This is a genomic window from Pseudoalteromonas sp. Ld19, from assembly GCF_045064135.1.
Lineage (GTDB): Bacteria > Pseudomonadota > Gammaproteobacteria > Enterobacterales > Alteromonadaceae > Pseudoalteromonas > Pseudoalteromonas aliena.
This window is the reverse complement of record NZ_JBISHA010000011.1, coordinates 230,687-288,357: the sequence shown is the minus strand read 5'-3', so window position 1 is coordinate 288,357 and position 57,671 is coordinate 230,687. Positions and strand designations below refer to the sequence as shown.

Genomic DNA, 57,671 nt, shown 5'->3' with positions numbered 1-57,671 from the left:
CGAGCTTGCCTATCGGTAAGCTTTCTAAATCACCTGTCGCATGAAATAAATCAAACCAAGGGCCAATCCCTAGCTCGGCTTGACCACTATTGACATGCTCTAATGAAATAAAGCGTTTACCACTTGTTAAGCTAAATTCTGTGCTTGTGAATAATCTAAAAGTATTGCTTATGATCTCATTGTAACTTTGCATATGACAAAGCTGTTCGTAACAAATTCTAAACTGGGGTTCGTTCCCTAATGCTAATTCTTTAGCGAGTTGCGCTAATTCATCATTTGCATGAAGAAGCTGTTGTGCTTCACGGTGAAAAACACGCCCTTTTTCAGTAAGCTGTAATCTGTATTTGCTTCTATCTAGTAATTCAAAGCCAATTTTTGCTTCTAAATTTTTAATCGCTAAAGTAAGCGCTGGCTGTGTTTTATGTAGTTTTAATGCCGCACCACTTAAACTTGCGCTTTGCACTATGGCATCTAAAATTATTAATTGATTCAGCTTCATATACCACTTTGCAACATCATAAATAAAACTTATTAAGTTTCTAAGATTTAATGATTTTTATTTTATATGTTTGCAGCGTATGCTGCACTCAATTATTTTGCCATCATTGCAACGGAGAAAACATGAAACTCTTTCGTCTATGTTTTTTAACAACTATATTACTTAGCTTAATAGCTTGCTCTGAACCAGAAAAGCAAGTTAAAGAAGACCCTATTCGTCCTGTTAAATTGTTCAACATAGGCCATGATTCACAAATAAATATTCGCAGTTTTCCCGCTGAAGTAGTTGCTAATCAGGGCTCATATCTTGCGTTTAGGGTAAATGGTGAGCTTGTTAAATTTCCGGTACTTGCCGGCGAGCATGTTGAAAAAGGGGATTTATTAGCAAAACTTGACCCAGAAGATTTTCAACTGCAGTACGACGAACGTAAAGCACGGTTTGAGCTGGCAAAATCACAACTTGGTCGAATTGAGCAACTATTTGAGAAAAAAATAACGAGCCAATCAGAATTAGATCAAGCCACTGCTAATATGCAAATTGCTGAATCAGCATTTAAAATTGCACAAACAAATCTTGAATATAGTGAGCTTAGAGCGCCATTTAGCGGCACAGTTGCTAAAGTGTTTGTGAAAAACTTTGAGAACATTCAAGCAAAACAAAATATATTGCGCTTAGAAACACGTGACTTAATGGATGTAGAAATTCAGGTTCCTGAGAAAATAGTCGCACGTTTCAAAAAAGGAACTAACTATCAGCCTACCGTTAAATTTGATGGCTACGACGATAAAGAGTACACACTGACAATTAAAGAATGGGATACTCAGGCAAATCCTGCAACGCTTACCTATAAAGTTGTCTTTTCACTGCCAGTGCCTAAAGATTTTAACTTACTCGCGGGGATGACTGGTCGCGTTTTAATAGATTTAAGTAAAGTAACGCGCTCGCAGGTGGCTTACACTATTTTACCTATCGAATCAGTTTTTTCTGAACCGCAAGAATCCACAAAAGACAATGCCTATGTATGGCTTTTTGACTCAGCAACTGGTGAAGTACACAAACAAGCGGTTAAAATTGGCCAACTTCACCGCGATGGTATTGAAGTACTCAGCGGTATTGAGGAAGGTCAAATTGTTGTTTCAGCGGGTGTGCATTCGTTAAAAGAAGGTATGAAAGTACGCGCATGGAACAAAGAGCGAGGCTTATAAATATGAGCTTTGCACAACTCTCCATAGAGAAAAAAGTCATCAGCTGGATGTTTACCTTACTGCTATTAATTGGCGGTAGTGTCTCGTATTTTGATTTAGGGCAATTAGAAGACCCAGAATTCACACTTAAAAAGGCTATGGTGATTACCATGTACCCGGGTGCTTCGCCGCAACAGGTTGAAGAAGAAGTCACCTTTCCTATCGAAAATGCAATTCAACAGTTACCCTATGTTGACTACGTTACGTCTATCTCTTCAAATGGTAAGTCGCAAATTTCGGTAGAAATGAAAAGTACGTACCGTAAAGAGCAACTTCGCCAAATTTGGGACGAAATGCGACGTAAAATTAACGATCTTTCGCCTTCTCTGCCAAGTGGTGTTTACCCTAGTACTATTTTGGACGATTTTGCCGATGTTTACGGTGTTATGTACTCGGTAACGGGTGATGGTTATTCGTATGATGAACTTAAAGATTACGTAGATTACTTAAAACGCGAACTCGTCCTTGTTAAAGGGGTGAGTAAAGTAACAATAGCTGGCGAGCAACAAGCCCAAGTGCTCGTAGAAATATCTACCCGAAAGCTAGCTCAACTAGGGATTGCGCCTAGTCATATTTTTCAATTACTGCAGTCGCAAAATACGGTATCAAATGCAGGAAAAATTCGCGTCGGCGATGAATCCATCCGCTTGCACCCCACTGGTGAATTTAAGGATGTAAAAGAACTCGAAACCCTTCTTATTTCAAAACCAGGTGCAAGCGAACTTATCTATTTAGGTGATGTGGCCAAGGTTTATAGGGAATACGCTGAAGTACCAAACAATGTTATTCGCTTTAACGACAACCAAGCACTTTTAATTGGCGTATCGTTTACATCTGGCGTAAATGTAGTAGATATTGGCAAAAATATAGATAAACATTTAGCATCGCTTGAGTACCAACGTCCTCATGGAATTGACATAAGCTCAGTATATAACCAGCCAAAAGAAGTGGAAAAATCGGTTGATGGGTTTATTGTTAGCCTGTTAGAAGCAATTGCGATTGTTATTGTTGTATTACTATTATTTATGGGCTTAAAAAGCGGTATTTTGATTGGTGGTATTTTACTGCTTACTGTATTGGGTACCTTCATCTTTATGAAATTGTTTGCTATCGACTTGCAACGCATATCGCTGGGCGCACTCATTATTGCCCTTGGGATGTTGGTTGATAACGCGATAGTGGTAACCGAAGGCATTTTAATAAACCTTAAGCGCGGGCAAACTAAACTAAAGGCTGCCGTTAATATAGTCGAACAAACAAAGTGGCCATTACTGGGAGCAACCGTTATTGCAGTTACGGCTTTTGCCCCCATAGGTTTAAGCTCTGATGCCAGTGGTGAATTTGCTGGTAGCTTATTTTGGGTGTTATTTATTTCTCTCTTATTGAGCTGGATAACAGCCATTACGCTTACACCATTTTTTGCCAACTTAATGTTTAAAGAAACTGAGTTTAAAAATGAGGAAGGCCAAGAAGAAGACGATCCGTACAAAGGATTTATTTTTAATGGCTATAAAGCTATTTTAGATGGTGCAATGCACTTTAGAAAAACCACACTTATTTTAATGGTTATTTTATTGTGTTCTGCTGTGGTTGGTTTTGGATCTGTTAAACAATCGTTTTTCCCTGCTTCTAACACCCCAATGTTTTACGTTGATTACTGGCAAGATCAAGGTTCTGACATTCGCTCAACCTTAGAAGGTATTAAGCAACTTGAAGCATATTTACAAAGTAATGAATTAGTAGAAGAAATTACAAGTACTACAGGTCAAGGCGCGCCGCGCTTTATGCTTACCTACGCACCTGAAAAGTCATACCCCGCATACGGGCAATTGATTATTCGCGTAAAAGATAGAGAAGCCGTTGCAACAGTAATGCAAAAAGTACGAGATTATTCAGTAAATCATGCGCTCTCTGCTCAGCTAAAAATTAAACCTATGGAAATAGGCCCATCTACTGATGCTAAAATAGAGGCGCGTTTCTCTGGTCCTGATCCCGTTGTTTTAAGACAGCTCGCTGCAAAAGCGCAAGAGCTGATTGGTAACGATGATGGTGCCTATAATATTCGTGATGACTGGCGTGCACGTACCAAAATGATTCGCCCACAATTTAATGAACAAAAAGCACGTCGCTTAGGGATCAGCAAATCAGATCTTGATAATGTATTACTTACCAGTCTTTCGGGTAAGCAAGTAGGTGTATACCGTGATGGTACGCAGCTGTTGCCTATTATTGCACGCTCCCCAGCTAACGAGCGTTTAAACGTAGAAAGCGTGCATGATTTACAAATATATAGCCCTGTTCTGGGTGTATTCGTGCCTGTAACTCAAGTTGTTGATGAGTTTATTGTGCAGTGGGAAGATAGCCTAATAATGCGCCGTGATCGTAAACGAACCATTACCGTAATGGCAGATAATAATGTATTAGGCGACGAAACACCCGCTAAGCTATTTGCTCGTATTCGCGGCCCTATAGAAAACATGGTATTACCACGCGGTTATGAGTTGGAATGGGGCGGCGAGTTTGAATCATCGAGTAAAGCTCAAAAAGCAATTTTTGGCTCATTACCACTTGGTTACTTAGCGATGTTTGCAGTGACTGTTTTGCTGTTTAATTCAGTTAAGCAACCTTTGGTTATATGGGCAACGGTGCCATTAGCTATTATTGGTGTCAGCGCGGGCTTACTCATTATGAATACAGCGTTTAGCTTTATGGGGTTACTTGGCTTATTAAGTTTAAGTGGTATGTTAATTAAAAACGGCATTGTGTTGGTCGATCAAATAAACTTGGAGCTACGAGAAGGTAAATCACCCTATGAGGCTGTATTTGACTCAGGCGTGAGCCGTGTAAGGCCGGTAGCAATGGCTGCAATCACGACAATTTTGGGGATGATACCTCTGCTGTTTGATGTGTTTTTCCAATCAATGGCAGTGACCATTATGTTTGGTTTAGGCTTTGCCACCATTCTTACCTTAATTGTGGTTCCAGTACTTTATACCGTTATCTTTGGAATAGATTACGAACCACGAAAGTAGTTGAGTTTATAACTAAGCGAGCATAAAAAATGCCACTGATTAAAACTCAGTGGCATTTTTAATACTATAAAAATAAGAAAGGCTATTTATAAAAATCGTATTAAACTAAGCACAACACTTTTTATACTTTTTCACTACCGCATAAACATGGTGCGTTACGTTCTAGGGCCTGTTTATCTTTCGAGGTTAAATTTGCAGCAGACTGTTTGGTATTTAGACAAGGCAGAGCCTATGGTGTGTGGTTATTCCCCATAAATAGGCGATAACACAGCATAAATGCCAAACATGCGCTGCCCGAAGGGTTCTACCTAGGGGCAATTAACTCTTTGTTGCTCGGTTTTTACTTATTCTTACAGGGATGTAAGCCATTAGAGTAACGCAGGAGCAGTTACCGAGCCCACTAGGTTACAAACCTCGCGCCGCGATTAAATCGCCCCTAGATTGAACAAGTTTTAATCCTGAAAGGTCAACAGACCCTAATACTTTATCAAATACTTGTGGTGTTGACTTGCTAAGCGCAAAGTCAAGTTCCCGAATATCTTCTGGTACTTCTGCTTTAATTTCAATTAAAGCAAGCAGCGAATGCTCTTCTAATATGGCTTCTATTTCTGATTGTCGTTCAACTGAGTTTACAATTAACGTGAGCGGGTATAACTCTGTGCCTGGCTTTGCTGTACGTTTAGGCGCAAACCCATTACTGTTGTTTTTGCCCATTATGTCGGGCTTACCCATAATATAACTAAGCCTAAGCCTGTATAAACAATAGCTTTAGTAAAAAGGCTTAACTAACCTGAACTCTGGATAATAAATCTATCACTGCTATTGATTCCTGAAGTTTAATTCACCAAATTACTATTAAAACTTGTTTGTGATATATAATCTGACGTCAATTTTTTCAATGTTAGTAAAGTACATACGAGACAAGTTCCCTTGCTTCTCCATTCTTATTTTAACAGTATCACACCCTTGCGGTATGGCTTGGCGTTCGCTGCGAATTTGAGGCTTAACTATGTAGCTAGCGCGTTCGTATCGTACGCCATACGAAAGGTCACTCGCTAACGCTATATCATTGCAATATACAATAACCTTCATTGCAAAGTTTGAAGAATACCACGCCGAATTTATACCCCCAGTAAGCTCAATGTCTATTTCATTTAACCCGAATGTTCCATATATCGGGAATTCCACTTCATAAGCTACTTCTGCGTATTTATCGACCCCATTATCTTGTCTATAAAATTGTGTTATTACTTGCATATCGGATTTATTAATATGCATAGCTTCACCAATAAAATAGGTCGGTAGAGCCAAAGTATTATTTGCAATCAAGCAAGCGCACAACATTAAAAAATATTTCATGGGTTGTTCCTTACGATACCATTTTGATAAAATATTAATCTGTTTTACGAACTAAAAAACCCACTCGCCTTGTTAAAGTTCACTTAAACATGGCAACCACATAATGTGATTTATACTTTATTGTTGAGTTATTTCTCTGTCGTGGTAACTGATTATTTAGCGTGTATATTAGAACCGGTTAATCTTTAAGGACTAAAATTTGACCTTGAAAGATATAAAGCCATACTGAAAAGGCACTAAATAAGTGCCTTGCAGTGATTAAAATAACTTTTCTATTATTTGAACATTAAATTCAAGATTTGTGACACGGGTATAAAATTGACGACTTAAATGTCCTTCTTTATCTATTCGAACAGTCAGTGCTTGGCAATTTCCACCCGTATTTAGCGTATTAGCAAAACTTGGCTTAGCTAAGTAAGAAATATTTTGGTATCTATCACCATAATCAAGATCTTCACCAATAAATATTGGTTGATCTATATATGGTGAATCACAGGTAGCAGACAAACTCACCGCCATGTTGCCTGCAAACCACCTTGTTTCCACTTTTCCACCAATGCGGTACGTTAAGTCCTGAGCATAATCACCGTCTACATTAACTTTTGCTTGGTAAGCTATAACCGCTTCGCTACCAGCATAGGGTACTTTTATTGGCAAGAAATCACTAAATTGCAGTTCATATATCGCTCCCCCAACATCAACAGGTTGTGCAATAGCAGCAGAGCAAAAAAATAAGCTAGATATTAAAAGTAGTGCCTTCATTTTATAAGCTCATGGTTTTCGTTACTCAAACCAGAAGTACTGTTCAACAAGTTAATTCGGCCTTGGATAATAGCGGCATTATCACCATGCATAGTTTGAATAGTAAGCTTAACTTCATTGCAACTTAACGAGATAGTTTTTACTAACGATTTATTAAATGACAAGCGGCTGCTTAATGAGCTAATTTCTTCATTTGTGAATTCGCTATTATTTTTTCTTTCTTGATATAACAGCTCATCATCACAATAAAGCGCTACATCGACTTCGTGCAAAAATTCATTGTGTAGAATATCTTTATACGAACCCGTACACATATTCTCTTGCCACTGAGTGCAAACCGGTTGCATTTGTGACATTAACTCACCATTACCCTGCACATCTAATTTAAGGTCTACCACTGCAGCACTTTCAAACTGTTTTGGGTACAATACTAGCTCATATCGATTATTTTGTTGTTCCATATCGACATTAGAAAATACTTGGCCAATTTCTGAGGCAAAACTCATTGAATTTGCGGTGAGTAAGCCTACACCTATGATAATTTTAAACATTTTTATATCTCTCCTTGAGTTATATCAAGAGCTTGGACTGAAATAGACAATGAAATACTTTGAATTCGCGTATAAAACTGACGACTCAAAGACCCTTCCTTAAATAATTCAACCTTTAGCTGCTCACATCCGTCAAGGTTATGTCTCAATTCAGTAATAGCAGGCTTTGCAGGAATAGATTGACCTGCTTTTCGCTGACCATATACTTTGCTCATACCTATTGGGATACCATTACAACTGAGCTTAGTTGTCATAGCAAAATTAGAAGCAAACCATCTAGCAGATATTTCACCATTTGCATTAAAAATAAGTGAAGACTTAGTGCCCGTAATATCTATTAATGCTTCATAGCCAGTTACAACATCCCTATTTGCCCAAGATACAACAACAGGTCTAAAATCCGTCTCATTTAAAATAACCATTTTTTGGTCAACATTGAGCGAATTCGTTTGCTCTTCGGCATAACTACTGCCAGCACCTGTAATTAAGGCGATAGCTATCAGTAAATTTTTCATTCTACATCCTTATTGTTTATTAAATGTGCTTCACTTAGCTGTAAAATGAAGCACTGAACCCACTAATTTATAACTCTTCAGAAATAGAAAGGCTCAAATCTAGGGTGCGAGGCTGAGTTGCCGTAGCAGTGAAATCAAACTTCATTGACAATGTATTGCAACTTCCGTTTGTTACTACTGATTGCGAGATATAAAATTTATCCCCCGAGTCAGAGGCGCTAAACGTTCCACAAGATACTGTTAAATTCATATGTCTGTCTGTTCGACCTGCAATATCAAAAAATATTGGCTGGCCAAAATCATTATAAACAGGCAGTGATATTTCAAACCCCGTATATTTGCGTACTACGAGTGGCTCCAACCCTGGACAAGTGTAAACAACCGTCGTAAAAATGGGCGTGAAATTCTCTTTATTCAATATATAGCGTTCCCCACCTATATAAATAGGATCAGGTGTTTGCATTTGGCTAATATATTGCAACGGGTCTAAAATTGGATCTTTAATATATGCGCAATCCACTGGAGGCCTTGGTGGTTTTGGGGGACCAATAATTACCGTTTTCATTTCCCCATCAACTTTTGCAAACACTGCACTACTTAAAGTAAGAGATATGACGACTCCAATCAGGAAGCTCTGTATTTTCATTTTTAAGTCTCCATTGAGTCTGAAATTAAAGTTGTTCCGATATTGTTACTGTTAAATCTATAGTGGCAGGTGCCGAATTACTTGGAAACGTAAATTTCAATTTCATATTTTTACAGCTCTGCGCTGTATTTTGTTGTTTAGAAATAACAAATTTATTCCCTGAATCACTAGCATTAAAAGTACCGCACGAAGCGGCTAAGTTCATTGATTTATTTGAGCGGCCATTTATATCAAAGAAAAGCTCTTGACCATAATCTCCATCTACAGGAAAAGTAACTTCATAACCAACCAAAGTGTTGATAATTATAGGTTTATCTACAAGGCAAGGTCTATAGATCACTCTTGTGGAATAAACTGGATTGAAATCTGACTTATTTAAAGTATATCTGGCACCCCCAACATATATTGGAACACTCAAGTTCATAGGTTTGGCAGCTGCAAGCATTTGCTCCTCTGAAACAAACTCTTCTAAGCGCGGGTATTCTTCGCAGAATCTATCTCTAAAGTCACAACATCGTACAAGAGGAGATTCATCAAAGGCCATTACTTCTGATGAAAGCATACTCAATGCACAAAAAATTAGCATTACTATTTGTTTTTTCATATTTTTATTCCTTTAAATTAAGTTTAAATAAATGATTAAATTAACGTTAAAAGCATCTATTGTTGCTTCATTGTCCAAGGCTGAAGAGCCCATTTTATTTACTTTCAGTTTTAACTTTTTACATTGCCCATCTGTTTGTAGTCGCTTATAAATAGAAAAACGCGCTGGTGTTAGTTTACCTCTGCGATTTAATATCAAATCTGCATCATAACCAACGTCAATACCCGAACAGGAAACATCCATTTCAACTTTTAATGGCTGCCCACCAATTGAGCCAGCGGCACCACCACTAATATCAAAAATCAATTCAGGGTAACCCCCTAGATATTCATCATATTCATCGAGTAAAACATCTATTTCGGCTTCATAACCCGTCACGCTTCCATTAACGAAGATTGGCTCGAAATCACCATCTGTATAGCTATATTGGGTGCCGCCTACATAAATTGGTTCTACCGCACTGGCTCCAAAAGTAAGTAACATCAATAGCATTAAAGATTTAACTAACTTCATTTTTTAATTTCCTTTTTATTGGTTGCAAATGGTTATAATATTCATAGCCCCTAGAACTGGTGCATAATAGATGGTCACTCTCGAGCCTGGTGCGGTGATTTCTAAGCCCTCATCGACCATTAGTTCAAACGTTGCTGTTGAAGGGAGTGCAATTATTTTATTCGTATCAACAGTATGGCTAAATGTTTGATCAAATGTAGGAACGAATTTTGTTGCCTCAGGAAAAGTATCAACCATATTAAAGCGCAAATTAACATTCTTAGATCCACTGTACTCAGCACAAGTCCATAGGTAAGTATCAACGTCCTGCTTGACCGGTACAAATGAATCCCCCATATCAATAATAAAATCTTGTTGAGAAATGGCCGCAGTGACATATTTAGACTCAGCTAAGCGTTCATCCTCTGTTGTTACCGTAATTAAGCTGCCTTCATCAATATTTACTTCAACATCGAAAACACCCTGCTTATCAGTACTATATTTTTTTCCATTAATATTGAATGCCGCATTTTCGACACCATTTAAAGTGGTATCTACAATACGTCCTTTCACTGTTCCGATAAGAGTGTTTGACTGTTGAGTCACTTCAACGGTTACTTTTTTACTCGCGGTATTATTCGCTGCATCTTTAATCATCAACTCTGCGATATAAATACCGCCTATATCAGGAGTAAACTCAACTATTTGTGCACTACTATCAACTATACTAATTGATGAATTAACAGGTTTTTGTAATGACCACGAATATGTAAGCGCCGTACCCTCTGGATCATAACTTTGAGTGGCATCGATAGTCACAGTGTCACCTAACGCAATGGTGCGGTTATTCTCGCCTTTTAGTACAATGACTGGTGCAAGATCATCTTTAACGCTAATTGCTATGGTTTTAGGATCTGAGAACTGAACGCCATCATTAGTGCGCAATGAGACAACGTACTTCCCTGTGCTTGAAGAAGTAAAATGAGCTTTACCACCCGCTTCGGTATAAATTTCATCATTACTAGGTTGTTCAATGATTTTCCATTCGTAGCTTAACGTTGCACCTTCAGGGTCGTAGCTTTTTGATCCATCTAAGAGTATTTTATTGCCTAAATATGCTTCATCAGATGTTAATATTTTTGCAATAGGCTTTTTGTTAACCCTAGCATCGAGTACTTGAGTATTGGATGCTGTTTGTAACTGACCATCAGAAACGGTAACAGCAATGATATACTCCCCAATAACATCCGGTGTAAGCGTTGCATTTGCTGTTGTTGGTGATTCAATTTCACGATTACTATTGGCAGGTTTTCCTAGTAACTTCCAAACAAAGCTAAGATCGGCTCCCTCTGGATCAAAGCATGAGTCACATACCAATGAAATTGGAGTCTCTAGAGTAATCGAAGTATCAGAGCCTAACTTAGCGATAGGGGCTTGATTACTTGTTCCAACTTCAACTTGATAAGTAGCATCGCTGTAATCACCTTGAGAGTCGGTCAACCGTAGGGCTATTTTATAACTTCCATTTACAGATGCTGAAAAGCTAGTGCTAGCGCCCGTTTGCGAACTCAGTGTTGCGTCACTATTTGCTGGTGAAGAAAGCACGGACCAGCTATATGAAAGTTGTTCATAGCGATCAGGGTCATAACTTTTACTTGTGTCAATTTGGAGTATTTCATTAGGGCGAATAAGCGTTTTTTCGCTTGTTAAAATAGCAACGGGTGATGAGTTTTTAGCTAAATCATCACTTGTAATCACAACCGTATCTTTTGCGACCTGATTTGAACTATTTTCAATAGTAAGTTCGGCTGTATATTTACCTATAGCATCCGCTACAAAGTTTGTTTTCACGCGTTGGTTACTAAATATAGTTGCAGTACTGCCAGCTGGTTTTTCAGTGATATTCCAACTATAAGCTGTAATCAAGCCATCTAGGGTGCGGCTATCAGCCCCATTGAGATTAATTACTTGACCCTTTTTTACAGTAAAATTAGTACCGGCACGAGCCGTTAAGTCCGCACTACCAACTAGCTTTAAAGGTAACTCAGCTAAAGGGCTAAATAATTTGCCATCGCTTACTTTTAAGCGAAGTATATACTCTCCTTCATCTTGTAGAGTAATAATGATTTCTTCACTATCGTTTTTATCCAGAGGTATAGATACTTGATCATTCTTGCGGATTAATTCCCAATTATATTCCAAAGCATCACCATCAGAATCATAACTTTTTGATGCGTTAAATGTCGTAGCAGAGCCTAAATTTAAATTTGATGTTTTTGGCATAATTTGCGCAACAGGGGTTGCATTAGTTTTTGCTGTACCAACACTTTTCGGTTGTTCATCACTACCTGAGCCTCCACCACATGCTGACATTAAAATACATGTTGATGCTGCTATGCTATTTTTCCATTTCATACTCTATTCCTTGATTATTTTATTATTAGACTAATTATATGCCGCATTTCTTATCGCTTCATTCAGAAGCATTGCTTGCTCACCAAGCTCTTTGGCTTGCTCTAAGAGTAAGTCTCGTTGGTAGGTCAATTCAGTATCAGAGCTCGGGCTCGTACTTTTGTTAGCTGCAACACGTTTATTACGTTCAGAAACATGGGCTTCGTAAACTTCAACATTATCACGTTGCGTTTTTACAGCGCTGCGGTAAGTCGTAACATCATCTTCTAGCTGAGGAAACTCTGAAATTATAAAACTATAATATTCATCTTCTTGGCTAAGCGGGGTTTCGAGACTTTCTTGGACAATCTCTTGTATATCAACTGATCCTGACACTTTTTCAGTACTCAATTTATTCTTTATTTTTAATTCATCTGTGTGAGGCGGATCAGCTAAAGTGGAGGTTTCCTTGTGCGAATCATCATTAATTGATTGAGCTATGTCCTCGTTTTGCGACACATGATTGCTCTGATTGTAATTAACTATCCCCAAATAACTTGCTAAAGATATAATAATCACGATTACAGTAATCAAACTTGTTTTCATAACTAAATCCTATATATAAAATAAATTATCTTGAGAAAATGGGGAGTCACCTCCCCATTTTATACTTATAAACTAATTACACTGTGTTTCATCTATACACACTTTAGCTCTAATCAATGCACTTCCTTCTTGCACATTCCATGTATTTTTCTCAAATCGTTTCCAAATTTTTCCGTATTGAGTTGAAACATGAGAAGTAGTGCCTTGTGCTTTAGAACCACCAATTTTATCGAGTGTTCGTAAAACAATGTTACCGAATTGGCAATAAACGTTCATCGGGCATATTTTCGTTAAACCACTGCCTAACGTAGCGCCAACATCACTCTCACCGGCATCAGTCACAGCAGGCTCAACAACATCAATATCGTAAGACTCTGCGTAAACTGATAAAAACATTTGCCACATATCGTTGTACATTTGTACTTCAATATTTTGTGCAATTTCTGCAGCAACAGTTGGATCATTTGATTGAGGTTTTAGATCGAGCTTACAATCCATACCTAAGTTTTCACGGGCAGACTCACGAATGTTATCCCAGCTATTTGTTTTAGTTCTAAACCAACTCCAACCTTTAGATTTACCACTATTTCTCCAGTAACTGTTCATACGATCAACGTCAATTGAACACTCGCCTTTAATAGGGCCTGGGTACGCGTAATAGTTATAAGCAAGTCCCAAGTTTGCAGTTAAAACAACTCGGTTTGGTTGAGGTTCGTATAGTTTTCGAATTACTTTCCAAGACACGGTTACGTTGTTATCAGTGCCTGAATAATGCTCCTCGACTTCCTGAGTATATTCACCACAACGTGCATCTTTAGTAACAAAAAAGTCGATTCCGCCTGCCGCAAATGAATTTTTATCCATTGCGTCAAAGTGGATTGTATCGCCACGGTTTTCCCGCTCAAATGGCATTGACCAATCACTCACTATATTATTGTTTAACAAAGTATCAGCAGGAAAACTCCACACGTTTTTAGAAAAAACACTTTGACCTTCAACATCAACGTTTGGATTATTACGGGTGACGCCAGAATTTAAACGCACATTAAATACATCCAGTTGTTTCACGCTATAATTACCGTGTCCTGCATTATAAAGCGCATTAGCAAGTAGGTTTCGCTCTTGGTCCCACAGGTTATAACCGGCACTTGCTAAACCAGTGATTTTAACCCCTTCAGTTTTAACTAACTTATCTTCTAGCTCAAAAGCACTTTTAGAAATAATTGTTTGTGCAGCCAATATTTGAGCATGGAAAGCAACATTGTCACTAACTACATCTATTTTCTCTTTATAAGCGTCATACAGGCCTTTCGCTACATAATAGTCCGAGCGGATTGCATTTCGCTGTCCTTCAATTGAAGTGATCTTTACAGCTAAAGCATCCTTAAGCGGCTGGTATTTATTCATAACACCAACAATACAAGAGTACATTCTGTTAGAGTCACCGCCACTTGTTACAATACAATTGGTTGTTTCGTCCGATTGCGCGCGATCTAATTTATCACGCTCTTCGAGTAGTAATGCATACTCGGTTTCAACACCAGTCCATTGTGTTTTTAGTCTGTAGTAGTTATCAATCACACCATCATTTTCTAATGCCGCGTCATTAATTATTTTACGCGCTTTTTTGATTTCGTTTAAACCATCAATATTTGCTCGTGGAATACCGTATGTAAGTTGATACCAGTTACTTACAAAATCATTATTTAGGTAAGCTTGTTCTTGTAATACTGGAGTTGCAAGTTGCCTATATGCTTGAGACTTAATATTAATATAATCAGCACATTGTGGGCCTGCAGCACCGAGCTCTGCGTAAGTACCGCGAATTTGCTTTACTGACGCGGGCCCAACATGCAATGTATTTGCGTTTTCATGATCGACAATAACATCACCAACTCCTGCCGGGGTTTGAACACCGATTGCATCGAGAGGATTTCCCTTTCGTGAATCAGGCAAAGCATGTGCAGCAGTACTTTGCAGCAATGCAGTAACAACAGTCGCTGTTATTAATTTTCCATACATTTTTAAAGTTCCTTTACTGGGGTTATAGATCCTTCCAGCCAGATGGCTGCATTAAATATTTTCTAAAGCTGGCTGCTCAATTTATTTAGTCCATTTGATAGAATAAATTGATCTCGACCTAAAGGTTTACCATTGAGCCAGCTAACTTGCTCATTTAAAAAATTGTATAATTGAGATATTCGACCTTCGTTAAACACTAAACTATTAGAAATAAAGTTTCTAAGGTTTGAAATTTCAGCACTACATAACGTTGAGCTACTGCCTGCACTGCAGGTATTGGTTAAGTGTGATTTTGATTCAATAAGATCAGCAATAGTTACCTGAACTGTATCAAGTAAAAACTCATCTTCTATATCAAATTGTAAAAACTCTAATGTGGATAATGTGTTATCAATTGTGCTTATTAAGTTGATATGATTAGTAGAAGGTGTTGCTATATTAATTAGCAACTTTAATTGATTATTATAAGAAACCAAATGGGTTGTTAATTGGTTAAAGTACCGTGGCTCTGGGTAAGTAAGTAATTGTTGAACTGTTAATTTACAGCCAGGTTTTATAGCTTGAAACCCTGTGACCCCCTCTAAACTTGCAAAATTTAAAATACTATTTGTAAATCCATGCGTTAGCTCTACATTACTATTTTCATACGAACGTGAGCCCGATACTCTATTGGAAGAGCTTGCATCAACGCCCGCAGTTAGATTATAACGAACCGACAAAGGTCGAATAGATTCGCAGGTAAAGCTATAGTCTAAAACCGTTTTAAATAAACCACTTCGAACAATCGAACTATTGCTGTAGTTAGTATTTTGATCCGAATCAAGACTGACCTCAGAAAATTGACACGGAGGTAAAAATCGCTCACCCGTCCCCGTCATTCTTGAAGTACACTGAGTACTCGCATCAAAAACGTCGACAGGAAAATCGCTGGCATACGCCGAAGTAGTTAATGAGGCGATTGCAAGTAAGATTATTTTCATTCTTATATCCTTTAAGTTGATTAGATTTGTTCAAACTTCGACGTTAAAACTTGTCTGCTAATGCTTCCCTGCTCATCTGTGACTTTGATCACCATATTTATTTCTTGATTGTTTAGCGAACAGGCATTGTATGCAGATTGCTTCAGAGTAATTTGTAAATCGTTAAGTGGTGAATTAGCAGCAATACCGTTTGGCAACATCGAGTTTATTGATGTACCTATACTTTCAATCGCAGGAAATAATTCAGATAAACCTGCCGACATTGTCGGCGTCCAAAACATACCGTTGTATTCAAAGTATTCTATTTCTATTAGTTGCTTATTTTCATTTAACTCATGTAAGTCAAATAATGACCAGCTCATAGTGAGTAAGCGATCATCCGTAAACTGTTCAATATTTGCGATCACAACACTTCTGGCTGCTAACTCATTTAGACGTGTTATTAGAGAAGTAAGTTGATCCATCAATGCTTGCGTATAACCGCCTTGAGTGATTAAGCTAATCATCTCTCGACCTTGCAGTGCTAAATCAAAGCTCTCTTGTTGAATAGAGCTCAGTTCGGGGTTGATTTCTCTAAATTCTTTACAAAGTAATATTGGTTTTTTATCCAATGCAGCAATACTCGACAACCCCATATTTTCAGTTGTATCGCTTTGCTGCGCTAACCTTGCAAGAATTTCTTTACCTGTCTGATTTTTTGAAAGATAAGCAATATTAATAGCGGTTGCTAAGCGTTCTAAGTTCACGTGAGAGCGAAGTGCTTTATAATCCGCTAATTTGTTATTAATAAATCCCGCAAAATCTGGAGATTTTAAAAGGCTAGGTTCAACGACTTGATAATCGCCGTCATACACATTAGTGAATGCTGCGGCTTCATTACTGAGCGCAACTAATACGCGTTCAAAGTTTAAGAGCTGCAGGTCGAAATCGGGGTAAAACAAAGCATTTGAAGGGGCTGCTATTTTATTAAAACAAATGTCGTTACCACATTTCGCTAATTGAACGTTAATATCGTCAGGTAAGTTCGATGATTTATTTATAAGCTTATCTTGCAGCTCAATTGGAAGTGATTTTAAGGTACTTACATAGGTCTCAAGACGTCGGTTGAGTAAATTTACTCTACCTGATGCTATTTTTTCGGGTTCATAATTTTTCAACAACTGCCAAAAACGAACTTGTCTAGCTTGCACACTATTTAACTCAGTCTTTAGTTCTGACTTTTGAGTACTAGAAAAGTAGGGAAAAGTATCTATCTGTCTAAACATCTCTGAAAGTGAGTTATTTAGTGTGTTTTCTAATGACACACCCAATGTAAAGCGTCGATACACAGCAGCATAACGTAAAGGTGTTGTTAGCCTTTCAAGTGATGAAAGTAATCCTAAACGAAAATTTTCTCTTCTAAATTGATCGCTTGCGGGGCTAAAGCCAAAATAGCTTGGTGGGTTAATAAATTCAGCGTAAAGCTCTATATATAATTGCTGCTGGAAAATATTTAAATCGGATAAAAGCGCTTCATAAGTTAATAAATCAGAAACATGAAACCAAGAATAATTTTCACGTTGTTGAAAACCGTTCGCTGTATTACGCAAATCCGTAAGTGTGTCGCAGGGAATGGAGAGGGGCTTAAAGCAAAGCGGTTGAAATTCAGGATCAGCCGCCTCACAAGTATCAACACAGGTATTTTGGTTATACTCTGAATAACATACTTGAGGTGTATAATTAACTACTTGAAAATTAGCATCGCACGTATTATCTATAGCCAGCGCACTGCCTATATTACATAGACCAAGAATACAAAGCGTGATATTTAAGCTTAAAGTTCTCTGAACACAATTAATCATTATTAAAGTCCTTTTAATATAGCTACCGTCTATCCATAGTAAGTACCCAACCAAGCCACAACCGCTTAACTTTTTGTTTACTTTAGTCCCTAAAAAATATAAATCAAGTAAAAGTTGATCTTTTTTCATACTGATGAAGATTTAATACAAAAGTCCATTCCATCCGAATAATTATATATACGTATTATTTAAAGTATTTAAAATACAAAAGTTTGAATTCACTAATACGTTTTTTATAAAGTGGCCATAAAGATTCTAATTAATCTATTTATACCCTTAAAATCATCCGCTATAGTATAAATACAATAATTTAACATTTTAAAAATAAAATAAGCTTAGCAAGCTAAATTTAAAAACAAGAAGATAAAAGGCTATAGAATCAATATATTTTATACAGCGAGGTTAGATATACACTTATACCAATCTGCTTATATATGGGGTCTATTTAATGTTAAGAAAATTACGCTAGAACTAGGCAAAAATTTTTGTATCTAGTTGTTCTAAATAAAAAATTTTTAACGACGTTAGAGTGCAATTTAATTCGTTAAATTGATCAAAGATTTATGCAGTTTGGTATTATATACTGACTTTATTGAGGACTTAAAACTAACGGTAACTGCGTTAAAAACTTTTGATTTATGATTGTATTGGTGCAGGCTATTGTCGACAACAATGCATAGATGTCAAACACGCGCAGCTCTTCGAGTCCTGTCTAGGGGCGATTTACTTTGTGTTATCAACATAGAGATGAGGAAGAAGTGAGAGCAAAGCTCAGAGGCTTTGCTCAATTAAATAGTCCCTAGATAAATAGCCCTTAGATTGAGAGGTTTTTAAACTAAAAGGTCAACAGGCTCTGATTTAAATTTGAAATAATGACACTTCAATCTATTTTTTTAGAGTCAGGATTTTTCTGGAACTCGATTTAGAGCCAGAGGATTGATTCTCTTTAATACTCTTTGGCTTACCAACATAGGTTGTAGAGCGCTTTTGGTATGGGGCTTTACTTCGCTCGTTTTTACGTTCACTACTGCCATTACTTCTTTGGGTGTTGCGACCATCACTTTGCTCGCCTTGACTAAAGCGTCGTGGGTTTTCGCCCTGAAAATCACGTTTTGTAGTGACTGCCGGCGTATTATTTTCTGATTGTTTATTGGTGTCGACCGAATGCTCTTGAGTTTTACCTGAGTCTGCGATTGAGTCGTTTATCTGCGCCATTTCGATATCTGATAAGTGACGCCACTGTCCTACTTTTAAATCCTTGAGTGTCACGTTCATTATACGGGTACGTTTTAAGGTAACAACTTCGTAACCTAGGTATTTACACATACGTCGTATTTGACGGTTTAAACCTTGTGTAAGGACTATTTTGAATTCTTTAGGACCGCTTTGTGTCACTTTACATTTTTTAGTAACAGTGTCGAGAATAGGCACGCCATTTGCCATTTTGGTAACAAATTGACGATTAAGTGGTTTATCTACTGTAACGATATATTCTTTTTCGTGATTATTACCCGCACGCAAAATTTTATTAACAATGTCGCCTTCATTAGTTAAAAATATAAGGCCTTCAGAAGGTCTATCTAAACGCCCAATGGGAAATATACGCGTTGGATAATTAACTGCTCTTATAATATTACTCTGAATTTTACTTTCGGTTGTACACGTTATACCAACCGGTTTATTGTAAGCAATATAAACACGCTTTGGTGTTTCTTTAAGGGCCTTTCCATCCACTAATACGACATCGGTGGCAGCTACTTTTACGCCCATTTCAGGGGAGCTTCCATTAACGCTGACACGACCTTGCTCAATATATTTATCGGCTTCGCGGCGAGAGCAAAACCCTGTTTCACTAATAAATTTATTTAAACGTTTTAATTCAGTCATGACACTTATGGCGTAGTAATTTTTAAGGCGAGTAGTGTAAACCACCCGCACTATTTTTTCTCCCCTAATTTAATATTTATAACTGTTTAAGCATTAATTTTTGCTTGCGTTAATTTGCGCCACAGATATTCAAGCGGCCCTTGATTAAAATAACGACTATATATAATTGTAAATATCAGTTGCAATACAACCAATGCAGTCGCTACTAACCAATAATCAATTCGATTAAAACTAAGTACCCAATGCGTAAATAGCACTTTATATAGCAACAGTTGTATAAGCGTTTGGCTAATATACAAGGTAAATGCTAACCGCCCCGCTTGCTGAATAAGCGTGCCTATTTGTGGGCTGTTATTACAAAACTTAACAATTAAATGAATATAAAACGTAGCCATACCAAGCGCAGCAAACATATTTAGTAACTCTTGTATTGCATACATAAAGCCACTGTTGTATTGCGAGGTATAGAGCCTTAACGCACTAAAAGCGGTGGTTGCAATAATGACGGTTATTAGCTGTTGTGTGTTTAAGCCTTCACTAAATACACCTTGTTTATATAAATAAATACCAATGAGCATAATACCTGCGCACATCCACAGAGTCATTATTGGTACAATAAATACCATTAATGCATTCATACCTAAGTTGCTAATAAAGTAATCAATATAGTGCGGGCTGTACAAAGAGGTAAAATCTTGAGAATCGCGAAAAATAATATCGGTTGGTGAGCTATACATCACAAGCCCTGTAGTAACACCGCACAACAAAATAAACGCGACACCATGCTTTAGAAGTAATTCATTGTCACTTTCTAGGTATTTAATAACAAGCCAGCCTGACAAACCATAAACAAATAAAATATCACCAGCCCAGAGTAAAAAACCATGCGCTAAACCAAATAGTATTAACCAGTAAAGCCTGCTTTTTAACCGCACCGTTGATTTATGTTGCTGCCATTGAATGTAAAGTCCAACCCCAAATAGCAAGCTGAAAAGCGTTCTAAATCGACCGTCCACAAATAAAGTGCTAATGATGTGGATAATTGCATCGCTTATTGGTGGGTTATTCAAGCCAATGTAGCCTAGCTCAAAAAGCCCGAACGCATAGCCATTCATGTAAGCTAAACCAAGTACGGCAATACCCCGTATAAAATCCATATTATAGTTGCGCATTAAAGCTAGTGTCCGTTAAATATTATTTTTATAATTATCAGCCCAGTCGACAGACTGTTGATAAATTTTAGGTAATATCGCACTGTCAATATTTAGCAGAATAACAGCTTGCTCAAGTGCCCACCAGCTACCCGTTTCATATGCTTTAACAACATTTAAGATATAGTACAGTGTATTTTTTTCATTGAGTAATGCGGCTTTTATTTCTTCAGGGAATGGTAATTTTTCGACGAGTAGCCCCATAGGTTGATCTAAAATTGCATCGAGCAATGAAAACAAACCGGTTAAAAAAGCTTCACCTACTTGGTGCTTTGCTACTCTTTTAGCAATTAACTCGCTAAAACGCGCACGCACTACGCACACTTGCATCAATTCGGTTGGTTTTTTATCTGCGGTATAAGCGGTCACAATTAAGCTGACAAACTTCTTTAAACGATCGTGCCCTAAATAAACAAGTGCTTGTTTTAAAGATGAAATTTCACCTTGAATCGGAAATACGCCGCTATTAATTAAACGCAGTAATTTATAAGCCAATGCTGCATCGAGTTCAAACAGACCAGAAATAATTTTTATATCTGGGCTTGGTTTCATAATTTCAGCGTAAATGGCGACAATTAAACCGTAGTTATAATTAATATCTTTTTGCTTTATCATGGTCGGTTTTGCAAAAAAGTACCCCTGAAAATAATCAAACCCCATGTCAAATGCTAGTTGGTAATCATCTTGCGTTTCTATTTTTTCAGCTAATATTTTTATTTGCTTATGTTTTTGGAGTTTTTCTACTACAGGGAGTATGTCATCAAGAGGAGTGATTGCGATATCAAATTTTATGAGTTTAACCAGCTTTAGAAAACGGTCCCACTGGGGGGTGTATACAAAATCATCGAGGGCTAACTTATAATTACTATGGAATAAGCCTTTGCATAATTCATAGTTGTCATCGGTAGGCTCTATTGTTTCAAGTAATTCGATAACAACATCTTGGCAAGGTAAAAAAGCACATAAATCAAGTTTTAATGATTCAGGCCCTATATTAATAAGCGCTTTTTTGCCTGATGTAATATGGCGAGTACCGAGGTTAAGCTGGTTCTCCATAATAAGTCTGGCTGTAGCCTGCCCATCGGCTATATCTGGAAAATAATTTTTAGGGCTATCACGAAAAAGTAGCTCGTAAGCTACCACTTTTTGACTTCGATTGAAGATTGCTTGCCTCGCAACAAATACAGACACATTACCTACTTCTTAGTTTTTATATCAGACTAAGCAATTAAACATTAAACGGGTACAGTTGTCACGAAACTTTATTGTCTTTAACAATTTATCGATATAACTGCGCTATGTAATTAGCCGCTACTTCAATCCATGAGAAACGCGCTTGTTGTGCACTTTCTTTTATTTTATGCCACTTTTTAGGATCGTGCTTTTTAAGTGATAGAGTTTCATCCAAGCAGTTAAGCAGATTACTTGCTTGCAACGCTAAAGAAGTGCCATTAAAACTAAAACCATTCTCATCATGTTTAACGGTATCTTTTAATCCACCAACACTGTGCACTAAACACGGTTGTCCGGCGCGCATAGCCAGCATCTGGCTAATACCGCAAGGTTCAAACGAACTAGGCATTAAAAACAAATCCCCTAGTTGATACATTAAATCCCCAATACCTTGCCCATAGCCTTTTAAAAATAACAGATTTGAATTACGCGCCATCGCTTTACTAAAAATACTTTCAAGCTCTTTATCTCCTGAGCCTAAAATAATGAGTCGACCATTATACTTATTAATTATTTGACATACGCTATCAATAGCTAAACGGCCATCTACCTGCTGACACAGTAATAATACTTTTTGCTCTGTAAGACGCCCTACGCTTGTTACTAAGGGGCCATTAGCAGCTGTGGCTTTAAATTGCTGTAGTCGTTGGTGTGCAATATAGTAGCTACTTTGTAGTTGTTCATTGTTACTCATCCAGCCAAATAATGTATTTTCAATTTTTTTATATAAAGTGTCCAAGTCAGCGTTTTTAGTATTCAACTCTGGATATTCACAGCCATTTAGAATACCAATTAATTTACCTTGCTTAGCACTATTTTGCAGATCGTGCTCAAGCCCCTCACCACCGAAAAAACCTCTGTCATTGTTACTCGGACTAAGCACTTCTTGGCTATAGGTTGGCGACACTAAATGCACCTTATCGGCTAAATTTATAGCACTTCGCATTGGATTAAAACAATGTGGATAACGCGGATCGCATAAATGCTGACCATTATAGTTCAGTGAGGGAAACCATGTCTCCAAGCTTGATTCATCATGTTTAAATGGTCTGATACCTTGCAGTGCAATATTGTGAACGGTGTAAGCAATGTGTATATTTTTTAGTGAACTATAACGAGGTTCAAACTTAATCAAAACAGCAACACAGGCACTGTGCCAATCATGTAAATGCAATGCATTAGGGCGTGTAAGTAAGCCTTGTGATAACGCTTCACACACGGCTGCATTAAATAATGCAAATTTAGTTGCATCGGTTGCAAACGGTCTACCTGGCGCATCGTTACAATACACACTACCAGATCCGCTATACAGCGGATGGCTAACAACAATTTGACTCACATTGTTATTCGTTTGCTGTATTTTAAACAGTGTTAACACGTGAGGCTGAGCATTAAATACAACGGTTACTTCACCAATATAAATACGTGTAAGCGGCTCAAAGCCGTAATCTGGAATAACAACTTCAACGGTTACCCCTTGATCTGCAAGTGCCTTTGGCGCATCGCGCACCACATCAGCCACTCCACCTACTTTAGCGCCTGGTAACGCGTCATTTTCTGCTGCAACCATAAGTACATGCATTAATTTACTACTTCCTTTAACCTGTGTGGACTTGCTCATAAATGACCAAGCTTTGTTGTCGTACTTATCTAACTTGTTATTACGCTAATTTTTTATTTTCATTTGCTTGACGTGCTAGTTTTTTTGCAAGTTCAGTGAGCATATCACGTGTTACCAGTACGATACCTTTTTTGGATACTCGAAAGCCGTTATCTTCATCTGTTTTACGATCGAATCCAATTTCAAGCCCTGCGGGTATTTCACAGCTTCTATCTATTATTGCTCGTTTAATTTTGCAGCTTCGATTTATAATAGCGCCAGGTAAAATCACTGACTCCTCGATTTCACAAAATGAACGTACATGCACGTTAGAAAATAATAATGATTTTCTAACTACAGAGCCGGAGATAATACACCCACCCGATACAGTAGAATCAAGCGCCATACCACGGCGGTCATCGTCATCAAATATAAATTTTGCAGGAGGAACTTGTTCTTGGTACGTCCAAATTGGCCATGTTGGATCGTACAAGTCAAGTTGAGGTTCAGGCATCACTAGTTCCATATTAGCTTCCCAAAATGAATCTAGCGTACCTACATCGCGCCAGTAAGGTTGAGCACCTTGCAGGGGATCCATAAATGGAAAGGCGAATACGTTATGCTCTTCTATTATCGCAGGTATTATATCGTGACCAAAATCGCGACCAGACCCTTCATTTTCGGCATCTTTTTTAAGTTGCTCAAATAAAAACTCTGTATTAAATACGTAGTTGCCCATTGATGCTAAACAGGTTCCTGGCTTTCCGGGCACAGAGCTTGGTATTGCTGGCTTTTCATCAAAACGACAAACACGGTTATCTTCATTTACCGTCATGACACCAAACGTATCAGCAGCTTCTTCTACTGGCACTTCAATACAACAAACGGTCATGTCAGCGCCATTTTCTACGTGCTTAGCTAAAAGGGCACCGTAATCCATACGATATACATGATCCCCAGATAAAATCATTACATACTTAGGTAATTCGTGACGAATAATATCTATGTTTTGAAAAACTGCGTCAGCTGTCCCACAATACCAGTCGTCGCCCTTACGCTGTGATGCTGGTAGAATCTCAACCGATTCACCCAATTCTTTTTTAAAGTGCCCCCAAGCACGATTCACATGCCGAATAAGCGAATGAGATTTATATTGCGTAGCAATACCAACGCGCCGAACCCCTGAGTTGATGCAGTTAGATAATGGAAAGTCGATTATCCGATGCTTACCACCAAAATAAACGGCAGGCTTTGCACGCCAATCGGTCAACTCGTGTAACCGTGAACCGCGACCTCCTGCTAGTATTAGTGCGTAAGTTTCTCTGGTAAGGCTACTTATATAACGATTTGCATAACTGGGCATAATACTCTCTCCATTTAGTCTTTGCTGTTAGTGATATGACTTTTAGTTGTCGTTAAGTCTGTTGCACTAATATTAAGGGGTTCTAGATGCCAAATGTCGTCACTGTATTGGCTTATCGTTCTATCACTTGAAAACATGCCACTGGCTGCTGTATTCAAAATACTCATTCGTGTCCAAGAGGTTTGATCTGCGTAAGCTTTATCTACTTCTTTTTGAGCACTAATGTAACTTTCAAAATCGTGTGCAACTAGCCAAGGATCGTTCGAACTCTTAATTGCGTTAATTAAATCGTCAAATAAACACGGCTCAAACAAATTAAAATGCCCGCTTTCTAAAAGCTGCATTACATTTGCTAAATCAGTATTTTCTGCAATTATATGCGCTGGATTGTAACGCGATTTTATCTCATCAATTTGATGGGCTTGTGCCCCAAACAAGAAGAAATTGTCGGCGCCTACCGCATCTCTAATTTCTATATTTGCGCCATCTAGCGTCCCTATTGTTAATGCACCATTCATCATAAACTTCATATTGCCGGTGCCCGATGCTTCTTTACCTGCGGTAGACACTTGCTCTGATAAATCGGTTGCTGGGCAAATAACTTCCATCGCCGTTACGTTATAATTTGGCAAAAAAGCAACCCGTAAATACGGTGCGGCAAGGGGATCTTTATTAATCACCTCGGCAACATTATTAATCAACTTGATAATTTTTTTAGCCATGTAATAACCAGGCGCCGCTTTACCACCAAGTAATACACAGCGTGGTACAAGTCCTTGCGTATCACCTCGGCGAATGCGGTCATACAAATGAATCACATGCAGTATGTTAAGTAGCTGACGTTTGTATTCGTGGATACGCTTTACTTGCACGTCAAACATCATCGACACATCAAACTCAACATCGCAGCGTGTTTTGACTAAATCAACGAGACGTTGTTTATTTTCGCGTTTAGCTGATTGCCAGTGTCCATGAAATACTTGGTCATCAAAAAAGCGGCGTAGCTGGCTAATTTGAGCAAAGTCGCCGACCCAATCGTTACCAATTTTTTCACTAATTAGGCTGCTTAAAATCGGGTTACAGTGTGCAAGCCAGCGACGTGGCGTTACGCCATTTGTTTTATTGTTAAATTTATCTGGCCATAGCGCATAAAACTCTTTAAACAAACCGGCTTTTAATAGCTCAGTATGCAATGCCGCGACCCCATTTACAGAATAGCTGCCAACTATTGCTAAATAAGCCATGCGTATTTGCGGTTCATCACCTTCTTCAATCAGCGACAGCGCACGTTGTTTGCTCACATCACCTGGCCAGTGCTGTGCCACCAGCGCTAAAAAGCGTGCGTTTATTTCGTAAACGATTTCTAAGATACGTGGCAATAGCCTCGCAAATAATGATACTGACCACTTTTCCAGTGCTTCAGGTAGCAATGTATGATTTGTATAGGCCATTGTTTTAGTTGTAATGCGCCAAGCATCATCCCAATCAAGCTCGTAATCATCAATAAAAATACGCATAAGCTCTGCAACGGCAATGCTTGGGTGTGTATCGTTTAATTGAAAAACATGAAAGTCAGAAAAATCACTAAAGCTCTCACCCTGTTGTGAAACCCACTGATCAACAATATCCTGAATACTCGCTGATGATAAAAAGTATTGCTGACGTAATCTAAGCTCTTTCCCATTTTCACTGCTGTCATTTGGATAAAGCACCATGGTGATTTGTTCAGCAAGGTTCTTTTGTGCAACCGCTTCTGAGTAACTACCGGCGTTAAACTCAGTTAAATTAAATTCGTCCGTCGCTTCTGATTTCCATAAGCGCAGAGTATTAACAATATCATTTTTATAACCAGGAATTGGTACATCATAAGGCACCGCTAGTACATCGTGCGAACTTATCCACTGACGATGCGCGCGTCCGAATTTATCCGTATAACTTTGCACATAGCCACCAAATTTAACGCGCTTAGCATGCTCTGGTGCACTTAGTTCCCACGGATGCCCTTCGCGCAACCAATTATCGGGTTGTTCAATTTGGTTCCCATCGTCAATAGATTGATTAAACATGCCATATTCGTATCGCAGACCATAGCCGATTACAGGTAAAGCGAGACTTGCACAACTATCTAAAAAGCAAGCAGCTAAACGACCTAAACCGCCATTACCAAGCCCTGCATCATGCTCAGCATCTTCAAGCGTCTCAATGGTTGTACAATACTCTTGTAATGCACCTGCCACCTGTCCGTCTAAGTCAAGGTTTAGTATTGCATTACCCAGTGCGCGGCCCATTAAAAACTCAAGAGACAGATAAGCAGTTTTACGGCATTTTTTTTGCCTAATTTGCTGATTGGTTTCTCTACAGCGTGCAACGAGCCTATCGCGAATAGTCAATGCTAACGCATGGTATAAATATAGCTGTGATTCGCCAATTTTATCGCGCCCAAGGGTATAATAAAAATGCCGTGTTAAGTCATCCTTTAGTGTACTTTCATCAATCACGGGGCCGTCTTGCCAACCCTTTACTACACATACTTGTTCATCTTGTTTAGCCATGACCTATTTCCTCTAAATTTGCACTGAATACCCAGCTGCTTTGTGCCGAAATTTCAACCATCGCACCGCTATCACTACTAATAGATGCATTATTGACACTTGATAAAACCATTTGCCAAGGCGCTTTTATTGGAGAAGGCGGCAATTGACACGAAACTACTTTTTTACTGGCATTAAATATAATCAAGAGCGCATGTTTATTTTGCTTGTCGAGCAAACTGTACATCAAAAATTGCCGTGTACTTTCATGCCAATGCGCATCAGACATGGTTGCCCCCTCCTCGGTAAACCATCTAACGGTAAAACGCTCGTCTATGTCATTTAAAAATACACTGTGTTTAAATGCACTGTGGGCACGGCGAATCTTTAGTGCATCATCTACAAATCGGGTTAAGGTATGATTTAATTGCGAGTCTTTCCATGCAAGCCAACTCGTACGATTATTTTGGCAATAGGCATTATTGTTGCCACCTTGAGAGTGGGCCATTTCGCTGCCTGATGCGAGCATCGGCACGCCTTTAGATAGAATTAGTGTGAGCAAAAAATTCTTCTGTTGCTGTAAGCGAAGTGCTGTAACAAGTGGATCGTCAGTAAAGCCCTCCACACCACAATTAAAAGAATAGTTCGCACTGTGACCATCTCGGTTTTGCTCACCATTTGCTTCATTATGTTTTTCTTCGTAGCTCACTAAATCAGCAAGTGTGAAACCATCATGGCTGGTTATAAAGTTAATACTATTAAGAGGACCCCGTTCGCTGTGCTCAAAAATATCAAACGAGCCATGTAAACGTTTAGCAACGGTAGCAATAATACCTTCTTCGCTTCTCCAAAAGCGTTTTATTACATCGCGGTATTGATCGTTCCACTCTCGCCATGGTGAAGGAAAAGCGCCTAACTGATAGCCCCCAGGACCTATATCCCAAGGCTCACTAATAAGCTTTACTTTGTTTAAAATAGGATCTTGGGCAATTGCTTGTAAAAAAGTATGCGACGCACTAAATCCTGACTGGGAGCGTCCTAAAATCGTCGCCAAATCAAACCTAAAGCCATCAACGCCCATCGTCTCTACCCAGTAACGAAGGCTATCGAGGACAAGTTGTAATACGCGAGGATGATCAATGTTAATCGTATTACCACAACCCGTATCGTTTATATATACATCAGGTTGACCGTTTACAGTACGGTAATAAGTTAAGTTATCAAAGCCTCTGAGGGAGAGTATAGGGCCGTCATTACCAGCCTCAGCGGTGTGGTTGTATACGACATCAATAATAACTTCGATGTCAGCGGCATGAAGCTGCTGCACCATTTGCTTAAACTCATTGATATCATCGTTAACCAAATAGTCTTTGTGAGGCGTAAAAAAGTTAACAGTGTTGTATCCCCAATAGTTTTGCAGTCCTTTTCCTGTTAAAAACTGCTCACTAATAAATGAATGAACTGGCAAAAGTTCAACGGCTGTAATACCAAAACTTTGTAAATGTTCAATAAAACTTGGATGACTTAACCCTAAAAACTTCCCTCTCAGAGACTTAGGTATTTTAGGGTGACGATACGTTGCCCCTTTTACATGGCACTCGTAAATAACGGTGTTTGACCATCTATGGTTTGGCTTTTTATGAGCATAAAGCGAAGGCGCTATTACTTTTGATTTAAATATATCAATAGCATTATCAACGGTGCTTTTAGTGCCAATGGGCATTTGTCCGTAATGACGCTCACTCCAAGTAAATTCGCCAAACAAGTCTTTTGCGTAGGGGTCTATTAGTAGTTTGTTTTCATTAAATAATTGCCCTTGCTTAGGGCTATATTCCCCCTCGACTCTAAAGCCATACAAAGCGCCTTCATTTAAAGGCGATATATAAATACTCCAGATACCACCTTCATTAATATTCATCGCTATTTTTAGGATTTCTGAATGGCCACTTTTATCAAACAAACATAGATAAGCTTGCGCTGCTTTTGGCGCATAGAGTGCAAAGTTAACACCGCCATCAGCAATAATTGAGCCTAACGGTTCAACGTGGCCATGAGTGATTTTAAATTGATTACTCATCGTCAACCTTTTGCAAATAAATAGTCGTTAAACCGCCAATAGCAATAGAAATACTTTGCTCAAATCCATGACTTGCAACAGCAGATGCTTTAATAAGCTGCCCGTCATTTTGGGTTACTTCGATCCCCGAGCCAAAAAATTGCGTTTCATCCGTATTTAAAATGACTTGATAGTAACCTTTACAGGGGACGCCAATATCGTAATGTTGATATGACATTGGTGTAAAATTGGCTATCACTACGACAAAATCACGTGCGCGTTTAGCATAGCGCACAAAACTTAAAATGCTTTGCTCGTTATTATTGTTGTCTATCCAAGTGAAACCAGCTGCACTTGTATCAAGCTCGTATAAAGCAGGTTGGTTTTTATAAATGTAATTAAGCATTTTAATCGTTTGCTTTATGCCCATGTGACTTTGATGCTCTAATAAGTGCCAATCAATTGAATGATCGTGCCCCCACTCACTTCGCTGCGCTATTTCACACCCCATAAACAATAGTTTTTTACCAGGATGCGCCCACATAAACGCATAATACGCACGTAGATTTGCAAATTTTTGCCAATCATCGCCTGGCATTTTTTCAATCAACGAGCCTTTACCATGCACGACTTCGTCATGACTTAATGGCAAAATGAAATTTTCACTAAAGGCGTACACCATCGAAAATGTCATTTCGTGGTGATGGTGCTGTTTGTAAAGTGGATCGCGTTGCATGTATTGCAAACTATCGTTCATCCAGCCCATATTCCATTTATAGCCAAATCCGAGACCATCGTGCTGAACATCTTGTGTAACCCCTGGCCATGCAGTTGATTCTTCAGCCACCATCATAATGCCAGAATTATTTTTATAGCTGCGAAGATTGACTTGCTTTAAGCACTCAATTGCACCTAAGTTTTCGCGTCCACCAAAACAGTTAGGGATCCACTCCCCCTCTTTACGGCTGTAATCTAAGTACAGCATGGAAGCCACTGCATCTACGCGCAAACCATCAAGCCCAAATTGATGCAACCAATACATGGCATTGGAAATCAAAAAGCTTTTAACTTCAGGGCGATCATAGTTATAAATATAGGTGTTCCAATCGGGGTGAAAACCTTGGCGCATATCAGCATGCTCATACAAGTGGGTGCCATCAAATTGATGCAAGCCATGCGGATCACTTGGAAAGTGCCCCGGTACCCAGTCTATTAAAATGCCTAAACTAGCTTTGTGGCATTGCTCTACAAAATATTTAAAACTGTTGTAGTCGCCAAAGCGGCTGGTTGGTGCAAATAAACCCACCGGCTGATAACCCCACGAGCCATCAAAAGGGTATTCACTAATAGGCATTAGTTGCAAGTGAGTAAAGTTCATTTCCAGCGCATAGTTAACGAGTGTGTCAGCGAGCTCTGCGTAACTTAAATAACGATTGTTGTCACCGCGTTGCCATGACCCCAAATGTACTTCATAAATACTGATAGGCGCATCAATATGGTTACGCTTTTGTCTATTATTTATCGCTTGCTCATCAAGCGTTATAGGATCTGGCTTATATTGTAAGACGCTGGCAGTTCCTGGTGCTTGTTGCATTTTAAATGCAAACGGATCTGCTTTTTCTAGTACGTCTCCACTTTGCGTGGTAATTGCAAATTTATAACACATATCGGCTTCAAGCCCAGGTATAAACAATTCCCAAACACCACTGGCAGGATGAAAACGCATAAAGTGACGATTAGCTTGCCAAAAATTAAACTCACCAATAATAGAAACACTGGCTGCATTGGGTGCCCAAACACAAAAGCACACACCTTCTATGTTTTGTTGGGTGCAAAAATGCGCACCAAAGTGCGAGTATGCATGCTCTAAACTACCTTCATTAAATAAATACATTGCCTGTGCATCAAGCGCACTCTTAAAACTGTACTCATCGTAATACGTAACGACTGCATTTTCATATTCAGCTTCACATTTGTAAGGAGCCGTCGGCAAATCGTTGAGCTTTGCAATAAACAAGTCACTTTGCTTATATCGGTGCGCTTTTATTTTTTTACCCAAAAAATCAACCGTCACATTCAAAGCAGCCGGCAAATACAACCGTAACTCTATGTTTAAGTTATTTAATTTATGTACCCCAAGAAAACTAAATGGGTCTTTAAATCGTCCAATATTTAGGGCTTGCACTTGTGCATCGTAATTATTAAAAGATGATCCAATCTTATCTACTACAGAGCTGTTCATTAACCTTTCCTTATTGAATCAATAGCAGCTAAAAAAGATGCATTCTTATTAAAAATTTCTTCACACGTGTGGTTTAAAGCACGACGCCAATTTGGGTACTCAGTATCAGTACCTGGAATATTTACAGGGTATTGCTGCTCATCTAAATCGTCTATTTGCAAGGCAAATAATCGAGACTGAGATTTGGCTAAACATAATACAAGTGATTGATATACATCAGTTGCATTACTTTGTAAGTCAAGCTCTTGTGTTTGATTGGCGTTAATAAAGCGCAGTAGCTTTTGTCGCTCTTCAACTCGCTGTTTAGCAAGGCTGGTGCATAGCTGTTCATCAATTAAATTATATTGCTGCTTTATGTCTAAATCGTCGTGTTGCCACCAGCCCTTAAAGGGAGGTACATCATGATTGGCAATCATTAATAAGCAATGGGGCGATAAATCATTTATTGAAATAAACTCGCCATCGTACTGCTTTTCAAAATAGAACAAACTGTTAGAAAAAATACCGCTAGATGCCAAAGCGTGCCTTACCTCAGGAGGGACGACACCTAAGTCCTCACCAATAACAAGACTCTGATTAATATGCGATTCAATTTTTAAAATTGCGAGTAAGTGTTCGAATGGATAATAAACATAGCAGCCATCTTGTTTGCCGTTGGTTTCAAAGCACCACCATAAGCGCCTAATAGCCATTACGTGATCAATTCGCAGTCCACCAACATCTTGCATATTGGCGCGAATGAGTGAGCGATAAAACTGGTAGTAGTTATTGCCAAGTTTTTGAGGGGTAAGTGCAGGTAATCCCCAATTTTGGCCCGCTTCAGCCCATGGATCTGGCGGAGCCCCAACATGTGCACCTTGACTAAATAAACTTTGTTGGGCGTTAAATTCAACACCATCACCAGCACATCCCACTGCTAAATCGTTTATTAAGCCAATCGTCATTCCCTGCGCCACACAACTACTCTGGCAAAGTGCCAATTGCAAATGTGCTTGCCACTGCAGGTAATAATCAAACATTAAGTTATCTGATTGTAGCGTTTTTAATGTACTTGAATACGCATTACAAAAATCAGAAAATGCTTGGCGACGCTCGTGGCAAGCCGTTTTCTCAAAGTGATTATAAAGCGTTTTAAATAACCTATATTTGATGCAGCTTACATTTTCGTAATTTATAAATTTTTCATTACTTTGCATCAGCGCAATTAGGTCATCGCTTTGCATTAATGTATTGAGTTCTAGATTATTTTTAGCGTCATCGCATAGATCAATGGCAATATAAAGAGGGTTTAGCAAAGCACGGCTGTTTGGGCTATAAGGACTCGCCCGCTGTGGCATATCAGCGAATAATAGATGAAGAGGGTTAAGTAAAATATAATCCATGCTTTGCGCACCACATAAGTGTGTTAAGGCTAATAAATCGCTGAAATCTCCAATCCCTAATTGCGCTTTATTTTTTAAAGTATAGAGCTGAATGGACAGCCCGGTGCATTTTTTATTGGCTACTTGATAAACTTGCTCAGGCACAGACCAAATTTGCGTCTGTGTTAGTCGCTCTCCAACTTGCACCGTTGCATCATGATATCCCACAGGAATATTTGGTAATGAGAGAGCAAGTTCAATATAGCGAACGCCGTCTAGGTAGTATTCACCTACAATAAGTAAACCATGTAGCGTTTGAAATGTTAAATTAACACCCAGTGATTCTATTTTGACGTATGTAACAGCATGACTTTGACGCTCATCAATACGTATTTTTAACGTATTCTTGGGTGACTCAACTAAGCTAACACTGGGTACTAATTGTAACCACACAGCCACATCTAACTCATAGTTGAGGTGCGCAATTTGGTTGTTATCGTCGGGATTTACACCACTACATTGCAAAGCTCGCTTACGTGTCTCTTCGCTAAAAAAAACCTGTTCGCCGTTATATTTAGTAAACTCATAGCCAATGCCATGCAGGTAAAACAACTGCGAAAGAGCGTCCATTTCTCTACCTTAATTTATACGTTGCGTATTAACTATGCTATTTTCTGTACCAAATGTATTGCCAATGTAGCCATCAGCTTGATGATCGTTATCCCAAATGTTGCCATTTATTAAATAACGAAAGTGGAATTGTTGATCAATTGGAAGGCGTTGCTTGCATTTAAACACCCCCTGTTTTTTATTAAGCTTCATTGGCACAGGTTGCCAATCATTAAATTCACCGAGTAAACAGACTTGCTCTGCCTCAGGATGAGTAAATTCAAAAGTAACTTCAGCTTCATTTTTTGTTTTAAAAAAACGTTTATTCAACATAGCAGGCTCCAACTAAACCATAAAAGGGACTTAATTTTTGCCACAAGCCATACAACTAAACTAAAAGGCGATGTGGATTCCATTCAAAATCATTTAACGCGTATAATACCAATTTTATTAAAAACATGACCTTTCTATCGCATTAAATAACTCACTAACTGCGTTAAAAATTATTCATATAGAACAACTATAAGTCACAATTTTCGCCTTGTTATTGTGCTATTTTCTTCGCGCTATAATAGATCACTTATTTAATGCAATTGGTATAAGTTAAACAAAACTTTATTTAAGCATTATTACAGTGCAAATATTTCTGCTATTGCACGCATTTAGTGCAGTTGAAACGTCAACCGTACCACTTTGACAAAGTTCTATTTATTGTAGCAATTTCTAAACCAACAGCGAGCCAAGTCAGTTATTATTTAATAAAATGTCTTTTTACTTTAACCAACATACAAAGGGAGTGCTTTACAATATAAAACACTTTCGTTATGTCCCCCCATAAGCGATAATACATACATATTAACACTCTGAAATATCTAAAATTTCATGTTGAAAAAAAGTATTTTACTTACTATGGCCATCGCAATTTTAATAATAGCGACTTTTGTTGGCTCTTCAATCTATACCCTTTACAGTAAAAAAGAAATCTCAATTGATCCTAAATTAAAAGAAATATCAGGTATCGAATTTGATAAGCATAAACGGCTTTGGGCTATTAACGATGGAGGCAATGATCCTAAGCTTTATCGGCTTAATAAGGACGGCTCTATCGCTAAAGAAATATTGGTTGAAAACGCTAAAAACATTGACTGGGAAGACATGACTCAAAATAAGTTTGGGCACTTTTTCTTAGGCGATTTTGGTAATAATAAGAACGATCGAAGATGGCTTACTATTTATAAAATAGAAAACCCAATAGATATAAAAACTGACACTACACAGGCTGAAATAATTAAATTTACCTATCCAGAAATGGATGGCAGTCCCATAAAGCCAAATAATCGTAATTTTGATTTAGAAGCATTTGTCGCGCTAGGTCGTCATTTGTATCTATTTACTAAAAACCGTACAGAGCCATTCGACGGCATAACAAAGGTTTATAAGGTAGGCGACCACGCTGCGAACTTTAAAGCACAGTTAATTGGTTCATTTAAAACCTGTACCACAATGGAAAAATTATGTTGGATAACCTCTGCGGCACTAAGCCCCGATCGTAAAAAATTAGTATTACTTGATTCAACCAGCATTTGGTTATTTGAAAACTTTGAAGGTGATAAGTTTTTCTCTGGTGATGTATCAAAAATAGACTTGGGGATTGTTACTCAAAAAGAAGCCGTTACTTTTTTTGATGACAATACGATAGTATTTACAGATGAGGAGTTTAACGGAATTGGCGGAAACGCTTATTTTATTAAGCTTGATGAGGTAAAAAAAGTAATCGTAAAAAGACCAATCGATAAGTAAATTCATACCAATTTACTTAGATAGAGAGTCACGTTAACTACTGACACAGTTTATAAACTGTTCAGCTAATAGAGAAACTATTGCTTTGTCGGTGTATAATTGCTCTTTCTCTGCAACAGGGTATCTGGAGCACATGTCTTTAGTTCTATCAAAATTAAGCTTACACGCACTAACAGAGCCACCCAAAGCTTGCTGATAACCACCATCTTCACACAAAGTGATAGCAAAGTGTTTAGCACCAACAATAATTTCACGCATACTTACCGGTGACGTCTCTAATTTAAAGAATATATCACTATACTTTTCAACATCGGTACTGTTAGTAGAAGTACCACTGTTTGCTTTTGCCGTTAGGTAATACCCGATAGCTAAAGCCGATAATAAAACTAAAATAAATGATTTCACAATTGTCCTTAAATATGACAGCAAACAGCTGACTCCGTTATCGGTAATTCTAGGGCGTGTTGACCTTTGTGGATTGAAATTTGTTCAATCTAGGGACGATTTAATCGCGGCGCGAGGTTTGTAACCTAGTGGGCTCGGTAACTGCTCCTGCGTTACTCTAATGGCTTACATCCCTGTAAGAATAAGTAAAAACCGAGCAACAAAGAGTTAATCGTCTCTAGAAAGAACCCAAAGGGCAGCGCATGTTTGGCATTTATTCTGCGTTATCAACTATTTATGGGGAATAACCACACCGCACAGGCTCTGCCTTGCCTAAAAACCAAACAGTCAGCTGCAAAGTCAATCACGAAAGGCCAATACGCCCTCGTACAGACCCCATAGAAAATCTATCACGTAAATAAATAACCTGAACTGCGGACAACTATGATACAAATATATTAGCGTTTAAACTTAGTCTCTAAAATAACAGATGATGTTGTGCGCTCCACCCCATCAAGGTTACCAATATCATCAAGTAAATGGCTCAGTTGCTCTAAGTTTTGCGCTTGGACAACGGCAATTAAATCAAATTCGCCACTTATGGCATAAAGCTGCGATATCGCATCAATTTGTTTTAGTTCTAAATTAGTTTTAGTCGTGAGCTTTTGCTTTACCTTTATTGACACGTGCGCCGACACCATCTTACTTAGGTAGTCATCTCCATAATCGACGCTGTAACCTTTAATGACTCCATTTTCTTCTAACTTCAACATCCTACTTTGCACTGTAGAGCGAGATAAATTTAGCAGTCTAGCAAGATCCGAAATACTCGCTCTGGCATTTGTTTTTAGTATAGATAATAGCTTTTCGTCTTGTGGAGTTATCATAATGGTTATTAATTTCGTTATTTTGACTTTTATTTTAATCATTTTTCACAAAATAGCACTGCAAATTTAACTGACAACCTTCGATAATGACGTCTTATTAATACTAATACTATGTTTGCTGAAGAATAATGGCTATATTCTTCTTTGATTTAGCAACTACTATCTTATCTAAGCCCTCAATTTAGGTGTACAAAATGCAAGTAACTAGAGATTTATTCAACGATGTAATGGTACCAAACTATAATCCTTCAGCGGTTATCCCTGTTCGTGGTGAAGGTTCTCGCGTGTGGGATCAAAACAACAATGAATTTATTGATTTTGCCGGTGGTATTGCCGTTAACTGTTTAGGTCATTGCCACCCAGCACTAGTTAAAGCATTAAAAGAGCAAGGTGAAAAGATTTGGCACTTATCAAACGTAATGACTAATGAGCCTGCGCTTCGTTTAGCTAAAAAAATGGTCGATGCGACTTTTGCTGAAAAAGTGTATTTTGCAAATTCAGGCGCTGAAGCAAACGAAGCAGCGCTTAAACTAGCGCGTCGTTTTGCATTAGATGTACATGGCGCTGAAAAAACACAAATTATCGCCTTTAATAAAGGCTTCCACGGCCGTACGTTCTTTACAGTAACCGTGGGCGGGCAAGCCGCTTATTCAGATGGTTTTGGCCCAAAACCTGCTGACATAGTGCATTGTGATTTTAACGACATTGCTGCATTCGAAGCGCTGATCAGCGATAAAACGTGTGCCGTTATGATGGAACCATTACAAGGTGAAGGCGGTATAATCTCACCAACAGATGACTTTGCTAAAAAAGTACGAGAGCTTTGTACTAAACATAACGCATTACTCATTTTTGATGAAGTACAAACAGGTGTTGGCCGCACGGGCGATTTATACGCGTACGAAGGGTTAGAGGTTGTACCTGACATTTTAACAACGGCAAAAGCACTCGGCGGGGGTTTTCCTATTGGTGCAATGATCACCACAACTGAGATTGCAGCTCACTTAAAAATTGGTACACACGGCTCAACGTATGGTGGTAATCCACTTGCATGTGCTGTTGCAGAAGCCGCATTTGATACAGTAAATACGCCTGACGTACTTAATGGCGTTAAACAACGCGAGCAGTTATTCCGTGACGGTTTAAACGCTATTAACGAAAAATACAACGTATTTAGTGAAGTACGCGGTAAAGGCTTATTAATTGGCGCAGTATTAAACGAGCAGTTTGCCGGACGCGCACGCGACTTTTTAGTAGCAAGTGCTAACAATGGCTTAATGAACTTAGTGGCGGGTATGGATGTGATCCGCTTTACACCATCTTTAGTTATTCCGTTTGAAGATATTAAAGAAGGCTTAGCGCGCTTTGAAAAAGCCGTTAGCGATGTAGTAAACGGTTAATATAGTTTAAATTAGCACGCCTACTGGCGTGCTATTGGAGCAAGCAATAAATGCAAGTATTACGTCCTATTACTGCCAATGATTTTGACGCACTTAAACAAATTGCGATTGAATCAGGCCATGGATTTACCTCTTTACCTGTGGACGACGCACAACTTAAAGAAAAAATTGAACGTGCTGAAACAAGCTTTGCTAAGAATGTTAATCAACCACTCGATGGAAGCTATTTATTTGTTTTAGAAGACAGCGAAACCGGTGAAGTAGTTGGTACAACTGCTATTGAAGCCGCAGTAGGCTTATCGGTTCCTTTGTATCATTATCATTTAGGTAAAACTGTACATCACTCACCTACTCTAAATGTATATAACACTGTCGACATTTTAAGCATGTGTAACGACTACACAGGTTGCTCTGAAATATGTACATTGTTTTTGCGCGAAAACAGCCGCAAAGGTTTAACGGGTCGCTTTTTATCACGTTCACGCTTTTTGTTTATGGCTCAACATAGCGAGCGTTTTGCCGATACTGTTATCGCAGAAATGCGCGGTGTTAGCGACGAAGACGGTCACTCGCCTTTTTGGCAATGGCTGCAAGAGCACTTTTTTAGTATCGAATTTCCAGAAGCGGATCACTTAGTGGGCTTAGGCGATAAGGTATTTATTAGCGAATTAATGCCTAAATACCCAATTTATGTAAATTTGCTTAGCAAAAAAGCCCAAGCAGTTATCGGCCATGTGCATGAAAAAACAAAACCTGCGCTAAAATTATTAGAAAAAGAAGGGTTTGAGCACAGAGGCTACGTTGACTTATTTGACGCAGGCCCAACGGTTGAAGCAAAACTTGGTAATATTCGCAGCATTCGCGACTCTCAAGTTTGCCCTATTACGATTGGTGAGCTTGATCACATATCACAAAATAGCTCTGATACGCTGGCTGTATGTAATCAAGGCGTAAGTAGCTTTAGAGCAACATTTACTAAAGACGCACATTACAATCATGCAAAACACACTCTCGTTATTAGCCAAGACGTGGCTAATGCGCTTAATTTGAGCCAAGGAGATGCAGCGCGATTCTTTCGCTTGTAAATTACTTATGAATACACAACTAATTAATAACCAATGGCATGCAGGCCTTGGGCCAGCATTTGAGTCAATCAATCCAAGTAATGGCGATGTGGTATGGCACGGCAATGGTGCAAACGCTGAACAGGTCGATTCAGCGGTAAAAGCAGCCAAAGCAGCGCAAATGCAATGGGCAGACACACCGCTTGAAGATCGTATAGCCATTCTTGAAAACTTCGCAGCACAATTAAAAGAACACAGTGAAGAATTTGCGACCATAATTGCGCGCGAAACAGGTAAGCCATTATGGGAAACCCGCACCGAAGTGGGCGCAATGACAAGCAAAGTAGCGATTTCAGTTAAAGCGTACCATGAGCGTACCGGCACAACCGAAAACCCTATGCCCGGTGCTAAAGCGTTTATTAGACACAAGCCGCATGGCGTTGTGGCTATTTTTGGTCCGTATAACTTTCCTGGGCATTTACCAAACGGGCATATTGTTCCTGCAATTTTAGCAGGCAACACCGTGATATTTAAGCCATCAGAATTGACTCCGCACGTTGCAGAATTCACCCTCTCTCTTTGGCTAAAAGCAGGTTTACCGGCTGGTGTTATTAACCTTGTGCAAGGTGAAATTGAAACAGGTAAAGCACTTGCCTCTCATAAAGAGATTGATGGCTTGTTTTTTACAGGTAGCTCAAACACCGGACACTTACTACATAAACAATTTGCAGGACACCCAGGTAAAATATTAGCGCTCGAAATGGGTGGCAATAATCCTCTTATTGTAAAAAACGTGAGTGATTTGAGCGCTGCAGCGCACGACATTATTCAATCAGGCTTTATCACTTCAGGGCAACGCTGTACGTGTGCACGTCGTGTATTTATCGAAAAATCAGCTAACGGCGATGCTATCTTAGAAAAACTAATAAGTGCGACTAAAAATATTGTTGTCGACGATAGTTTTGCTACAGAGCAACCTTTTATGGGTGCAATGATAAGCGAAAAAGCAGCCCTTGGTATGGTCACCGCACAAAATGAATTAGTCTCAAAAGGTGCGAAGATACTTGTTGAACTAAAGCAATTAAAACTGGGTACAGGCTTTGTAAGCCCCGGTGTTATTGATGTAACACACGTTACTGACATGCCCGATGAAGAGCACTTTGGGCCACTTGTAAAAGTATATCGTTATACTGATTTTGACAGCGCTATTGCTGAAGCTAACAACACAAGCTTTGGTTTATCTGCTGGTTTACTAGCTGATAACGAGGACGATTACACTCACTTTTTAAAACGTATTCGAGCAGGTATTGTTAACTGGAATCGCCCTATTACCGGCGCCTCTAGTGCTGCACCGTTTGGTGGAATAGGCGCCAGTGGTAACCACAGAGCAAGTGCCTATTACGCCGCTGATTATTGTGCTTACCCTGTTGCATCTGTTGAATCAGACACAGTGAGCTTACCGAAAACCCTCGCGCCGGGCTTAATAATAGAATAACTAAATAACCAAATTTAAGGATTTAAAATGCATTCTAATGTAAACACATTATTTGATAACCTTTGGAAAAACTATTTAACAGTGACGCCATCGGCCGATAAGATTCATGACCTTTTAGGTTCAACGCAAAAAGATGACATCATTAACGACCATATTGCGCTGCGTACATTTAATATTGAAAAAGTAGGCCTTGAAAAACTCGCCGCTCACTTTTTAGCTATTGGTTACAAAGAATGTGGTGAGTACCACTTTGAAGCTAAAAAACTTTACGCAAAACACTATGAACATAGCGATCCGAATCAACCAAAAGTGTTTATTTCTGAGCTATTAGTCGAAAAATGCTCGCCAGAGTTACAAGCTATCGTAACCAATATGGTAAGCCAAATTGATGAAAATGCTGTCACTGCTGATAACTTTTTGTATTCAGGAACGCATTGGCAAGTAAGTACTGATACTTACAAGCAATTGCTAGCCGAAAGTGAATACGCGGCGTGGATGTCAGCGTGGGGCTATCGTGCAAATCACTTTACCGTCAATATTAATACCCTTGCTAAGTTTAATAACATACATGATGTTAACCAAGCGCTAAAAGACGCTGGCTTTGTACTTAATACATCTGGCGGCGAAGTAAAAGGCTCACCAGAGGTGCTACTTGAGCAATCATCAACACTTGCTGATGATTACGCTGTCACATTTAGTGATGGTGACATGCGTATTCCTAGCTGCTTTTATGAGTTTGCGATTCGTTACCCTAAAGCAGACGGCGAGCTTTATACTGGTTTTGTAGCAGCCTCGGCTGACAAAATTTTTGAAAGTACCAACGCACGTTAATTGAACCTGTTGTGTTTAAGTATAAAAAAAGCCCATATGGGCTTTTTTTATAAAGACAACTCAAGCATTTCTTGGTAGTTTTAAACAAAAAGGAAATTGCATGAATATTTTAAAATGTTGTATTTTCATTAGTTTACTTAGTTTACCTCTCCTAGCTGATGCTCAATATTCACTCACTATATTGTCTCGCGCGTACAATGACGATACGACTGAGCGTACAGCTGAAAAACGCTTTTATGCTCTTTTTCAACAAATACTACGCGATGAATTTAACATCACCACAGAATGGACCAACCATGCTCGCTTAATAAAGCGTTTATCCGGAACGCAGCCTGTATGCAGTTATAATTTGATTAAAACAAAGCAACGAGAAAAGCTTTTCTTGTTCTCTGAAATACCCACAACAATGTTCGTACAGCGTAAACTTTTTGGGTATAAAGAAACCCTACAAGGGCTACCAGAAACAGTGTCTGTTTCCAAACTACTTTCTAATAATAAAACATTTGGGATCCTTTCTTCAACAAGCTACCAACAGCTTGATACCATGTTTGCAGATTATCAGCATCAAGTCGCTTCTATAAATAGTGCCGATAGCTTTGCACAATTAGGACAACTACTCACACATAAGCGTATCGATATAATTGTTGACTATGAATATACTGTTAAATCATTTTTATCCGACGAACAATATGCCCAACTAGATAGCCGTTCAATAAGTGAATACCCTGAGTTTATTAATGGTTACTTTGCTTGCAGTCAAACAGACGAAGGCGAAAAAGCAATAACCTTAGTTAATCAGTATATGCGTACCCCCGCTATGTATGAATTTCTTAAGGGAGTTCACTATGACGGATTCGATGCAGATACTGCTAAACGCATGATGCACGTGTACGAAACAAAACATAATGTAACCCCTTTAAAACCAATAACTAAAATAAACAATTAGCTTGATTCATTAATAAGTTAATGTTTGGCTGTAACCCAAAATGGCGATTGAAATTATTGCTTACGGAAACAGTTAGGTATTCGTATTAAAGGTCTATTGCTCCACGAAGAGCGTTTTAATTGAGAACTTACAGCCCCTATATGTGACCGTATAGGTGTAATTACACAATTAAAACGCAGTTGCTCATCCCAACTGCGGTTTTTATTTTTATATTAAAAAGTAAATAGACGTTCCCTGAATGCAAATAGTGATTTAACTAACCAGTGGTCAAGTAAATTACAAAAACAACGGTTTATAGTCATTTTCTAACTTTTCAAACGATAAATCACCAATAAAGCGACCGAAGCTCAGCCAAGTTGCTAAACCGCGTAAATCTTTAAAGTGTGGTGGCACAAACTGTGGGCTTTCTATTACACCTAAATCATGTAGTTGAGATATTAATCTAAAATCATCTATCGATATTTTACCTACCAGTAATAAAGGCAGCCTATCGATTCGACCAAGCTGAATTGCCACTCGAATTAAGTTATATACCAAAACAAAGCCTTTAATGTAGGCAATATCTTTTGTAAAAGGAAGACCTGTTGCTGTACTGCCTCTAAAAACACGCTGCGCGAGTGTATAGCTGTCGTCTTTTGATAAACCTTGCGCTACGTAATCACGGTAAATATCGACAAACTCAGCCCCATCAATTACTTTTGTTACGGCTTGAATACGATTAACTAATTTTGATAAGCGCCTAGGGGTCGATTTTAAAGTAATAATTTCGGTTAAAACAGCGAGTCCTTCTTGAGTAATGGTAGAACTAGGCGTACCTTTACTTAAACACGTTAAATACGGCTGCGCTAAGCCATTTTGAGTTGTGCCAACATGTATCCACCCTTCGTGTACTTCTAAAATATCCAGCTCACGTTGGGAGAATTTTACATCTTGATTAAGCTTAATATTATTAGCGCCCGCCGCTGCATCACTAACAATACCATCGCTAAGCATGACCTCTACATTTATCCCCGCCATACTCGCATTAACTTGCTCTGACAAAATGCGTACAGCATCAACTGCATCAATATTTTTAGGATCATCAGGTAATATGTCAGCGACGAGCAAGTTTTTTAATGGTTTATCTAACATATTAGCAAGCTCGGAAAGTGATGGCTCACCTGCGTGAAATAAGTCTTTAGGATGGCCAAACAACTCCACCGATAAATCATGAAATTCTGGCGTGCCACGATACTCAAGCATACTCAATACTGTTTTATACTCAGTACACATTTTCCCCATGTATTGAGCAATCGGATTTAACTGCCCCAATTGGTTAATAATGTTGCGGTGCAAAGTAGAAAACGCTTGGCGCAGCTCACTAGGTACAAAACCGAGGTCGCGCTGTTGGTAATATGCGCGATCGATAAGTGGGTTTTTTTGGCATTTTTGCCTAAAAAACTCCTCCTTAGTTTGTTTATCCCAATTGATTGCATCAAGTATCCTGATCGGTGTTTGCAGGACAATTAGTTGATCGGATAACTCACGAGTTTTAAGTAGTAACGCCTTGTCTATCATGCTCTAAGCTCAACAAAAAATGAGCTTAGAGCATAGGTTAGAATACGCGATTCTCAAAGTGAATTATTGAATATTTTCAAGACTAATGTGCATTGAAAAATCAGTGATCCGTTCGATTATTTTACCATCTTTATAAATAATCAAAGTGGGCACAATTGATATGCTATTTTCAATAAATAGTTCATTACCAAAATCAATACTGATTGGGTGTCGAACATTAAATTTAGTAATATACTCTGTCGCCGCATGCGCATCTGTCCATAGCTGACTAATACGTGATTCAATTGTAAATCCTTGCTTAAACAATCGATTTACTTGGCTTTGTCCATTTATGCAGTTTTTAGACATGCTTGGTCGCGAGTCAGCTAAATACCAATCGCACCATGCTGCGGTAAAATACACCCCTTTTATCCCCTTCTCGGGTATGCGCAGCAACGCTGGCTGATGTCTACCTTGGGCAGCTAAAAGTTGGGTTTGTTTGCTAAGGCCATCGTGTGATAATAATTTAAGGGTTTTATTCAATGCGCTATCTGCATCATGTCCTTGATAAATAACTTTACCAGTTCGATCTAGTAGCACATGATAAGGGGTTCCTAAAAATTGATAATATTGCGCCACGCGCCCCGTATTATCTGTCATCATCGGCATACTCAAACCAAATTTTTTCTTAACGCTTTGAATCGCTTTTTGAGTTTCGTTTAAATCGATATTGATCGCGATGAACTGTATTTTATCTCCATATACTTCAAATGCTCGTTCGAAGTGTGGCATTTGCTCCATACAAGGCGCGCACCACGTTGCCCAAAATTTCAAATAGGTGGGCTTTTTACCTACATAGTCATCCAAACTAATTTGCTCGCCTGATTCACTTTGTAAAACGAGTGATGGTTCAGTTGCTTTTATCGTATGGCAAATGCTGAATAAAATTAGCCCAACTAAACAACTAATCACTTTATTTCTCATATATATCTCCTTAAAATAAAAGCAGAATATCATTACGATAAACTGTGGTATTGTAAGATTACGACATGTAATAAGGAGATTAATCGTGATACCTAACGCACAACCGATAGCATTAGATGGCTTTCAAAAAGCAAGTGTCAGTCCAGTATTAAGCTCCTTTATTGACAGCTATTGGTGTATAAAAAGTACCGAGTATGCTCCCAAAACAACCCATTTTTTGCACTCTGACTGTGCTTCGGGAATAATATTTAACTTTCAACAACCACTCACAATTAACGACTCTCGTTTAGATAGTGACGGTTATATCTGCACCACATTTTTTCAGTCACAGAAGCTAAATTTAACAAAAAACATTGATGCGCTAGGTGTAAGGTTTAAACCTGCTGCGACAAAATTATTCACCGACTTTCAGGCTAAAGATATTAGAGATTTAATTACTACAGATGTATGCACATTTTCAACTAATTATATGTATGATCAACTAGCTAACCATGACTCCTTTTGCGCACAAGTCCACTTTTTAAATGGCTTTTTTACAGCTCATCTGCACACAAAAACAATAAATATTGCACAGCAACACATTAGCCAATCATTACTTGGTATAGTGAGTAAAATGTGTGGGAATTTAACGCTAGGTGATTTGAGTACTAAAACGGGCTTACATACAAAAAAAATTGAGCGTTTATTTGCCGAGTATATAGGTATGAACTTTCGACAATGCTCTCAAATAATAAAAGCAAAGCTGGCGATGCAGGCTATAAAAACACAACCCAATTTACCACTAGCCGAGCTTGCTTTAACATTAAATTACTTTGATCAGGCACACTTTACTAATCAGTTCAAAAAAATAATCGGTGTAACGCCTGCAAATTATCGACAGATAAAGCACAAAACCGCCTAAGTTATAAACAATTCCAATGTAATTACTTGTAAAGTAAACCAATTAAAAGTTTTACACGTAGCATAATAAAACTAAGGAATGCACATGAAAAATGAACTCGATAACAAACAAATTTTGGCCGTGTATGAACGTATCATCCAAAAAGGTGAAATGACTGATGAAGGTAAACATTATCAGGGTGTTACAGCTTATTCAGACGTAGATGGCTATACGGTATATTTACAAGGTAGTGGTGTTGAACTGCGCTTTGGTTTTCATAACACCTACCACCTTGACTACGAACATGAAAAGCATAAAGACGACTTTTTAAAAAAATTATATAACATTGCAAACGAGAGCTAATGCATCCACGAAAAATAAGAAACCGCCCTACCAGCAAGCTCAATACTACTTTTATTAACCAAGTAGTAGAAGAGCTTCGAGCCGATCCAAGCAAAATATCAATTATTCAAAACAACCTAGAACAATACCGCTCTCAAACTCATTTAAAGCGTGGGTTCTTGCTGGCTATAGAGCGCTTTGATTGGGTTTTCGAAGCAAGTACAGACATTAACTTTATCTGTCAGCAAATTTTAGCTGATGACTATATTGGCAACAGGCTAAGACGCTACCCATTACTTTTTAAAGGCGTTATCAGTCGTGTTTAATCCCCTATCCCCGTGTTTAATGCGCAATTTAAATACACATATTATGCTTGACTGCTATTTATTAGAACACTAAGTAATTAGCCCTTTTACTTTTGGTTGTATTAAAATAATACTATTAGCACTCTAACTATTAACCTACTAACGATTTTTTAATCTTTTTACCTGCTTATATCAGTAAAGAAATCGTTACTCTGTATACGTGCAATCACAATTAATTTAACCCATTGTTTTCATTGATTTTAAATCGAGTTGAAAATTCTAGCGCTTGACTCATTAGTTATAAAAATATTAATAAATTGTCTACACTTTGGCATCTATATGTTCAGCACAGCCTTGAATTGTTAGAGCTATTACCTTAAGCTTATCTTTATTGAACGTTCAATTAATAAAAATTATGCCTAAAGTAGGAATGGAACCGGTCAGGCGTCAGCAGTTAATTGACGCCACTATAGAGTCAGTTGCTAATAAAGGACTGCAAGGGACAACTATAAACAGCATTAGTAAAAATGCGGGTTTATCGTCAGGCATAATAAGTCATTATTTTGGTGGTAAGCAGGGGCTCATTGAAGCCACTGTAAGGTACTTATTAACAAGCTTAAAGCAAGATTTGATAGGCAAGGTCAGCTGTCAAACAAATGCCATTGAACGTTTAATGTTTATTATTGAAGCCAACTTTGCACTTGTACAGCAGCGTAATGATACAACCCGAACGTGGTTAAGTTTTTGGGCGCAATCGATGCATGACGAAGAGCTACACAGATTACAAAACGTAAACAGTAAACGCTTGCAAAGTAATTTAGCATTTTCTTTTAAGCAATTAATGCCTACTGAGCAAGCAAAACAAGCTGCAGAACTTAGCGCCGCAATGATTGATGGCCTATGGTTAAGAGCAGTACTGAGCAAGTCAGACAATAATCAGTTTAAACACAGTGAAAAGTTAGCAAAAAACTACGTACTTTCACTTATAAAGCAATATGGAGCTTAGCGTGACTACACCTGTCTATCAAAATTTTATTAACGGCCATTTCCTTGCAAACCAGAGCGGCAAAACATTTGATGTAACAAACCCTGCAACAGGCGAAGTTATTTACGCAGTAGAAATTGCCGACGAATTTATTCAAAACGCAGCTATTGAAAGTGCAAAACAAGGTTTTGCCCAGTGGTCAGCAATGTCGCCAATCGAGCGTAGCCGTATTTTATTAAAAGCAGTGGCTATTTTACGCGAGCGCAACGATGAGCTAGCACTAGTCGAAGTACTCGACACAGGTAAACCAATGCAAGAAGCAAATTGTGTTGATATTGAAACTGGCGCTGATGTAATTGAATACTTTGCAGGCTTGGCGCCAGCACAAGTTGGCCAACAGCAAATGGTTGGTAATGACTTTTACTACACACGTAAAGAACCATTAGGTATTTGTGCGGGTATTGGTGCATGGAACTACCCACTACAAATTGCATGTTGGAAGTCGGGCCCTGCTCTTGCAGCGGGTAATGCATTTATATTCAAACCATCAGAAGAAACGCCACTGGGCGCTCTTAAACTTGCAGAAGTATTTGTTGAAGCTGGCGTACCTGCAGGTGTGTTTAATGTTGTTCAAGGTGCTGGGGACGTAGGCCAGTGGCTGACGCAGCACAGCGAGATTGACAAAGTATCCTTCACGGGTGAAGTGGGTACAGGCAAAAAGGTAGTGGCAAGTGCTGCCGGTACGTTAAAAGATGTCACGATGGAACTCGGTGGTAAATCTCCACTATTAGTATTTGATGATGCCAACATTGAGCAAGCGGTTAGCGCCGCTATGCTAGGTAATTTTTATACGCAAGGCGAAATTTGTACTAACTGTACACGTATTTACGTTCATAAAAATATCTATCAGCAGTTTATTGATGAGCTTAAAGCGCGCACTGAGAAAAACATTATTGCTGGCGACCCACAAGATTTAAATACAAACTTTGGCGCACTTATTTCTAAAAAGCACCAAGACCTAGTAATGAGCTACGTTCATAAAGGTATTGAAGAAGGCGCAACACTACTAACCGGTGGTACAACGCTTTCACCTGAATCTGCACCTAATGGATACTTTGTAGCACCAACTGTGTTTATTGATTGTAATGACGAGATGACTATCGTTAAAGAAGAAATATTTGGTCCAGTAATGAGCGTGCTTGTTTTTGACGATGAAGACGATGTGATTGCACGCGCTAACGGTACACACCTAGGCTTAGCGGCTGGCGTATTTACTACCGATATCAAACGTGCGCACCGCGTTATTCATCAACTACAAGCTGGCATTTGTTGGATTAATGCATACGGTAACTCACCTGCTGAAATGCCCGTTGGCGGTTATAAGCAATCGGGTATTGGCCGCGAGAATGGTATTCAAACGCTTGATCAATACACGCAAACCAAATCTATTTATGTTGGTATGGCCGACATAGAAAGTCCATTTTAAGGCGCCTAACTATGAGTAATCATTACGACTATATTATTGTTGGCGCAGGCTCGGCGGGTTGTGTTTTAGCAAATCGCTTGTCTGAAGATTCAAGTAACCGTGTTTTGTTACTTGAAACCGGTGGCAGTGATAAAAGCATTTTTATAAAAATGCCAACCGCGTTATCTATCCCAATGAATAGTGACAAATACGCATGGCAGTTTCATACACAACCAGAGCCTCATTTAGATAACCGTGAGATGCATTGTCCACGAGGCAAAGTATTAGGCGGTTCGTCATCTATTAATGGCATGGTGTATGTACGCGGTCACGCTAAAGACTTTGACGAATGGCAACAACACGGTGCTGAGGGTTGGGATTACCAATCATGTTTACCGTATTTTCAAAAAGCAGAAAGCTTTTACCTTGGTGAAAATACTTACCGTGGTGGCAAAGGCCCGCTTGGCGTTAATAACGGCAACGAAATGAAAAACCCGCTTTACCGCACGTTTATAAAAGCAGGTGTACAAGCCGGTTATGCTTCTAGCGATGACTACAACGCGTCGCAGCAAGAGGGTTTTGGCCCAATGCACATGACCGTTAAAGACGGCGTGCGCAGCTCTGCGTCTCGTGAGTATTTAGACCCTGTTAAATCGCGTAGTAATTTAACGATTATTACAGGTGCACTGGCACAACGCGTGATTTTAGATGGTAAAAAAGCCACTGGCATTGAATACAAAGTAAATGGCGATGTTAAAACCGCGCATGCTGCAAAAGACGTTATATTAAGTGCAGGCCCAATCGGCTCTCCACATATTTTACAACTCTCTGGTATTGGTGATACTCAAGCGCTTGAAAAAGCAGGCGTTGAAGTACAGCATCATCTACCAGGTGTTGGTCAAAATTTACAAGATCATCTCGAATTTTACTTTCAATACAAATGTAAGCAGCCAATCACGCTAAATGGCAAATTAGGGCTTATTTCAAAAGGGTTGATTGGCGCGCGCTGGTTATTAACACGTTCGGGTTTAGGTGCAACGAATCATTTCGAATCGTGTGCGTTTATTCGCTCAAAACCAGGCGTTGAATGGCCAGATATCCAGTATCACTTTTTACCAGCGGCTATGCGTTACGATGGACGAAGTGCATTTGCAGGTCATGGTTTTCAGGTACATGTTGGCCATAATAAACCAAAAAGCCGTGGTAGTGTAATAATTGCTTCAGCGAACCCTGAGCAACCACCAACGATTTTATTCAATTACCTTGAACATCAAGATGATATTGAAGGCTTTAGAGCGTGCGTTCGCTTAACACGCGACATAATCGAACAAACAGCCTTTGATGAATACCGCGATGAAGAAATTCAACCAGGTAAACATATTCAAACAGATGAAGAAATAGATGCCTTTGTACGCCAAGCTGTAGAAAGTGCCTACCACCCTTCTTGCTCGTGCAAAATGGGTGAAGATGATATGGCCGTAGTTAACTCAAATACGCAGGTACATGGGATTGAAAGCTTGCGCGTTGTTGATTCGTCTATTTTTCCAACCGTCCCTAACGGAAACTTGAATGCACCAACCATTATGGTTGCCGAAAAAGCGGCAGATATAATTTTAGGGAACAAACCTTTACCAAAATCGGATGTGAATGTTGCCATAACGTCAAATTGGCAAGAAACGCAACGAAGTACACAGTTCTAACTTTAGCCATGTGCTTGATTTAGCCTCGTCGGGCTAAATCAATGCGTGCCTTGCAGTGGCACACGATGTAAATAGGTTACGTTGTGTTTATGCAAGAACAAAACAATAAAATACGGAGTGCTTATGAATTATTTTTATTCATCTTTGGAGGGTAACAATGACTATTTGGCTTAATGCAGGCATCATTTTTACCTTACTTGCCATTATCACTATTTTAATTAAATGGGGTAATGTTCGCGTAGTAGGTGTAACACCAGTAAGAACCTTCACATTTATAGCAATACTATTTACTTCTGGCCTTGATGTTGGCCTTATTATGTTTCCTTTAACTGAGTTTGCAGGTTATGCAGACATAAAAGCAAGCCCAGAATACGCGTTTGCAAACCCGCTTGCTATAGAATTTGGCTATTGGGGATTCTTGATCTGGGGATTTTACTTTCTTACGTGCTTTTATTTCTGTGTAATAGAACCTAAAGTTAAATTTTTCGAAATTCCTTGGGTTAAATTTATCAATAATGTTGTAATTATTGGTACGTGTGCATTTACCGCTTATTTATTATTGACCAATCTACCTTGGTACTTACCTGAGTTAGGTGATGGCACCAGCGTAGTCACTGAGTTTTACTTTATTGTATTTGCAGCAATATGTTTTGCAGTGTATTCAAGTACCGACATTAAATATGTGCGTATTTTAAGTATTGCTACCACTTGGTTATTCTTAGCACTCATTGGTTTTATGTGGGTTGGCGCATTTGTAATTGGCGACAGCGAAATGTCTGCATTTACAAATAACTTAGGCTCAATTGGTACTTACTTTGCTAATATCAATCAATTTGTGTTACCGCTAAATGATTACCATGAATTCTATCTATTCTGGTGGTTTGCGTGGAGCATAATGATTGGTCAATTTACATCACGCTTTGTCGGCGGGCTTAAAACCTACCAAGTATTAGGGGCAATGTTAATTTTCCCTTCTATTCCAATCGCAATTTGGTTTAGCGTACTTTATCACTACCACGAAGCAGGTATTCCAACTCAAGGAATCAAAAACTTTGCCATGGTATTTGTAGGTATCGTATTTGTTATTAACTCACTCGATTCGTTAGTGCGTTTATATACGGATAACCTAAACTTTACCGTGAAACGTTTTGGTAAAATGAAATATATACTTGGAAATGTTGTCGCTTTGTCGTTACTTACACTATTGTTCAAATTAGAATTTCTACAAATTCAATGGGTCGGTGCACTCGTTATAGGTTTATTCTTTATCTGCGCTGCATTTATTGGGTACAGTAAATTCAAAACAGTAACAGATATAGACAGTTCACCAAAAGCAAACAAAATAGATTACAAAAAAATAGACACAGTACACTAGGGATTAATGATGAATAACAAACTAAAACAACTTGTAGTAGCACTACCATTTGCACTTTTATCAACAACTGCGGCAGCTGATTGGTCAACAACAATCACAGCAGCGTCTGACTACACCTTTAATGGTGTAACACAAACAGACAACGATCCAGCGATTCAAGGTAGCTTAGATTATGCTTTTGATAGCGGCGTCTACGCTGGTGTGTGGGCTTCAAATGTAGATTTTGGTGATGACACTGATTTTGAGCTTGATGCTTACGTAGGCAAGTACGTGCAACTTAATGAGCAATTTAGTGTTGACTACGGTATTGCTTATTACACTTACCAAGGTAATAACAGTGACGGTAACTACGCTGAGGCATTCACTAAATTTGGTTATGCCAGTGAATATGGCCAAACAGAACTTAACTTTTGGTACAGCTGGGATTACTTTGGTTACGATACAGGCCATGTAATTTCTATGATTGCGCACACGTTTGAAATAGCGCCAAATCATGCAATACGTGCAAGCTTTGATATTTCAAATGCACTTGATGGCGATAAATTCTTATGGGATCCTGCAAAGCAGAAGAAATCTTACAACCATTATCGCCTAGCTTATCAAACAAGCTATGAAGGATTTGGTATTGAAGTAGCGGCTGAAAACACAAGCTTAGATTACGATTATGCAGATGAGCGTATTGTTTTAGCAATTTCACGCACATTTGATTTGTAACTCAAAAATTACTAAAAAAGCCTCTTTATGAGGCTTTTTTTATGTCGTTTAGATAGTAACCACGCTTAAAGTATTCTTAACTAGCTGTATTGAAAAGATATTCAAAACTGAAATGTCTACAATGACAGTAGCAAAAACAACGAGAGTTTTGTGGATTAACATATTAACAGCGATTATTAGAAAGCATAGGAAAGGATTATTAAATGCAGTTAATGGAGCATTTGATTTTCTGAGAGAAAATGCAGCTAGTACGCACCCCAAACGCGATCGAAAAACAGAAGTATTTCAGTATGGGGTAGAGCCAAATTTTTAAGGCTTTACTTAAAATTTTTCTCAAGTACCTACCTATGACATCCATGTAGGCAGCAAAGAGTAAACTCCCCCTAGCAGCGCATGTTTGGTATTTATGCTACGTTATTGCCTGATTAAGTGCTTTAAGTTCGGGCTATAAACCATTGTTTAAAGCCCCGAGATGTTTAGCGTTAATTTATGCACGTAAATGCACACACATTATCACAACTGCCACGCGTAACTCACTTTTGTGAAAAATGTACGCTTATCTCGCTCAACACTATTGAGTTTATCGTCTTGATAACCTTTGTCTGAGTAACCTAAATAAAATAATGTTTGTGCGTTAATTTTATACGAGTAAACAAGCTGGCTACCGTAATCCTTATTCGTTCTGCTTACTTGATAAAAATATGCGTCTTTATTTTTATCAATATCTTCAAATTGTAAAATTAACTTGAGCATTGAACGCATATTAAACTTATAATAAAGTCTAAAATCAATTAAGTTAGCAGTAAATACACGCTCATTTTGCGGATTATCTAACTGACTATATTTATGTTTTACGTCAAGCTGCCAATGATCGTTAATATCCCATACCACTTGAGTTTGCGTATTGAGTACATCACCTAGTTGTTCATTTGCGTAATCAATACGACTTGCATACTCAGCGTATAACGAAACCATTAAATCTTTATTGGGTTTAAAAGTGGTGTAAATATAACCAATATTTTGGTTATAGAAACTATTGTTATAATTTTCATAGCGGTGTACGAAGCCAATTTCAAAAGTGGACTGTTTTTGGCCTTTAAAGCTTAAAAAACCTTCATGCTCTTCTTCAAGTAAATCACCATTTTTCGCCCATGTTTTATCCCAGTCCGCTTCATATGACCAGGACGTCAATAAGTCACTTTCATCTCGGTACCATGTCTGTCCGCCACCAAAAACAATTTTTTCGTAGTCAACTTTCTCTTGGTAACCTAAATCAGTTCGGTAATCTTCTCCAATATTTTCATACGATGTAAATAATTTATAATCTCGTTTATCACGAGTGAGTTCTAATGAGTAAGCTTGATCAGATTGCGTTTCTGCTAAACTATAATTTTTAACTAAAAAATTAGAGTTATGCGTATCAGCTGTAGCAACCTGATACATAAACGTGTCTGACTGATTAAACCAATAGCTACCATCTACCGATAAGACTGTATTATGATAATCATCACTCTCTCTGTGAGTACTTGAAATACCAATTGTGCCGTTTTCGCCCATATCAAACTGATACCTTGCTGCGGCAGCATTCGTTTTATCATTTAAAGCTGCAACACTTGAGTTTTGATTACTTGGAAGCAAAATATTACTATTGTCGTCATCCGCTAACATAAGTGCATAGCTATGATCGCCTGTTTTCCCTGTTAACTTTGCACCTATTGTTGGCTCTGCAATCGTACGCGTGTATAAAAGCTCAAATAAGTTGCTTTTAAAATAAGATGCGCCATCTAAAAAGAATGGTCGCTTTTCAGCATAGTAAACTGAGAATGTAGTATTAACATCAAGCTCTAGTGAGTCGGTTTCTACTTGTGAAAAATCAGGGTTAATGGTTGCGTTTATAACGGCATCTTTTGTTAAGCCCCAACGCAGGTCTAAACCCACTTCGGTGTCAATATCGCCATTATTCCAATCACCTGGAACTTTTGATTTAGTATCGTGGCGTAACGTCGTTAATGTGGGTGTAAGTTGAACATTGCTACTTGACTCAATTTCTTTAAATCCGGTTATTTTATCAAACTGGCAAAGGCTGCATTTTACATCGCGATCAAAGCCCATGTTTGATAGCTGATATAGCACATCTCTTTGGTAGTTTCTCATCACTGAGAAGCCCCATGTCAGCTCTTTCTCATTCTCAGGAAAACGCAGTGCCTTGAAAGGAATACGCATTTCAACAACATAGCCTTCCTCATTTATTTCTCCAGCGCTATCCCAAATAGCATTCCATGAAGTATCAGAGCTCCACCCATCAGTATCGGTCATGCGAATATCGCCCTGCGCGCCAAGCGGATTGACATGAAATTCGTAGCCCGTGCGCTCATCATTAAATGTGTCAATAACAAGAATGACTACGTCATCTTGCCAAAGCGTATCTCGGTCACGTAAAGATGCACGTATTTGTTCTGGATCAGGATCTTGCGCTATAAAAGCAACATACAAGTTAGTACCGTCATCATAAATATAAGCATCCGTTTTTACTGGCGGCACCCCTTTTTCATTGGGTTCATCTTGGTAAATGAGAGGAATGTGCGTCGCATTTTTCCATTGAGGTTCATCCATAACGCCATCGACTGTAATATTATCGTCAATACGGGCTAGAGAAAAATGCTGCTTATCGGCAAAAGCGTTGGCACTAGTCAACAAGGCTAGCGTTAATAAGAAAAGAGATAGTTGTTTTTTTATAATTATAAAATAATGCATAAACATCCATTTAAACTGATCTGACTCAATAAGAGCAACTGTTAAGTTGGATTGTAATTTATGCAGGTACATTTGTTAATACCTTGCAAAAATTATAATGCAAAATATTAACTAATTAATAATAAAGGCGTACTATTTTTACCCGTTATGTGTCGAGGAGTTTCAGTTTATCTGCCACCCCATTCCACATATCAGCATCATCAGGGGCGGGTTTTACTTGTGTAATTCGCGGCCATACTAGTGCAAGCTCCGCGTTTAGCTCTGTAAACTCTTTTTGGGATTCAGGTAATTCATCTTCTTGGTATATAGCATCAGCTGAACATTCAGGTACGCACAAACCGCAATCAATACAGTCAATTGGGCTAATAGCTAAAAAATTAGGGCCTTCGAAAAATGCATCTGCTGGGCACACTGATACGCAATCGGTGTACTTACATTTTATACAATTTTCGGTAACTACAAACGCCATACTATTTTAATACCTAAGATTTTAAACAACAGTTGTGGATCATACCCATCCACTCCAAAAATACAATAAATAAGTGCCATATCACCCTATTTTAACGTAAAATGCGCGCCTAATGTTTGCACACCCGTTGTGCCCTGCATCCCCTTATTGTGAGCGGTAAATAAATCCCCGCTATGACACCTAAAAGAGATATAAATGATACGTTTAACCGAAATAAAGCTGCCACTTGATCATGACGAAAATGCAATAGGCCAAGCCATTGTAAATAAACTAAAAATCCAACCAGAACAATTGCACAGCTTTAATGTGTTTAAACGTGGTTATGATGCACGTAAAAAATCAGCTATTTTACTTATTTATACACTCGATATAGAAGTTGATAACGAAGCCGAGCTACTCGCTGTATTTGAAAAAGATCAACATGTAAAAGTAGCGCCAGACACAAACTATAAATTTGTAGCCCAAACCAGCGAAAATATAACAGAGCGCCCTGTGGTTATTGGTTTTGGTCCGTGTGGTTTATTTGCTGGCTTATTACTTGCTCAAATGGGCTTTAAACCCATTATATTAGAGCGCGGTAAAGAAGTACGCGAGCGCACAAAAGACACATTCGGCTTTTGGCGTAAACGTACACTCAATACAGAGTCAAACGTACAATTTGGTGAAGGCGGCGCAGGTACGTTTTCAGACGGTAAATTATACAGCCAAGTAAAAGATCCAAAACATTACGGCCGTAAAGTCATTACTGAATTTGTAGAAGCAGGCGCCCCCGATGAAATTTTATACGTGAGTAAGCCGCACATTGGTACATTTAAACTTGTCACCATGATTGAAAAAATGCGCGCACGCATTATTGAACTCGGCGGTGAAATTCGCTTTAGCACACGTGTTGACGATATTCATTTAGACGACGGGCAAGTCACAGGTTTAACGCTTTCAAATGGCGAGCAACTAAACACTCGCCATGTTGTATTAGCTGTTGGCCACAGTGCTCGCGACACGTTTGATATGATCCACAAAAAAGGCATTTATGTTGAAGCTAAACCATTTTCAGTTGGTTTTAGAATTGAGCATAAACAGTCAATGATTGATGAATGTCGATTTGGTACAAACGCGGGTAACCCTATTTTAGGCTCTGCCGATTATAAACTTGTTCATCATTGTGATAATGGTCGCACAGTTTATAGTTTTTGCATGTGTCCAGGTGGCACCGTAGTTGCTGCAACGTCTGAAAAAGGTCGCGTTGTTACCAACGGTATGAGCCAATATTCACGAAGTGAGCGTAACGCTAACAGCGCTATTGTGGTAGGTATATCACCAGAGCAAGATTTCCCAGGCAATCCACTTGCTGGTATAGATTTACAACGCAAACTGGAAGAGCAAGCGTATGAGCTTGGTGGTAGTAACTACGATGCACCAGCACAGTTAATTGGTGATTTTTTAAAAGGCAAATCATCTGCAGATTTAGGTGAAGTGCAACCGTCTTATACACCCGGTATTAAATTAACGGATTTAAGTAAAGTACTTCCACAATTTGCTATTGATGCACTTCGCGAAGCAATACCTGCGTTTAATAAACAAATTCGTGGTTTTTCAACTAACGATGGATTATTAACCGGCGTTGAAACACGTACCTCGTCGCCTATTAGCATTAAGCGTGATAAAACATTCCAAAGTATTAATACTAAAGGGCTTTACCCAGCAGGTGAAGGCGCAGG

48 protein-coding genes (2 of these 48 running past the window's edge) are annotated in these 57,671 nt (G+C 38.7%); 18 read left to right on the top strand and 30 right to left on the bottom strand.

Translation table 11 applies throughout. The features are described from left to right. Positions 1-499, bottom strand: partial view of a LysR family transcriptional regulator gene (locus tag ACJJVZ_RS02680; protein ID WP_193156662.1) — the 5' portion only. It extends 404 nt beyond the left edge of the window; only the first 499 of its 903 coding nucleotides appear in the window; it begins with the start codon at positions 497-499; its stop codon lies off the left edge, out of view. Positions 500-621: 122 nt separating this feature from the next. On the opposite strand from ACJJVZ_RS02680, the gene ACJJVZ_RS02675 reads away from it, so the two are divergent. Next, positions 622-1,704, top strand: a complete 1,083-nt coding sequence (locus ACJJVZ_RS02675; protein WP_138586742.1) for an efflux RND transporter periplasmic adaptor subunit — start codon at positions 622-624, stop codon at positions 1,702-1,704. A gap of 2 nt (positions 1,705-1,706) precedes the next feature. After that, positions 1,707-4,775 (top strand): efflux RND transporter permease subunit, encoded by a 3,069-nt coding sequence (locus ACJJVZ_RS02670; RefSeq protein ID WP_405597885.1) that lies wholly within the window; start codon positions 1,707-1,709, stop codon positions 4,773-4,775. 405 nt (positions 4,776-5,180) lie between these two features. Here ACJJVZ_RS02670 and ACJJVZ_RS02665 read toward each other — a convergent pair whose 3' ends face one another. From ACJJVZ_RS02665 to ACJJVZ_RS02555, 23 genes are all read right to left on the bottom strand, one after another. Continuing rightward, positions 5,181-5,507 carry a PBPRA1643 family SWIM/SEC-C metal-binding motif protein gene (locus ACJJVZ_RS02665; protein ID WP_405597883.1) on the bottom strand — a complete coding sequence of 109 codons (327 nt, stop codon included), beginning with the start codon at positions 5,505-5,507 and terminating at the stop codon, positions 5,181-5,183. A gap of 123 nt (positions 5,508-5,630) precedes the next feature. Next, on the bottom strand, positions 5,631-6,053 hold the full coding sequence (locus ACJJVZ_RS02660; RefSeq protein WP_405597881.1) for a hypothetical protein: 423 nt from the start codon (positions 6,051-6,053) through the stop codon (positions 5,631-5,633). 339 nt (positions 6,054-6,392) lie between these two features. Further along, positions 6,393-6,896 (bottom strand): hypothetical protein, encoded by a 504-nt coding sequence (locus ACJJVZ_RS02655; RefSeq protein WP_193156657.1) that lies wholly within the window; start codon positions 6,894-6,896, stop codon positions 6,393-6,395. Then, positions 6,893-7,447, bottom strand: a complete 555-nt coding sequence (locus tag ACJJVZ_RS02650; RefSeq protein WP_405597879.1) for a hypothetical protein — start codon at positions 7,445-7,447, stop codon at positions 6,893-6,895. Before ACJJVZ_RS02650 ends, ACJJVZ_RS02655 begins: the two co-directional genes overlap by 4 nt. A gap of 2 nt (positions 7,448-7,449) precedes the next feature. Further along, positions 7,450-7,962 (bottom strand): hypothetical protein, encoded by a 513-nt coding sequence (locus ACJJVZ_RS02645; protein ID WP_193156655.1) that lies wholly within the window; start codon positions 7,960-7,962, stop codon positions 7,450-7,452. 67 nt (positions 7,963-8,029) lie between these two features. Further along, on the bottom strand, positions 8,030-8,608 hold the full coding sequence (locus ACJJVZ_RS02640; RefSeq protein WP_405597877.1) for a hypothetical protein: 579 nt from the start codon (positions 8,606-8,608) through the stop codon (positions 8,030-8,032). A 25-nt stretch (positions 8,609-8,633) separates the two neighbouring features. Further along, on the bottom strand, positions 8,634-9,212 hold the full coding sequence (locus ACJJVZ_RS02635; RefSeq protein ID WP_405597876.1) for a hypothetical protein: 579 nt from the start codon (positions 9,210-9,212) through the stop codon (positions 8,634-8,636). 12 nt (positions 9,213-9,224) lie between these two features. After that, positions 9,225-9,725: a hypothetical protein gene (locus ACJJVZ_RS02630; RefSeq protein ID WP_405597874.1), complete on the bottom strand. Its 501-nt coding sequence runs from the start codon at positions 9,723-9,725 to the stop codon at positions 9,225-9,227. Between the two features lie 15 nt (positions 9,726-9,740). After that, positions 9,741-12,119, bottom strand: coding sequence for a PKD domain-containing protein (locus ACJJVZ_RS02625; protein WP_405597872.1), 2,379 nt, complete (start codon positions 12,117-12,119; stop codon positions 9,741-9,743). A gap of 30 nt (positions 12,120-12,149) precedes the next feature. Beyond that, positions 12,150-12,701, bottom strand: a complete 552-nt coding sequence (locus ACJJVZ_RS02620; protein ID WP_405597870.1) for a hypothetical protein — start codon at positions 12,699-12,701, stop codon at positions 12,150-12,152. A 72-nt stretch (positions 12,702-12,773) separates the two neighbouring features. Next, positions 12,774-14,723, bottom strand: coding sequence for a hypothetical protein (locus tag ACJJVZ_RS02615; RefSeq protein WP_405597868.1), 1,950 nt, complete (start codon positions 14,721-14,723; stop codon positions 12,774-12,776). A gap of 62 nt (positions 14,724-14,785) precedes the next feature. Further along, entirely contained in the window at positions 14,786-15,703 is a 918-nt protein-coding gene (locus ACJJVZ_RS02610; RefSeq protein ID WP_405597866.1) for a hypothetical protein, read from the bottom strand. Positions 15,704-15,723: 20 nt separating this feature from the next. Continuing rightward, on the bottom strand, positions 15,724-17,673 hold the full coding sequence (locus ACJJVZ_RS02605; protein WP_405621576.1) for a hypothetical protein: 1,950 nt from the start codon (positions 17,671-17,673) through the stop codon (positions 15,724-15,726). Positions 17,674-18,429: 756 nt separating this feature from the next. Further along, positions 18,430-19,431 carry a 23S rRNA pseudouridine(2604) synthase RluF gene (gene rluF / locus ACJJVZ_RS02600; RefSeq protein ID WP_405597862.1) on the bottom strand — a complete coding sequence of 334 codons (1,002 nt, stop codon included), beginning with the start codon at positions 19,429-19,431 and terminating at the stop codon, positions 18,430-18,432. Between the two features lie 86 nt (positions 19,432-19,517). Then, positions 19,518-20,588 carry a DUF418 domain-containing protein gene (locus ACJJVZ_RS02595; RefSeq protein ID WP_405598173.1) on the bottom strand — a complete coding sequence of 357 codons (1,071 nt, stop codon included), beginning with the start codon at positions 20,586-20,588 and terminating at the stop codon, positions 19,518-19,520. A gap of 30 nt (positions 20,589-20,618) precedes the next feature. Then, positions 20,619-21,833, bottom strand: a complete 1,215-nt coding sequence (locus ACJJVZ_RS02590; protein ID WP_405597860.1) for an EAL and HDOD domain-containing protein — start codon at positions 21,831-21,833, stop codon at positions 20,619-20,621. An 88-nt stretch (positions 21,834-21,921) separates the two neighbouring features. Further along, positions 21,922-23,457 carry a glycogen synthase gene (locus ACJJVZ_RS02585; RefSeq protein ID WP_405598171.1) on the bottom strand — a complete coding sequence of 512 codons (1,536 nt, stop codon included), beginning with the start codon at positions 23,455-23,457 and terminating at the stop codon, positions 21,922-21,924. A 79-nt stretch (positions 23,458-23,536) separates the two neighbouring features. Then, positions 23,537-24,838: a glucose-1-phosphate adenylyltransferase gene (glgC, locus tag ACJJVZ_RS02580; RefSeq protein WP_182701462.1), complete on the bottom strand. Its 1,302-nt coding sequence runs from the start codon at positions 24,836-24,838 to the stop codon at positions 23,537-23,539. 14 nt (positions 24,839-24,852) lie between these two features. Further along, positions 24,853-27,390 carry a glycogen/starch/alpha-glucan phosphorylase gene (locus ACJJVZ_RS02575; protein ID WP_405597857.1) on the bottom strand — a complete coding sequence of 846 codons (2,538 nt, stop codon included), beginning with the start codon at positions 27,388-27,390 and terminating at the stop codon, positions 24,853-24,855. After that, positions 27,383-29,446, bottom strand: coding sequence for a glycogen debranching protein GlgX (gene glgX / locus ACJJVZ_RS02570; protein ID WP_405597855.1), 2,064 nt, complete (start codon positions 29,444-29,446; stop codon positions 27,383-27,385). The genes ACJJVZ_RS02575 and glgX overlap by 8 nt, the downstream gene beginning before the upstream one ends. Further along, entirely contained in the window at positions 29,439-31,667 is a 2,229-nt protein-coding gene (gene glgB, locus ACJJVZ_RS02565) for a 1,4-alpha-glucan branching protein GlgB (RefSeq protein ID WP_405597853.1), read from the bottom strand. Before glgB ends, glgX begins: the two co-directional genes overlap by 8 nt. Further along, the gene (malQ, locus tag ACJJVZ_RS02560) at positions 31,667-33,658 is read right to left on the bottom strand and encodes a 4-alpha-glucanotransferase (protein WP_405597850.1); all 1,992 of its coding nucleotides are present in this window, start codon (positions 33,656-33,658) and stop codon (positions 31,667-31,669) included. Before malQ ends, glgB begins: the two co-directional genes overlap by 1 nt. 9 nt (positions 33,659-33,667) lie before the next feature. After that, positions 33,668-33,970 carry an isoamylase early set domain-containing protein gene (locus ACJJVZ_RS02555; RefSeq protein ID WP_077535206.1) on the bottom strand — a complete coding sequence of 101 codons (303 nt, stop codon included), beginning with the start codon at positions 33,968-33,970 and terminating at the stop codon, positions 33,668-33,670. A gap of 549 nt (positions 33,971-34,519) precedes the next feature. Here ACJJVZ_RS02555 and ACJJVZ_RS02550 point away from each other — a divergent pair. Beyond that, a complete protein-coding gene (locus tag ACJJVZ_RS02550) occupies positions 34,520-35,437 on the top strand; it encodes a hypothetical protein (protein ID WP_405597847.1) in 918 nt (305 codons plus the stop codon). 33 nt (positions 35,438-35,470) lie between these two features. Here ACJJVZ_RS02550 and ACJJVZ_RS02545 read toward each other — a convergent pair whose 3' ends face one another. Further along, the gene (locus ACJJVZ_RS02545; RefSeq protein ID WP_405597845.1) at positions 35,471-35,842 is read right to left on the bottom strand and encodes a hypothetical protein; all 372 of its coding nucleotides are present in this window, start codon (positions 35,840-35,842) and stop codon (positions 35,471-35,473) included. Between the two features lie 437 nt (positions 35,843-36,279). Beyond that, entirely contained in the window at positions 36,280-36,708 is a 429-nt protein-coding gene (locus ACJJVZ_RS02540) for an Lrp/AsnC family transcriptional regulator (RefSeq protein WP_077538768.1), read from the bottom strand. A gap of 194 nt (positions 36,709-36,902) precedes the next feature. Between ACJJVZ_RS02540 and ACJJVZ_RS02535 the strand changes: the two genes are divergently transcribed. From ACJJVZ_RS02535 to ACJJVZ_RS02515, 5 genes are all read left to right on the top strand, one after another. After that, positions 36,903-38,108 (top strand): aspartate aminotransferase family protein, encoded by a 1,206-nt coding sequence (locus ACJJVZ_RS02535; protein ID WP_405597843.1) that lies wholly within the window; start codon positions 36,903-36,905, stop codon positions 38,106-38,108. A gap of 50 nt (positions 38,109-38,158) precedes the next feature. Beyond that, on the top strand, positions 38,159-39,193 hold the full coding sequence (gene astA / locus ACJJVZ_RS02530) for an arginine N-succinyltransferase (RefSeq protein WP_405597840.1): 1,035 nt from the start codon (positions 38,159-38,161) through the stop codon (positions 39,191-39,193). Positions 39,194-39,200: 7 nt separating this feature from the next. Beyond that, entirely contained in the window at positions 39,201-40,667 is a 1,467-nt protein-coding gene (gene astD, locus ACJJVZ_RS02525) for a succinylglutamate-semialdehyde dehydrogenase (RefSeq protein ID WP_405597837.1), read from the top strand. Between the two features lie 27 nt (positions 40,668-40,694). Next, positions 40,695-41,498, top strand: a complete 804-nt coding sequence (locus tag ACJJVZ_RS02520; protein WP_405597835.1) for a DUF1338 domain-containing protein — start codon at positions 40,695-40,697, stop codon at positions 41,496-41,498. Positions 41,499-41,598: 100 nt separating this feature from the next. Further along, positions 41,599-42,444 carry a hypothetical protein gene (locus ACJJVZ_RS02515; RefSeq protein WP_405597833.1) on the top strand — a complete coding sequence of 282 codons (846 nt, stop codon included), beginning with the start codon at positions 41,599-41,601 and terminating at the stop codon, positions 42,442-42,444. 276 nt (positions 42,445-42,720) lie between these two features. Here ACJJVZ_RS02515 and ACJJVZ_RS02510 read toward each other — a convergent pair whose 3' ends face one another. Then, complete coding sequence (locus ACJJVZ_RS02510; RefSeq protein ID WP_273048896.1) at positions 42,721-44,001, bottom strand: flavohemoglobin expression-modulating QEGLA motif protein; 1,281 nt, start codon at positions 43,999-44,001, stop codon at positions 42,721-42,723. A 63-nt stretch (positions 44,002-44,064) separates the two neighbouring features. Then, entirely contained in the window at positions 44,065-44,964 is a 900-nt protein-coding gene (locus ACJJVZ_RS02505; protein WP_405597830.1) for a redoxin domain-containing protein, read from the bottom strand. Between the two features lie 85 nt (positions 44,965-45,049). On the opposite strand from ACJJVZ_RS02505, the gene ACJJVZ_RS02500 reads away from it, so the two are divergent. The 9 genes from ACJJVZ_RS02500 to ACJJVZ_RS02460 all read left to right on the top strand — a co-directional run bounded on the left by ACJJVZ_RS02500 (position 45,050) and on the right by ACJJVZ_RS02460 (position 53,043). After that, positions 45,050-45,865 carry a helix-turn-helix domain-containing protein gene (locus ACJJVZ_RS02500; protein WP_405597828.1) on the top strand — a complete coding sequence of 272 codons (816 nt, stop codon included), beginning with the start codon at positions 45,050-45,052 and terminating at the stop codon, positions 45,863-45,865. 84 nt (positions 45,866-45,949) lie between these two features. Beyond that, entirely contained in the window at positions 45,950-46,207 is a 258-nt protein-coding gene (locus ACJJVZ_RS02495; protein ID WP_008169639.1) for a DUF3081 domain-containing protein, read from the top strand. Beyond that, the gene (locus tag ACJJVZ_RS02490; protein ID WP_138584470.1) at positions 46,207-46,512 is read left to right on the top strand and encodes a hypothetical protein; all 306 of its coding nucleotides are present in this window, start codon (positions 46,207-46,209) and stop codon (positions 46,510-46,512) included. Before ACJJVZ_RS02495 ends, ACJJVZ_RS02490 begins: the two co-directional genes overlap by 1 nt. A gap of 409 nt (positions 46,513-46,921) precedes the next feature. After that, entirely contained in the window at positions 46,922-47,497 is a 576-nt protein-coding gene (gene betI / locus ACJJVZ_RS02485; RefSeq protein ID WP_193156629.1) for a transcriptional regulator BetI, read from the top strand. Position 47,498: 1 nt separating this feature from the next. Then, entirely contained in the window at positions 47,499-48,962 is a 1,464-nt protein-coding gene (betB, locus tag ACJJVZ_RS02480; RefSeq protein ID WP_193156628.1) for a betaine-aldehyde dehydrogenase, read from the top strand. 11 nt (positions 48,963-48,973) lie between these two features. Further along, positions 48,974-50,641, top strand: coding sequence for a choline dehydrogenase (betA, locus tag ACJJVZ_RS02475; RefSeq protein WP_405597825.1), 1,668 nt, complete (start codon positions 48,974-48,976; stop codon positions 50,639-50,641). A gap of 157 nt (positions 50,642-50,798) precedes the next feature. Next, on the top strand, positions 50,799-52,016 hold the full coding sequence (locus tag ACJJVZ_RS02470) for a BCCT family transporter (RefSeq protein WP_405597823.1): 1,218 nt from the start codon (positions 50,799-50,801) through the stop codon (positions 52,014-52,016). Positions 52,017-52,025: 9 nt separating this feature from the next. Next, positions 52,026-52,730 (top strand): TorF family putative porin, encoded by a 705-nt coding sequence (locus tag ACJJVZ_RS02465; RefSeq protein ID WP_405597821.1) that lies wholly within the window; start codon positions 52,026-52,028, stop codon positions 52,728-52,730. A 112-nt stretch (positions 52,731-52,842) separates the two neighbouring features. Further along, positions 52,843-53,043, top strand: coding sequence for a hypothetical protein (locus ACJJVZ_RS02460; protein WP_259398947.1), 201 nt, complete (start codon positions 52,843-52,845; stop codon positions 53,041-53,043). A 200-nt stretch (positions 53,044-53,243) separates the two neighbouring features. Here the strand turns inward: ACJJVZ_RS02460 and ACJJVZ_RS02455 are convergent, their stop codons facing one another. Next, positions 53,244-55,484 carry a carbohydrate binding family 9 domain-containing protein gene (locus ACJJVZ_RS02455; protein ID WP_273050185.1) on the bottom strand — a complete coding sequence of 747 codons (2,241 nt, stop codon included), beginning with the start codon at positions 55,482-55,484 and terminating at the stop codon, positions 53,244-53,246. A gap of 145 nt (positions 55,485-55,629) precedes the next feature. Beyond that, positions 55,630-55,953 (bottom strand): ferredoxin FdxA, encoded by a 324-nt coding sequence (gene fdxA / locus ACJJVZ_RS02450; RefSeq protein WP_077535191.1) that lies wholly within the window; start codon positions 55,951-55,953, stop codon positions 55,630-55,632. A 195-nt stretch (positions 55,954-56,148) separates the two neighbouring features. On the opposite strand from fdxA, the gene ACJJVZ_RS02445 reads away from it, so the two are divergent. Then, a protein-coding gene (locus ACJJVZ_RS02445; RefSeq protein WP_405597817.1) for an NAD(P)/FAD-dependent oxidoreductase crosses the window boundary here: on the top strand, positions 56,149-57,671 show its 5' portion. The gene runs 85 nt beyond the window's last position; only the first 1,523 of its 1,608 coding nucleotides appear in the window; the start codon lies at positions 56,149-56,151; its stop codon lies beyond the right edge, outside the window.

What these genes read in the sequence shown, in the direction of transcription:
- ACJJVZ_RS02505 (WP_405597830.1), bottom strand. Translation starts at nt 44,964, where the DNA reads ATGAGAAATAAAGTGATTAGTTGTTTAGTTGGGCTAATTTTATTCAGC.
- ACJJVZ_RS02535 (WP_405597843.1), top strand. Translation starts at nt 36,903, where the DNA reads ATGCAAGTAACTAGAGATTTATTCAACGATGTAATGGTACCAAACTAT.
- ACJJVZ_RS02555 (WP_077535206.1), bottom strand. Translation starts at nt 33,970, where the DNA reads ATGTTGAATAAACGTTTTTTTAAAACAAAAAATGAAGCTGAAGTTACT.
- ACJJVZ_RS02675 (WP_138586742.1), top strand. Translation starts at nt 622, where the DNA reads ATGAAACTCTTTCGTCTATGTTTTTTAACAACTATATTACTTAGCTTA.
- glgB (WP_405597853.1), bottom strand. Translation starts at nt 31,667, where the DNA reads ATGAACAGCTCTGTAGTAGATAAGATTGGATCATCTTTTAATAATTAC.
- astD (WP_405597837.1), top strand. Translation starts at nt 39,201, where the DNA reads ATGAATACACAACTAATTAATAACCAATGGCATGCAGGCCTTGGGCCA.
- ACJJVZ_RS02640 (WP_405597877.1), bottom strand. Translation starts at nt 8,608, where the DNA reads ATGAAAATACAGAGCTTCCTGATTGGAGTCGTCATATCTCTTACTTTA.
- ACJJVZ_RS02575 (WP_405597857.1), bottom strand. Translation starts at nt 27,390, where the DNA reads ATGGCTAAACAAGATGAACAAGTATGTGTAGTAAAGGGTTGGCAAGAC.
- ACJJVZ_RS02655 (WP_193156657.1), bottom strand. Translation starts at nt 6,896, where the DNA reads ATGAAGGCACTACTTTTAATATCTAGCTTATTTTTTTGCTCTGCTGCT.
- ACJJVZ_RS02630 (WP_405597874.1), bottom strand. Translation starts at nt 9,725, where the DNA reads ATGAAGTTAGTTAAATCTTTAATGCTATTGATGTTACTTACTTTTGGA.
- betI (WP_193156629.1), top strand. Translation starts at nt 46,922, where the DNA reads ATGGAACCGGTCAGGCGTCAGCAGTTAATTGACGCCACTATAGAGTCA.
- ACJJVZ_RS02620 (WP_405597870.1), bottom strand. Translation starts at nt 12,701, where the DNA reads ATGAAAACAAGTTTGATTACTGTAATCGTGATTATTATATCTTTAGCA.
- ACJJVZ_RS02650 (WP_405597879.1), bottom strand. Translation starts at nt 7,447, where the DNA reads ATGTTTAAAATTATCATAGGTGTAGGCTTACTCACCGCAAATTCAATG.
- ACJJVZ_RS02645 (WP_193156655.1), bottom strand. Translation starts at nt 7,962, where the DNA reads ATGAAAAATTTACTGATAGCTATCGCCTTAATTACAGGTGCTGGCAGT.
- ACJJVZ_RS02610 (WP_405597866.1), bottom strand. Translation starts at nt 15,703, where the DNA reads ATGAAAATAATCTTACTTGCAATCGCCTCATTAACTACTTCGGCGTAT.
- fdxA (WP_077535191.1), bottom strand. Translation starts at nt 55,953, where the DNA reads ATGGCGTTTGTAGTTACCGAAAATTGTATAAAATGTAAGTACACCGAT.
- ACJJVZ_RS02615 (WP_405597868.1), bottom strand. Translation starts at nt 14,723, where the DNA reads ATGTATGGAAAATTAATAACAGCGACTGTTGTTACTGCATTGCTGCAA.
- ACJJVZ_RS02520 (WP_405597835.1), top strand. Translation starts at nt 40,695, where the DNA reads ATGCATTCTAATGTAAACACATTATTTGATAACCTTTGGAAAAACTAT.
- ACJJVZ_RS02585 (WP_405598171.1), bottom strand. Translation starts at nt 23,457, where the DNA reads ATGCATGTACTTATGGTTGCAGCAGAAAATGACGCGTTACCAGGCGCT.
- ACJJVZ_RS02515 (WP_405597833.1), top strand. Translation starts at nt 41,599, where the DNA reads ATGAATATTTTAAAATGTTGTATTTTCATTAGTTTACTTAGTTTACCT.
- ACJJVZ_RS02595 (WP_405598173.1), bottom strand. Translation starts at nt 20,588, where the DNA reads ATGGATTTTATACGGGGTATTGCCGTACTTGGTTTAGCTTACATGAAT.
- ACJJVZ_RS02665 (WP_405597883.1), bottom strand. Translation starts at nt 5,507, where the DNA reads ATGGGTAAGCCCGACATAATGGGCAAAAACAACAGTAATGGGTTTGCG.
- ACJJVZ_RS02660 (WP_405597881.1), bottom strand. Translation starts at nt 6,053, where the DNA reads ATGCATATTAATAAATCCGATATGCAAGTAATAACACAATTTTATAGA.
- astA (WP_405597840.1), top strand. Translation starts at nt 38,159, where the DNA reads ATGCAAGTATTACGTCCTATTACTGCCAATGATTTTGACGCACTTAAA.
- ACJJVZ_RS02670 (WP_405597885.1), top strand. Translation starts at nt 1,707, where the DNA reads ATGAGCTTTGCACAACTCTCCATAGAGAAAAAAGTCATCAGCTGGATG.
- ACJJVZ_RS02495 (WP_008169639.1), top strand. Translation starts at nt 45,950, where the DNA reads ATGAAAAATGAACTCGATAACAAACAAATTTTGGCCGTGTATGAACGT.
- rluF (WP_405597862.1), bottom strand. Translation starts at nt 19,431, where the DNA reads ATGACTGAATTAAAACGTTTAAATAAATTTATTAGTGAAACAGGGTTT.
- malQ (WP_405597850.1), bottom strand. Translation starts at nt 33,658, where the DNA reads ATGGACGCTCTTTCGCAGTTGTTTTACCTGCATGGCATTGGCTATGAG.
- ACJJVZ_RS02605 (WP_405621576.1), bottom strand. Translation starts at nt 17,673, where the DNA reads ATGAAAAAAGATCAACTTTTACTTGATTTATATTTTTTAGGGACTAAA.
- ACJJVZ_RS02465 (WP_405597821.1), top strand. Translation starts at nt 52,026, where the DNA reads ATGAATAACAAACTAAAACAACTTGTAGTAGCACTACCATTTGCACTT.
- ACJJVZ_RS02490 (WP_138584470.1), top strand. Translation starts at nt 46,207, where the DNA reads ATGCATCCACGAAAAATAAGAAACCGCCCTACCAGCAAGCTCAATACT.
- glgX (WP_405597855.1), bottom strand. Translation starts at nt 29,446, where the DNA reads ATGAGTAATCAATTTAAAATCACTCATGGCCACGTTGAACCGTTAGGC.
- betA (WP_405597825.1), top strand. Translation starts at nt 48,974, where the DNA reads ATGAGTAATCATTACGACTATATTATTGTTGGCGCAGGCTCGGCGGGT.
- ACJJVZ_RS02635 (WP_405597876.1), bottom strand. Translation starts at nt 9,212, where the DNA reads ATGAAAAAACAAATAGTAATGCTAATTTTTTGTGCATTGAGTATGCTT.
- ACJJVZ_RS02455 (WP_273050185.1), bottom strand. Translation starts at nt 55,484, where the DNA reads ATGCATTATTTTATAATTATAAAAAAACAACTATCTCTTTTCTTATTA.
- ACJJVZ_RS02460 (WP_259398947.1), top strand. Translation starts at nt 52,843, where the DNA reads ATGTCTACAATGACAGTAGCAAAAACAACGAGAGTTTTGTGGATTAAC.
- ACJJVZ_RS02470 (WP_405597823.1), top strand. Translation starts at nt 50,799, where the DNA reads ATGACTATTTGGCTTAATGCAGGCATCATTTTTACCTTACTTGCCATT.
- ACJJVZ_RS02550 (WP_405597847.1), top strand. Translation starts at nt 34,520, where the DNA reads ATGTTGAAAAAAAGTATTTTACTTACTATGGCCATCGCAATTTTAATA.
- ACJJVZ_RS02540 (WP_077538768.1), bottom strand. Translation starts at nt 36,708, where the DNA reads ATGATAACTCCACAAGACGAAAAGCTATTATCTATACTAAAAACAAAT.
- ACJJVZ_RS02625 (WP_405597872.1), bottom strand. Translation starts at nt 12,119, where the DNA reads ATGAAATGGAAAAATAGCATAGCAGCATCAACATGTATTTTAATGTCA.
- ACJJVZ_RS02510 (WP_273048896.1), bottom strand. Translation starts at nt 44,001, where the DNA reads ATGATAGACAAGGCGTTACTACTTAAAACTCGTGAGTTATCCGATCAA.
- glgC (WP_182701462.1), bottom strand. Translation starts at nt 24,838, where the DNA reads ATGCCCAGTTATGCAAATCGTTATATAAGTAGCCTTACCAGAGAAACT.